Raw genomic sequence first — 56,689 nt, 5'->3', positions numbered from 1 at the left:
TATCCGGCCAGGACTTCAGCGGCGGCGGGGGGACCACCATCGGCTCCGTCGTACGCGGCGGGGGCTCCGAGCGGTCCCGGCCGGTCACCCCCCACGAGGACCCGTACCGGCAGCAGGCGCCGAGCCCCGACCGGGATCCGGGCGCGCACACGGATCCGGCACCGACTCCGCCCCCGACGCCCGACCCGGACACCACCTCGCCGACCCCGCCCCCGACCCCGACACCCTCCCCGACCCGGCCCTCGCCCCCGACGCCCACCCCCACACCGACGCATCCGACACCGAGCCCCACGCCCCCGACGCCCGACGACGACGGCGCGACGGCCGAGTGAGGCGTCAGCCGCCCAGCACCCGCCGCAGGTAGTCGTTGCCGAACAGACGGTCCGGGTCCAGCCGGTCCCGGAGCGCCGTGAACTCGCCGAACCGCGGATAGACCTCCGCCAGGTACGCCGCGTCCCGCGTGTGCACCTTGCCCCAGTGCGGCCGGCCGCCGTGCGCCGTCATGATCCGCTCCGCCGCGGTGAAGTACGCCCGGTACGGGCTGCCCTTGTACATGTGCACGGCGATGTACGCGGTCTCCCGGCCCGACGCCGTCGACAGCGCGATGTCGTCCGCCGGGGCCGTCCGCACCTCCACGGGGAAGCTGACGCGCAGGGGCGAGCGGTCCACCATCGCCTTCAGCTCGCGCAGCGCGTCGACCGCCGCCTCCCTCGGGATCGCGTACTCCATCTCCACGAACCGCACCCGGCGCGGGCTGGTGAAGACCTTGTACGGGATGTCCGTGTACGTACGCGAGGACAGCGCGCGGCTGGAGATCCTGGCGATCGCGGGGATGGTGGCCGGCACGGCGCGGCCCACCGAGTTGACCACCTGGAAGAGCCCGTTGGAGAGGAACTCGTCCTCGATCCAGGCGCTGACCCGCCCGGGCGGCGCCGCCGGGCCCGCGCTGCGGTTGTTGCGCTTGGTGGTGCAGTTCCCGGTGTGCGGGAACCAGTAGAACTCGAAGTGCTCGTTCTCCGCGTGCAGCGCGTCGAACTCCGCGGTGACCTTGTCGAAGGCCATCGGCTCCTCGCGGGCGGTGAGCAGGAAGAGCGGCTCCACGGCGAGGGTGAGGGCCGAGACCACCCCCAGGGCGCCGAGCCCGATCCGGGCGGCCGCGAAGACCTCCGGGTTCTCCTTCTCGGAACAGGTCAGCACCCGCCCGTCGGCCGTGACCAGCTCCAGCTCCCTGATCTGCGCGGCGATCGACGCCGAGTCCCGGCCCGTGCCGTGCGTCCCGGTGCTGGTCGCGCCCGCGACCGTCTGCTCCATGATGTCGCCCATGTTCGTGAGCGAGAGGCCCTCCCGGGCCAGGGCCGCGTTCAGCCGCTTCAGCGGAGTACCGGATTCCACCGTGACCGTCATCTCGCGGCGGTCGATGCGGCGGATCCCGGTCAGCAGGTCCGGCCGGATCAGCACCCCGTCGGTGGCGGCGATGGCCGTGAAGGAGTGACCCGTACCGACCGTCTTGACGCGCAGTCCGTCCTCGGCCGCCCTGCTTACCGTCGCCGCCAGCTCCGCCACCGAGGCCGGACGGGCCTCCCGTACGGGCCTCGCGGTGACGTTCCCCGCCCAGTTACGCCACGTGGTGCTGCTCCGGCTGTTCCGGGTCCTGCTCGCGCTGCTCACGCTGCCCCTGCCCCTCCCGCGTCGGCACCGGCCTGCGCAGCCGGCGGTATCCCAGGAACGCCACCGCGGCCGCGAGCACTCCGGCGATGCCGGGGACCGTGTACCCCGCGGCCGCCCCGTGCGCGTCGACCACCCAGCCGGCGGCCGAGGAGCCGAGCGCCACGCCGACCGCGAGCCCGGTACCCGTCCAGGACATGCCCTCGGTCAGCTTGCTGCGCGGTACGTGGGCCTCGACGAGGGCCATGGTCGTTACCATCGTCGGCGCGATGGCAAGGCCCGCGACAAAGAGCGCCACGGCCAGGATCGGCAGATTCCCGGCCAGTTGGAGGGGGATCATACTCACGGCCATCGCACAGACACCCAGAAGCCACCTGCGGGACGGCTCCCCCTTGAGGTGCAGCAGGCCGAAGACCGCCCCCGCCACGCACGAGCCCAGCGCGTACACCGCCAGCACCAGGCTGGCCGCGGCCTTGTGGCCCTCCTCCTCGGCGAACGCCACCGTCACCACGTCCACGGCGCCGAAGATCGTGCCGGTGGCGACGAACGCGGTCACCAGCACCTGGAGGCCGGGGGAGCGCAGCGCCGAGCCGCCGGTGTGCTGCTCGATCGGATGGGGCTTCGGCTCGGTGCCGCGCTGGGCGGTCAGCCACCACACACCGACCGCCAGGAAGACCGCCGCCAGCAGCGGGCCCGCCTCCGGGAACCAGATGGTCGACAGCCCGATCGACACGATGGGACCGAAGATGAAGCACACCTCGTCGATGATCGACTCGAAGGAGTACGCGGTGTGCAGCTCGCGCGCCGAGCCCCGGTAGATGGTCGCCCAGCGGGCCCGGGTCATCGCACCGATGCTCGGTACGCTGCCCGCGGCGGCCGAGAAGACGAACAGCGTCCACTCCGGCAGGCCCTGCTGCGCGCAGATCAGCAGCCCCGCCACGGCCGTGACCGTGATCAGGGTGGCCGGGCGCAGCACGCGGCGCTGACCGTACCGGTCGACGAGGCGGGAGACCTGGGGGCCGAGCACGGCGGCGGAGACGGCGAGCGTCGCCGAGAGCGCGCCGGCCAGGCCGTAGCGGCCGGTGAGCTGGGAGATCATCGTGACGATGCCGATGCCCATCATGGCCAGCGGCATCCGACCTATGAAGCCGGCGGCGGAGAAGCCCACGGTTCCGGGGGCGGAGAAGATCGCGCGGTAGGGACTGGGCAAGGGGTACTCCGGCCGGTAAGGCGGTCAGGCGTAGGGGCGCGGCGCGCGTGTGGCGTGAAGCGGCGTAAGGCGTCTGGGCAGCCTTGACAGGTTACGTCCGAATGGGTGAGCGCGCACGGCGGTTTTCCGGCTGTCAGACCCGGGTGGCAGGATCGACGCCATGTCCGATCAGCGCGATCCAGCTCCGTACGACGCCCTGCTGCTGCTCTCCTTCGGCGGGCCCGAGGGCCCCGACGACGTGGTGCCGTTCCTCGAGAACGTGACCCGGGGCCGGGGCATTCCCAAGGAACGGCTCAAGGAGGTGGGGCAGCACTACTTCCTCTTCGGCGGCGTCAGCCCGATCAACGACCAGAACCGCGCCCTGCTGGCCGCGCTGCGCAAGGACTTCGCGGACGCGGGCCTCGACCTGCCGGTCTACTGGGGCAACCGCAACTGGGCGCCGTACCTCACGGACACGCTGCGCGAGATGGTCGCCGACGGCCGCCGCCGCATCGCCGTCCTCGCCACCAGCGCCTACGCCTCCTACTCCGGCTGCCGCCAGTACCGGGAGAACCTCGCGGACGCGCTCGCCGCCCTGGAGGCGGAGGGCCTGCCGCTGCCCCGGATCGACAAGCTGCGGCACTACTTCAACCACCCCGGTTTCGTCCGGCCCATGGTCGACGGCGTCCTCGCGTCGCTCTCCGAGCTGGACGAGTCCGTCCGCGCGGGCGCCCACCTCGCCTTCACCACGCACTCCATCCCGGTCTCCGCAGCCGACGCCTCCGGCCCGGTGGAGGAGCACGGCGACGGCGGGGCGTACGTCAAGGAGCACCTGGACGTCGCACGCCTCGTCGTCGACGCCGTACGGGAGGAGACGGGCGTCGAGCACCCCTGGCAGCTCGTCTACCAGTCCCGCAGCGGCGCGCCGCACATCCCGTGGCTGGAGCCCGACATCTGCGACCACCTGGAGGAGCTCCACGGCGCCGGGGCCCCGGCGGTCGTGATGGTCCCCATCGGCTTCGTCTCGGACCACATGGAGGTCCTGTACGACCTCGACACCGAGGCCACCGCCAAGGCCGCCGAGCTGGGGCTCCCGGTGCGCCGGTCGGCCACCGTGGGCGCCGACCCGCGCTTCGCCGCCGCCGTCCGCGACCTCGTCCTCGAGCGCGCGGCGACCGAGCGGGGCACAGTGGTGGAGCGGTGCGCGCTCGGGGCACTGGGCCCCTCGCACGACCTGTGCCCCGTCGGCTGCTGCCCGGCCCGCGCCGAGCGGCCCGCGGCGGCGGGCGCCGACAGCCCGTACGCGTAAGGAGACGCCGTGACCGACCCGCGTGACCCGCTCCCGACCGAGCTGCTGGACCTGGCGCTGGAGGCCGGGCGCCGGGCCGGTGCGCTGCTGCGCGACGGCCGCCCGGCCGACCTCGGGGTGCAGGCCACCAAGTCGAGCCCCATCGACGTGGTGACCGAGATGGACATCGCCGCCGAGAAGCTGATCACCGGCTTCCTCGCCGAGCACCGCCCCGACGACGGCCTCCTCGGGGAGGAGGGCGCCGCCACGGAGGGCACGAGCGGCGTCCGGTGGGTCGTCGACCCCCTGGACGGCACGGTGAACTACCTGTACGGCCTGCCCACCTGGGCCGTCTCCATCGCCGCCGAGCGGGGCGGCGAGACCCTCGTCGGGGTCGTGGTGGCCCCCATGCGCGACGAGACCTTCCACGCGGTCCTGGGCGGCGGCGCGTTCCTGAACGGCCGGCCCATCCGCTGCCGCCCGGCCCCGCCGCTGGACCAGGCCCTCGTCTCGACCGGCTTCAACTACGTGGCCGCCGTCCGCGCCCACCAGGCGGACGTGGCGCAGCGCCTCATCCCGCGGCTGCGCGACATCCGCCGCGGCGGCTCGGCGGCGATCGACCTCGCGGACGTGGCGGCCGGCCGCCTGGACGGCTACTACGAGCGCGGGCTGCGGCCCTGGGACCTCGCGGCCGGCGACCTGATCGCCCGCGAGGCCGGCGCCCTCACCGGCGGCCGCCCGGGCACCCCGCCCTCCGGAGACCTGACGGTCGCGGCCTCCCCGGGCGTCTTCGAGCCCCTCCAGGCCCTCCTGGAGGAGTTCGGCGCCTGGCACGACTGAGGCGCCGGCCCAGGCGGCCGTACGCACGCGAAGGCCCCGATGCCATACCCGGGCATCGGGGCCTTCGCGTGTGTACCTCAGGCGATCTGCGGGGTGCCGATCTCCACGCCGTGTTCGGCGGCGATTCGGCGCAGGTCGTCGAGCTCCTCCTGCTCGACATCCGCCAGGAAGTCGTCGCCCGTTTCGCGCGCCTGCGTGAGGTGGGTCTCCGTGGCCCTTATGCGCTGCAGCAGTCCTGCGGTGAAAGCGTCCATCGTGCGCCCCCTCGTCATGGGTCGGTGGCACGGGGGTGTGCCGAGGGTTGGTCGATCGGGTTCTCGATCACGCACGGCACCTCTGGGGGACAGAGCGGTTCGTGGCGTGCCACAGACACGGCGTGATCTCGGGTGTGCAGTCGTCCTCCCCCAGAGCTACCTCACAGAAACCTCAAGTCATTCGTGAATCCGGTGAATTCCCGGTGCCGACTCCGTGCCGCGGCCCCCGTCCCGGGCCGCCCGCACGCCGTCTTACAGCCGGTTTACGCGCGTAAGGGGCAGGATGGATACCCACAGTCATCTGCTCATTCGCCCGGATCCGGGCTCGGAGGAAGGAACAGCGACGTGCGCGTACTCGTCGTCGAGGACGAGCAGCTGCTCGCCGATGCGGTGGCCACCGGACTGCGCCGGGAGGCCATGGCCGTCGACGTCGTGTACGACGGGGCGGCCGCCCTGGAGCGTATCGGGGTCAACGACTACGACGTGGTCGTCCTCGACCGCGACCTGCCGCTCGTCCACGGCGACGACGTCTGCCGCAAGATCGTGGACCTGGGCATGGCCACCCGTGTCCTGATGCTCACCGCCTCCGGTGACGTCAGCGACCGCGTGGAGGGCCTGGAGATCGGCGCCGACGACTACCTGCCGAAGCCCTTCGCCTTCAGTGAGCTGATCGCGCGCGTACGGGCCCTCGGGCGGCGGACGACGGTGCCGCTGCCGCCGGTCCTGGAGCGGGCCGGCATCAAGCTGGACCCGAACCGCCGCGAGGTCTTCCGCGACGGCCGGGAGGTCCAGCTGGCGCCGAAGGAGTTCGCGGTGCTGGAGGTGCTGATGCGCAGCGAGGGCGCGGTGGTGTCGGCCGAGCAGCTGCTGGAGAAGGCCTGGGACGAGAACACGGACCCGTTCACCAACGTCGTCCGCGTCACCGTCATGACCTTGCGCCGCAAGCTCGGCGAGCCGCCGGTGATCGTCACCGTGCCGGGCTCCGGTTACCGGATCTGACCCGTGGCCACGACTCCGGTGCCTCCTCAGGCGCCCCCGAAGCCGACCTGGGACCCCAGGGAACCGGTCCGCCCCTGGCTGCGGCCCACCATCCGGATACGGCTCACGCTGCTGTACGGCGGCATGTTCCTGATCGCCGGCATCCTGCTGCTGTCGATCATCTACCTGCTGGCCGCGCAGGCGCTCCACATCGGCAGCGAGCTGCCGTTCCGGATCGTCGAGGGCCGGCTGCAGAGCGAGATCTGCGAGTTCCCTTACGCGCCGACCGCCGACGAGGCCAACCGCGCGATGAACGCCTGCGTCAACGCGCAGCGCCAGCACGCCCTGGACGACCTGCTGCGCCGCTCGCTCTTCGCGCTGCTGGGCCTGAGCGTCATCGCCTTCGCGTTCGGTTACGCGATGGCGGGCCGCGTGCTGTCCCCGCTCGGCAAGATCACCCGTACCGCCCGCAACGTGGCCGGTACGGACCTGAGCCGCCGCATCGAGCTGGACGGCCCCGACGACGAGCTGAAGGAGCTCGCGGACACCTTCGACGACATGCTCGACCGGCTGGAGCGGGCCTTCACCGCGCAGCAGCGGTTCGTCGCCAACGCGTCGCACGAGCTGCGCACGCCGCTGGCGATCAACCGCACCCTGCTGGAGGTCCACCTCTCGGACCCCACGGCGCCGGTGGAGCTCCAGCAGCTGGGCAAGACGCTGCTGGCGACCAACGAGCGCAGCGAGCAGCTCGTGGAGGGCCTGCTGCTGCTCGCCCGCAGCGACAACGAGATCGTCGAGCGCAAGCCCGTGGACCTGGCGGAGGTGGCTTCGCGCGCCATCGACCAGGTGCACGGCGAGGCCGAGGCGAAGGGCGTGGAGATCCGCGGCGAGCGGGCACCGGCCGTCGTCCAGGGCAACGGCGTGCTGCTGGAGCGGATCGCGCTGAACCTGGTGCAGAACGCCGTGCGGTACAACGTGCCGGAGGAGGGCTGGGTCGAGGTCACCACCGAGACGCAGGCCGGCCAGGCCGTGCTGGTGGTGTCGAACACGGGGCCGGTGGTACCCGCGTACGAGATCGACAATCTCTTCGAGCCCTTCCGGCGGCTGCGGCAGGAGCGCACCGGCAGTGACAAGGGTGTCGGGCTCGGGCTCTCGATCGCCCGGTCCGTCGCGCGGGCCCACGGAGGCCGTATCATCGCGGAGCCCCGCGAGGGCGGCGGCCTGGTGATGCGTGTCACCCTTCCCCTCTGACCAGGGGAGGGCGGCGCGTGGCCGTGGTCGCGACTGTGTTCGCTTTGCGCGGAATTTTCGGGACCCGTTCCCGCGTTGACCGTGTGTGATCGATCACAAAGGAGTAATTCCGGCCATCTACTCTCCGTGATCAAGAATTCCCCGGAAAACCAGGAAAAGTCCGGGTTTCCAGGGCCCTGGATCACGGGAAGTACACGGGGTGGCGCCCGCAGGGCGTGACTCCGGGACCGTGTACGGTCCGCTTCGCCACCCAAACCCGATCACTCCAGAGGGGTCAGGTTGGGTGTCGATTGAGTAACAGACCTTGATGTGAGGCAAAATCTCCGCCTCAGGTCGGGCACAAGACCGGCCTCCCACGCGTTACGTGCGCTGGAGACACCGCAAACACCCAGAGGGGGAGAGCGACATGGCAACGGATTACGACACCCCACGCAAGACCGACGACGACGTCGACTCGGACAGCCTTGAAGAACTGAAGGCCCGCCGGAACGACAAGTCCACCTCGACGGTCGACGTCGACGAGTTCGAGGCCGCCGAAGGCCTGGAGCTCCCGGGCGCCGACCTCTCGAACGAGGAACTGGCCGTCAGGGTGCTGCCCAAGCAGGCTGACGAGTTCACCTGCATGAGCTGCTTCCTGGTCCATCACCGCAGCCAGCTGGCCCGAGAGAAGAACGGCCAGCCGATCTGCCGAGACTGCGACTGAGGTCCGGTCGGCCGTGGCAGGCGACACCCCGTCTCGGAAGCGACGCTTCCGGCTCCACCTCCACCGGAAGCCGGAGGCGTACCAGGGCGGCACAGGCACGGCACCAGGCGCGCAGGACGCGCCCGCCGAGCACTCCGCCCTCCTGCCCTCCCCCGGCGCGCGTGACGACGAGCGAGGCCCTTCGGCCTCGCTCGAAGCAGCCGCCGAGGCCGGACCCACGGGACGCGGCCTACCGGCACAGCAGCACCCCACCAAGGCCCGACGGCGCCTCGAAGCCGTCGCAGCCGTCCGGCGCGGCGTACGCAAGGGCCGCGACGGCGCACGCGCCGGTCTCTCGCACCTCGCCGACCGGCTCATCGAGAACGCCCCGCGCGTCCCCGTCCGCGACCTCGCCACCCTGCGCAGACAGTTCCCGGGCCTCGGCCCCGAGCAGATCGCCGACAAGCTGATCGCGGGCGCGGCCAACGCCACCTCCACGGTGGGCGCCGGCGTCGGCGCGGCCGCCATGCTCCCCGTGCCGCCCGCGATGCCGGCCGAGCTGGCCGCGGAGATCACCGGCGTCGCCGCGATCGAGCTCAAGCTCATCGCCGAGCTCCACGAGGTCTACGGCCAGCGCCCCCCGGGCAACCTCAGGGAGCGCGCCACCGCCTACCTGACCTCCTGGACGGAGGAGCGCGGCATCGACGTCACCAGGCCCACCACCATCAACGCCGCCCTCGGCGGCCGGATGAAGCGCGAGCTGCGCCAGCGGATCACCAAGCGCATGGTGCGCAACCTGCCCAACCTGATGCCGTTCATGGTCGGCGCCGCCGTCGGCGCCATGATGAACCGGCGCGACACCAAGAACCTCGCCGAGCAGATCCGCAAGGACCTGCGCACCCGACAGGTGCCCTGGGACGCCCTCCCCGAGCTCCCCCCGCTGGAGCAGCCGGAGAACCCCAAGGAGCTGGGTTTCTAGGCGGCGTACGGCGTCTAGGCCGTACGGGCCGCGGTCAGCGCCGCCGCGAGGGCCTCCGGGTCCCGGCTGGAGACGTACACGTACGGCGTCGGGTCCGCCGGATCCGTCACCTCCACCCGTACCGCCTCCGCCACGTACCCGCGCATCACCATGAACGCGCGCGGATCCGCCTTGTACGTCCGCCAGGCGCGCGCCCCCTCGGCGTCCAGCACCTCCGGCTCACCCAGCGCCGACACCGGGATCCGCGCGTCCCCCGCGACCAGCGAGCCCGCCACCACGCGGACGCGGACGGAGCCGTACGCGCTGACGCCGATCGCCGCCGCCGCACCCGCGAGGATCAGGCCGCCGAGCATCGGCAGCGTGCCCAGCGGCAGCGCGATCAGCGCGCCCGACAGCCCGATGAGGGCGGCGATCAGCCACCAGGAGCGCGGGGCGGTGAGACGTTCGTCGTACAGCGGTACGGCAGGGGCGGCAGGGGAGGCGGAAGCCGGTGCGGAAGGCTGCATACACCCAAGCTTGGCACGGTGCGCCCCCGGGGCGGCCGCGCGGGTAAGGTCTGCGGCTGTGACCACTGCACTGACGCCTCCCGCCGAGGCCATACCGCCGGTACGGCACCCCGAGGCACCCGCCCCCGGCGAGCTCCTCGGTGCCCATTACGAGCACTGCTTCGGCTGCGGCGGCGCCCAGCCGCACGGGCTGCACCTGGCCGCGCGGGCCGGCGAGGGCGTGAGCGTCACCGCCGAGTTCACGGTGACCACCGACCACCAGGGCGCACCCGGGCTGGCGCACGGCGGCGTGCTCGCCACCGCGCTCGACGAGACGCTCGGCTCGCTGAGCTGGCTGCTGCGGGTCATCGCCGTGACCGGCCGGCTGGAGACCGACTTCGTGCGCCCGGTGCCCGTCGGCACCGTGCTGCACCTGGAGGCCGAGGTCACCGCCGTCCACGGCCGCAAGATCTACTGTCGGGCGACCGGGCGGATCGGCGGGCCCGAGGGGCCCGTCGCCGTCCGCGCCGACGCCCTTTTCATCGAGGTCAAGGTCGATCACTTCATCGACAACGGCCGCCCGGAGGAGATCCGGGCCGCCATGGCCGACCCCGACCAGGTCCGGCGCGCCCGCGCCTTCGAGGTGAACCCCTGATGTCCCAGAGCCGTAACCCCGTCGACGTACTGATCCGCCGCGTGGACCCGGAGGTGCCGATTCCGTCGTACGGGCACCCGGGCGACGCGGGCGCCGATCTCGTCACCACCGAGGCCGCCGAACTGGCGCCCGGCGAGCGCGCGATTCTGCCCACGGGGGTGTCCATCGCCCTGCCCGACGGGTACGCGGCCTTCGTGCACCCCCGCTCCGGGCTCGCCGCCCGCTGCGGAGTGGCTCTCGTGAATGCCCCGGGCACGGTGGATGCCGGGTACCGTGGGGAGATCAAGGTGATCGTGGTCAACCTGGACCCGCGCGAGAGCGTGCGGTTCGAACGGTTCGACCGGATCGCCCAACTGGTCGTTCAGCAAGTCGAGAGGGTCCGCTTCCACGAGGTGGCGGAGCTTCCCGGCTCGGCGCGGGCCGAGGGGGGCTTCGGGTCCACCGGCGGTCATGCCGCCGTGGAGGGCTGGACGGGTGGGAATCGATACGCTTCGGTCGTATCCGACCGGGAAGGACAGTGACGTGTTCGGACGTCGCAAGAAGAGCAGGGCCGCTGAGGACGCAGCGGACGTGGCGCGCGAGGCCGAGCAGGTCGTCGACGAGGTCGACACCGACGACGCGGCGCAGGACGAGCCGCGCCGCGTGAACCTTCCGCCGGCGCCCCGGCCCGACGGGCCCTGGGACATCTCCGAGGTCTCCCGGCCCGACGAGGGCCGCGTGGACCTGGGCGGCATGTTCGTGCCCGGAGTCGAGGGCATGGAACTGCGCGTGGAGGTCGCGGGCGACGCGATCGTCGCCGCGACGGTGGTGCTGCGCGACAGCGCCATCCAGCTGCAGGCGTTCGCGGCGCCGAAGAAGGAAGGCATCTGGGGCGAGGTCCGCGAGGAGATCGCCTCCGGCATCACCCAGCAGGGCGGCGTCATCGACGAGGTCGAGGGCCCGCTGGGCTGGGAGCTGCGCGCCCAGGTCCCGGTGCAGCTGCCCGACGGCACCGGCGGCGTGCAGCTGGTGCGCTTCGTCGGTGTGGACGGGCCGCGCTGGTTCCTGCGCGGCGTGATCTCCGGCCAGGGCGCGGTGCAGCCGCAGACCGCCGGGCTGCTGGAGCAGATCTTCCGCGACACCGTGGTCGTCCGGGGCGAGGGCCCGATGGCGCCGCGCGACCCGATCGTCCTGAAGCTGCCGAACGACGCGCAGATGGTGCCCGAGGGCGTCCAGCAGGAGGACCAGGAGTCCTCGCGCTTCTCGGGCGGCATGGGCCAGCTCCAGCGGGGCCCGGAGATCACCGAGGTCCGCTGAGCCGACCGGGGTATCGCCCGACGGGGCGTGGGCCTGACGGGGCGCGGGGTTGGGCACGGCCGAGGCCAGTGGGGTCCCTCCCCGCGCCCCCTACACCACGAACGGGGCATGGGCTACCGCTGAGAGCCCTAGGTACGCTTTCTGTATGAGTGCTGCACCGCGTACAGACAAGCCGGCCGGCCGGTTCCGCCGCATGCTCGACCGGCTGTCCAGCTCCCAGGGCGACCTGGAATCCGAGGAGCTGCAGGAGGACGCCCAGGCGTCCGGGTGCACGCCCATTTCGGCTTGCTCCGACCGGCAGATCGTCACGGTGACTGGTACCTTGCGGACGGTCACCCTGCGCCCGCGGGCCGGCGTACCCGCGCTGGAGGCCGAGCTCTTCGACGGGACCGCCCCGCTGGACGTGGTGTGGCTGGGCCGGCGCTCCATCGTGGGCATAGAGCCCGGACGCAGGCTCATCGCCTCCGGCCGGGTCTCCATGAGCCACGGCCGCCGGGTCCTCTTCAACCCCAAATACGAGCTCCGACCGCTCGGACAGGAGTAGCCGGTGACGTCTCCCGACACGCCGACCCCCGACGACAACAAAGCCGTGACCGAAGCCGCCCTGTTCGACGCCTTCGGCGGCGTACGGGGCATGGTGGAGACCGTCCTCCCCGGCCTGCTCTTCGTCACGATCTACACCATCAACAAGGACCTCCACCTGTCCGCGCTCGCGGCGCTCGGGGTCTCCCTGCTGCTGGTGGCCGTACGGCTGGTACGCCGGGACACGGTCAAGCACGCGTTCAGCGGTGTCTTCGGCGTCGCCTTCGGCGTGATCTTCGCGATGATGACCGGCAACGCGAAGGACTTCTACCTGCCGGGCATGCTGTACACGCTGGGCCTCGGCCTCGCCTACATCATCACCACGCTGGCGGGCGTCCCGCTGATCGGCCTGGTCCTGGGCCCGGTCTTCAAGGAGAACCTCTCCTGGCGGACCCGCAACCCCGGCCGGAAGAAGGCGTACGCCAAGGCCAGCTGGGCCTGGGGCCTGATCCTCCTCGCCAAGTGCGCGATCCTCTTCCCGCTGTACTGGTGGGCCGACACCACGCAGCTCGGCTGGGTCCTCGTCGCCCTGAAGATCCCGCCGTTCCTGCTGGCGGTGTACCTGACGTGGGTCTTCCTGAAGAAGGCGCCGCCGCCGATCGACGTCTTCGCGGAGATGGAGGCGGAAGAGGCCGCGGAGAAGGCCCGCAAGGCGGCGGCCCAGCACAACGAGGTCTGACGGCGAGGTCCTCGCGACCGCGCGCGCCGAAGGGCCCCGGCGTACCGCGCGAGCGGTACGCCGGGGCCCTTCGTCTGCGCCGCGCGGCGCGGCGCCCCGGGCTCAGCCCGTCGTGTCCTGGCCCTGGCGGACCGACAGCAGGTCCTCCAGCTGCTCCTCGCGCGCCTGGGCCGCGACGAAGAGCAGTTCGTCGCCCGCCTCCAGCGTCTCCTCCGGGCTCGGCGTCAGGACGCGCGAGCCGCGGATGATCGTCACCAGCGAGGTGTCCTGCGGCCACGCCACATCGCCCACCTGCGTACCGGCGATCGCCGACTCCGGCGGCAGCGTCAGCTCGACGAGGTTCGCGTCGCCGTGGCTGAAGCGCAGCAGCCGGACGAGGTCGCCGACGCTCACCGCCTCCTCCACCAGCGCCGACATCAGGCGCGGCGTGGAGACGGCGACGTCGACGCCCCACGCCTCGTTGAAGAGCCACTCGTTCTTCGGGTTGTTGACCCGCGCGACCACGCGCGGCACCCCGTACTCGGTCTTGGCCAGCAGCGAGACGACGAGGTTCACCTTGTCGTCGCCCGTCGCCGCGATGACGACGTTGCACCGCTGCAGCGCCGCCTCGTCCAGCGAGGTGATCTCGCAGGCGTCGGCCAGCAGCCACTCCGCCTGCGGCACCCGCTCCACCGAGATCGCGGTCGGCGCCTTGTCGATGAGCAGGATCTCGTGCCCGTTCTCCAGCAGCTCGCCGGCGATGGAACGGCCCACCGCGCCGGCGCCCGCGATAGCGACGCGCATCAGTGACCGTCCTCCTCGGGGCCGGCGGCGAACGCCGCTTCGACCTTCTCGATCTCGTCCGTACGCATCATCACGTGGACGAGGTCGCCCTCCTGCAGCACCGTCTGCGACGTCGGCAGGACCGCCTCGCCGAGCCGGGTGAGGAACGCGACGCGGACGCCCGTCTCCTCCTGCAGCCTGCTGATCTTGTGCCCGATCCACGCCGCCGACGTGTGCACCTCCGCGAGCTGCACCCCGCCGCTCGGATCCCGCCACAGCGGCTCCGCGCCGGACGGCAGCAGCCGCCGCAGCATCTGGTCGGCGGTCCAGCGCACGGTGGCGACCGTCGGGATGCCGAGGCGCTGGTACACCTCGGCACGCCGCGGGTCGTAGATCCGCGCCGCGACGTTCTCGATGCCGAACATCTCGCGCGCGACCCGCGCCGCGATGATGTTGGAATTGTCACCGCTGCTCACCGCGGCGAACGCCCCGGCCTCCTCGATGCCCGCCTCACGCAGCGTGTCCTGGTCGAAGCCGACCCCCGTGACGCGCCGCCCGCCGAAGCCCGAGCCCAGGCGCCGGAACGCCGTGGGGTCCTGGTCGACGACGGCGACCGTGTGCCCCTGTTGCTCCAGGGTCTGCGCGAGTGCGGCTCCCACGCGCCCGCAGCCCATGATGACGATGTGCACGCCTGGTTACCCCGCACTCCTGGTGACTCTGCCGACGAAGCCGACCTGCGTAAACACCCTGCTCACTTCTCTCTCTCAGCCTGCGGTGCGGTGTTGCCCGATGACGAGCTTATGCCGCCACGCCGTTCGTACCCGCATCGGCGCAGGCGTACGTGCTCCGGTGGAGACGTCCGGCAGAGATTCCGTGGTGGTAAGAGGTGGCGGGTGGGCGCGTCCCTTTTCGAACGCTTACGATCCTCTGCGTGTCCAAACTGACCGACGTGCCCAAACGGATCCTGATCGGCCGGGCTCTGCGCAGCGACAGGCTGGGAGAAACCCTTCTCCCCAAGCGCATCGCGCTCCCCGTCTTCGCCTCCGACCCGCTCTCCTCGGTGGCGTACGCGCCAGGCGAGGTCCTCCTGGTCCTCTCCATCGCGGGCGTGTCGGCGTACCACTTCAGCCCGTGGATCGCCGTGGCCGTCGTGGTCCTGATGTTCACGGTCGTCGCGTCGTACCGGCAGAACGTCCACGCCTACCCGAGCGGCGGCGGCGACTACGAGGTCGCCAACACCAACCTCGGCCCCAAGGCCGGACTCACCGTCGCCAGCGCGCTCCTCGTCGACTACGTCCTGACCGTCGCCGTCTCGATCTCCTCCGGCGTGGAGAACCTCGGCTCGGCCATCCCGTTCGTCGTCGAGCACAAGGTCTTCTCGGCCATCGCGATAATCCTCCTCCTCACGATCATGAACCTGCGTGGGGTGAAGGAGTCGGGCAAGCTCTTCGCCATCCCGACGTACGTCTTCGTCGCCGGCGTCTTCATCATGATCGCGTGGGGCGCCTACAAGGGCATCGTCCTCGGCGACGAGACCATGAAGGCCCCGACCGCCGACTTCGAGATCAAGCCCGAGCACCAGGGGCTCGCCGGCTTCGCCCTCGTCTTCCTCCTGCTGCGCGCCTTCTCCTCCGGCTGTGCCGCGCTGACCGGCGTCGAGGCGATCAGCAACGGCGTGCCCGCCTTCCGCAAGCCGAAGAGCAGGAACGCCGCCACCACCCTCGCCCTCATGGGCGGCCTGGCCGTCACCATGTTCTGCGGCATCATCGGCCTCGCCATGGCCACCGACGTGAAGATGGCCGAGCAGCCCGCCCACGACCTGCTGCGCGACGGCGTGCCGGTCGGCCCCGAGTACGTACAGAACCCGGTGATCTCGCAGGTCGCGGCGGCCGTCTTCGGCGACGGCACCTTCTTCTTCGTGCTGCTCGCCGCGGCCACCGCGCTCGTGCTGTTCCTCGCCGCGAACACCGCGTACAACGGCTTCCCGCTCCTCGGCTCGATCCTCGCCCAGGACCGCTACCTGCCGCGCCAGCTGCACACGCGCGGCGACCGGCTCGCGTTCTCCAACGGCATCGTGCTCCTCGCGGGCGCCGCGATCCTCCTCGTCTGGCTGTACGGGGCGGACTCCACCAAGCTCATCCAGCTCTACATCGTCGGCGTCTTCGTCTCCTTCACCCTCAGCCAGACCGGCATGGTCCGGCACTGGAACCGCCACCTGCGGACCGAGACGGACCCCGCCGCCCGCCGCCGCATGATCCGCTCCCGCGCGATCAACACCTTCGGCGCCTTCTTCACCGGCCTGGTCCTGGTCGTCGTCCTCGCGACGAAGTTCACGCACGGCGCCTGGGTGGCCCTGCTGGGTATGGTGATCTTCTACGGGACGATGACCGCGATCCGTAAGCACTACGACCGGGTCTCGGAGGAGATCGCCGCCCCCGAGGGCCCCACGGACGACACCGTCCGCCCGTCCCGGGTCCACTCCCTGGTCCTGGTCTCCAAGGTCCACCGGCCCACGCTGCGCGCCCTCGCGTACGCGCAGCTGATGCGCTCCGACAAGCTGGAGGCGCTCAGCATCAACGTCGACCCGGCGGAGACCAAGGCGCTCAAGGCGGAGTGGGAGCGGCGCGGGATCAACGTCCCGCTGAAGATCCTCGACTCCCCCTACCGCGAGATCACCCGCCCCGTCATCGACTACGTCAAGTCGCTGCGGCGCGAGAGCCCGCGCGACGCGGTCAGCGTGATCATCCCGGAGTACGTGGTCGGCCACTGGTACGAGCACCTGCTGCACAACCAGAGCGCCCTGCGCCTCAAGGGCCGGCTGCTGTTCACCCCGGGCGTGATGGTGACCTCGGTGCCATACCAGCTGCGCTCCTCGGAGCTCGCGAAGAAGCGGGCCAAGAAGCGCCAGGAGTGGAACGCGCCGGGCTCGGTGCGCCGCGGCATGTTCGACGAGCGCCCGAAGGAACAGACGGCGAAGGAACCGACGGCGAAGGGATGAGCCCCGGCCACGTAGACTGGTGGGCTGCCGCCCCGGCAGCCCTGTCTACTTCTGGAGCCACCCCGCCATGCAGAACGCACCTGACTCGTCACTCGTCGGTGAGGAGTACGAGGTCGAGGTCGGCCCCGTGGCACACGGCGGTCACTGCGTCGCCCGCACCGACGAGGGCCGCGTGCTCTTCGTCCGGCACGCGCTGCCCGGCGAGAAGGTCGTCGCCCGCGTCACCGAGGGCGGCGCGGACTCCCGCTTCCTGCGCGCCGACGCCGTCCGCGTCCTGGAGGCGTCGAAGGACCGGGTCGAGGCACCCTGCCCGTACGCCGGGCCCGGCAAGTGCGGCGGCTGCGACTGGCAGCACGCCAAGCCCGGCGCCCAGCGCCGCCTGAAGGGCGAGGTCGTCGCCGAGCAGCTCGAGCGGCTCGCCGGCCTGACCCCCGAGGAGGCGGGCTGGGACGGCACCGTCATGCCCGCCGAGGGCGACAAGGTCCCGGCCGGCGAGGTGCCGGCGTGGCGGACGCGCGTGCAGTACGCCATCGACGCCGACGGCCACGCGGGCCTGCGCAAGCACCGCTCGCACGAGGTCCAGCCGATCGACCGCTGCCTGATCGCGGCGCCCGGCGTCAGCGAGCTCGGCATCGAGAAGCGCGACTGGTCCGGCATGGAGGCGGTCGACGCGATCGCCGCGACCGGCTCGCAGGACCGCCAGGTCGTGCTCACCCCGCGCCCCGGCGCCCGCCTCCCGCTCGTCGAGCTCGACAAGCCGGTGTCGGTGCTGCGGGTCGCCGAGGACGGGGGAGTGCACCGCGTCCACGGCCGCCCCTTCGTCCGCGAGCGCGCCGACGACCGCACGTACCGCGTCGGCAACGGCGGCTTCTGGCAGGTCCACCCGAAGGCCGCCGACACCCTGGTGCGCGCCGTGATGCAGGGCCTGCTGCCCCGCAAGGGCGACACCGCCCTGGACCTCTACTGCGGCGCGGGCCTCTTCGCGGGCGCGCTGGCCGACCGCGTCGGCGACAAGGGCGCGGTCCTCGGCATCGAGTCGGGCAAGCGCGCGGTGGAGGACGCCCGCCACAACCTCCAGCACTTCGACCGGGTGCGCATCGAGCAGGGCAAGGTCGAGCAGGCCCTGCCGCGCACGGGCATCACCCAGGTCGACCTCATCGTCCTGGACCCGCCCCGCGCGGGCGCCGGCAAGCAGACGGTCAAGCACCTGGCGGGACTTGGCGCACGGAAGATCGCCTACGTCGCCTGCGACCCGGCGGCCCTGGCCCGTGACCTCGCGTACTTCCGCGAGGCGGGGTACAAGGTGCGGACGCTGCGGGCGTTCGACCTGTTTCCGATGACGCACCACGTGGAGTGCGTGGCGATTCTGGAGCCGGTGAAGAAGGACGCCTGACCTGCGGGTCTGCCCGTGCGCATGATGTGCGGTGTGGGCGTTACGGGCGATATCTTGACGTTGAAATGACCTCGTGACGCTCATACGACGCTCGTTCTGACGGGGCGTCACTTGGCATATCGTGCAGGTCATGCCGGGTGGTCAGCGAGCGGGCGGGTCCCCGCTCCCCGATCCGTAACCGTCCGGTCATTCCACGAGGGGGCACCCGGGTGGAGTGGTGTTGCACCCGCACGCGTGTGGGCCCGAAGCGCTGTTCTGGGTGGCGGACGGTGCCCGATCCCCAGCCCTGCGGACTTCGCGCGGGGCCTGCCCCTCCCAGCGGCGCACCGCACGCCGCAATACTCGGACATCGCTGTATCCGACCCGGCCCGCGATCGACCGCAGGGGCAGGTCGGTGGTGCGTAGCAGTTCCAAGGCGTGCTCGTGCCGTACGGACTCGACTTGCGCACGCCAGGTCGTGCCGTTCTCGGCCAGCCGTCGCTGGAGCGTGCGGGGACTCATCGCCAGACGACGGGCCACGTTCTCCAGGCTTACGGTGTCCTCCTGGAAGGCCGCGGTCAGAACCGTCCGGAAACGGTCGTGCCACCGCAGTACGGGCCGGGATGCCGCCAGTACCAGTTCCGCGTGGTGCGCCAAGAGCCGGTCCATGCCCGGTTGGGCCTTGGGCAGCGGCGCGCGTACATCGTCCTCGCCGAAGGCGATCGAGTTGTACGGCGCATCGAAGTGAATCCGGTCGGTGCCGAAGAATCGGGCCAGTTGCCGGGCTCGCGGTGGTGGGCGATGGGTGATGGTGACGTGGGACGGGACGATATGGCGGCCGGTCGCGGCCCGGGCTCGGGTCAGGAAGAGCGAGAGGGCGAAGAGGTCGACCGCCTGCACCACGTCCGGCCCCCAACTGCCTGTGACATGGCGGACGGTGAAGTGACGTCCGTCCTCCTCCACGATCAGTTTCTCGGCGGCCGGATCGCCGATGGCGGCTATGAGATCCACGGCCTGCGTGAGGGACTCGCGCAGGGTGGGCCCCGTGGTGATCAGGTAGTCCCAAACGCCGAAGGTGCCGATCGGGGCGTCCTCGACGACCAGAGCACCGATGAGCGTGCGGGGTTCCATCAGAACCAGGTTCTCCCACACCGTCACGAGTGACGGGGTCGAGATTCTTGCCAGGTCGTTGCCCAGTACGTCGGCGGCGAGGTCGGGCAGGCGTGCGAGCTTGCCCGTGTTTGCACCGGTCACCGCGCCGACGAGGGAACGCGCGAGGTGGGCCGAGACCGTGCCGTCGATACCGGAAGACTGCATAGGAAGGCACAGGCTAACAGATGTTGCGAACTGGCTTTCGAAGCATCCCTGTTGGGCGGGTGGTCCTTCGTGGCGAGGCACAACGGGCGCGCTTCGACGCGGCGGGCTCCCGGGTGGCGCGTCCGGTCCTCAACGTGGCACCCAGAGGCACTTCTGCCTTCCGCGGGCAGTGCCTACGTTGATCTCAACCACGGCTTACGGACCGAGGGCCGGGCACCTTCCCGAGGCTCCCCCGGCGACCCCGCGTGCCCCAGGCACCGCCATACCTCGGTGGACCTGAGCATTCGAACGAACGGAAGCGATATGGCGCTCTCCACCGACCACTGGCAGAAGCGTCTCGACGAGCCGCCGTCCGAGCACTTGGAGGCCACTGCGACGCTCCTGGCAACGCGTACGCGTACCGATGGGCGCGGGTGCACCCACCCATCGACGCGGTCGACGTGGCCGTGCCCGGACACCGAAGTCGTCTACGAGTCCGTGTCTAGCCAGAGTTGGAATTGCTGGACGAAGCAAGGCGGTCCGGTGGCTGCGGTGGCGATCGTCCCTGTACCAGTGGCGCAACCAGGACCACAAACGCCACCCGAGTACCACCTAACGGTGGCGTTCGGCCAAACGTGAGCCTTCTGAGCAGCGTGCAGCTCGGTCAACGGCCCATTACTCATTGTCCCGACTACAGGCCCGTCGGCCTGCATTGTCGTATCCCTAGGGGGAATCACACGTGTCGTCGTCGCCGTCGTTTTGGAGCAGACGCCGGATACTCACCAGCTTGGCCGGGGCAACTGCTGTCCCCGCCCTGCCGTCCATCCTCACCCTGACCGCCAGCCCCGCCCGTGCCGCTGAGAACAGCGCCAGCGGCACCGGTAGCGGTCTGCCCGACACCGATCGAGGCAAGGCCGTGTGGGCGTACAAGACGGGCGGCCGGGCGGTCCGCGAGGCCGCTGCCGCCGCCCTCGCCGGTTCTCCTGCCGCTGTCTCCGCCTTCCTCGCGAGCGAGCTGCCCGTCGCGAAGGCGGACGACGACCGCTTCGGCATCCTGACCGTCCTCCCCTACGCGGACAAGTCGGTCCGAGATTCGGCGAACGTGGCGTTGTCCGCTGGGGATGCGGCGATCGCCTCCTATCTGCGCGACGGCTACACGCAGTCTCTCGAGACAGATCTGCGGGCAGCGGTGCTCACCGTCATGAACAACAGCGGCCCCGCTGTCAAGCGGGAGGCGACCAAGGCCCTGGAGTCGGGCACCCAGGTGGCTCTGAGGAAATTCCTGGCGGAAACACAGCACACCGCGCAGCAGGAGGACGAAAGGGCCGAGGTCTTCACGATCCTCACCACCGCCTCCCCCGAGGTCAAGAAGTACGCGGAGCGCGCCCTGAGCGACGGATCGCCCCAGGCGATCCACCAGTTCCTCATTTCCGGCCAGTACATCGCACGCGCCCGCGACGAAGAAGCTGCGACGATCGACCAGCTGGTCAAGATCGTGATCCGGGAGGGCAATCGGGCGAAGCTGCAGACGGAGCAGGCGGTTGCCGCCTCCAACCGGGCGAAGGAAGCCGCCGAGAAGGCGAAGGCCGCTGCTTTGAAGGCGGCGGATGAGGCGAGGGCCGCCCAGAACGACGTACAGAAGTCGGCCAGGGCGGCGAACGACGCCGCGAGCGCCGCACGGGGTGCCGCCAGCGCCGCCAACACCGCGATCTCGGCATCCCGTACCGCTCAAGCCGCCTCAAGCCGCGCGGCGCAGGCCGCGCAGGCCGCTGCCGGCGCCGCCGCCTCCGCGGGCAATGCCGCCTCCCGGGCTTACAACGCCGCCATCGCTGCTTCGAAGGACGCCACCAAGGCCTCGGCCGCGCGCCAGGCCGCCCAAGGTGCACGCGACGCGGCCGGTCGCGCGCGTACCGCGGCCGCAGCCGCCGACCAAGCTGCTGTTGCCTCCCAGCAGGCGTCCTCCGCCGGATCCGCTGCCGCGGGCGCGGCCCAGAACGCCGCGGCTGCTGCCAACGCCGCCGCCGACGCCGCCGCCTCCGCCGGCATCGCCCAGTCCCAGGCCGCCAAGGCGAAGGCAGCGGCGGCCGAGGCCGACGCCTCCGCCGCACGGGCCACTCGGGCCGCGAACACCGCCCGGACCTTGGCGAACAGGGCCGCCACTGCCGCCGGTGTGGCACGTGACGCCGCCAACAGCGCTGCCTCTCACGCGGAGAAGGCTGCGGTCGCGGCGGACGACGCCGCCGCGAACGCAGGCAAGGCGATCGAGTACGCCAAGCGGTCCACCGCTTATGCGGAGGCCGCGATGCAGGCGGCGAACACGGCTGCCAACGCGGTCAAGGAGGCCCAGGCCGTGGAGCAGGCGGCCCGGGCGGCGGAGACCGCCCGTATCGCCGAGGACACCGAACTGGGGATCACGGAGGCCCGCCTCAGCGCGCAGGCCGAGATCGACGAAATCAACCGGGCCACCAGGGAGCGCACGCAGGCGGACAAGACCGCCACGGACATCAAGGACCTCATCGCGGCCGCCGCGACGGCGTTGCAGGGCGGTGACATGGCCACGGCTGTCGCCACCGGCCGGAAGGCCGCTGTCAGGCTCCTCGACTCGACGGGCACGTGGACCCGGCAGGCCGCTGAGTTCGCCCTTGCCGGCTCGGACCACGACGTCGCCAACTGGATCGACGCCGACCGTCTTCTCGCTGAGCAGCAGGATGACCGGGAGACCGTTCTGACCATTGCCAGGGCGGGCTCGGCGGCCGTCGCCGAGGCTGCCCACCAGGCACTGGCGAGTGACGACCCGAACGCCGCCCGCAACTTCCTCACCCTCGGGGTCATCGAAGCCGCGGCGACGCAGAACCGCATCACAGTGTTCGAGATTCTGAACCAGAATCCGGGCAAGGCCGTCAAGGCCAAGGCCGAGTCAGCGCTGAACGATGGAAGTGCCGTCGCCCTGCACCGCTTCCTCACCGTGGAACTGGTGGAGGCAGTGAAGCAGGACGACCACGTCGAGGTGTTCAGCCTCCTCTCCTCCGGTGGCCTTTACATGAGGTCGGCCGCGCAGATCGTGTTGGAGGGCCCCGCCCGCATGCGGCGGCACTTCGTCCTCCGTGACAAGTTCAACATCGCCCGTCTGGACCAGGATCACGCCACCCACGTCGCCGCGATCCGCGCGGCCATCGCTCACGCCGCCAAGGTCGCGGCGAAGGCCCTGCAGGATGCCGCACTGGCTTCCAAGGCGGCAGCGGAGGCCCGCCAGGCGGCAACGGAGGCGTCAGCGTGGGCGGCGAAGGCACAGGGCTACGCCGAGGACGCTGCCAAGTCGGCGCAGGAGGCGAAGACGAACGCGGATGCCGCTGACGCGTCGGCAGCCGCGGCGGCCCAGTCGGCGGCAAGTGCGAAGCAAGCGGCATTCGTGGCCCAGGGCGCGGCCCGTTCCGCGAACTATTCGATGCGGCAGGCCATGTCGTCGGCGCAGCAGGCGGTTTCCTTCGCGTCGGACGCGCAGGCCTCCGCCACTTCGGCGCAGGCCTCTGCCACTCAGGCCGGTCAGGACGCGAAGGCTGCGGCTGATGCCGCCAGTGGAGCCCTCCACACCGTGACCGTCAAGCGGAAGGCCGAGGCGGCTGCAGCGGCGAAAGCGGCTGCCGAGCAGGCGAAGCAGCACGAGGAGAACGGGACCAATCCCTCCCAGAATGCCGACCAGGACAATCCCTGGTACGTGGACTGGGAACTGTGGCCTGAGGATGTCAACAGCGACAAGAACTGGGCGTCTGTCACCGGGCACTGGAGCACGCTGGTCGGCACAGCCGCGCTCGCGTGCGGGCTCGCGGCCCTGCTGCCGACACCGCTCTCACCAATGCTTGGAACGGCCGCTGTCGTGCTCGGTGGCATATCCGTGGCTCTTCAAGGTGCTAGCGCCTACTTCAACGGAGAGGCGTACGGGTGGGACAGCAGTGAATTCCACACCGCACTCGGTCTGTTTGTCCTTGGTGGCGCATTTTTCGGCAGGGGACGCATTTTCGGAAAGTTTGGCATGGAAAAGGAAATCGGCGCCAAGGTTGCAGGGACCGCTGAAGACCTGACGACCACCATCATCGGCTGGGTGACCTGGTAGAGAAAGCGGCAGCGCCGCTGTCGAGGCCACCCCGACTGACTCACGGAATAAGTGAGATACATCCAACGTCCTCTGCATTCGAAGGAGCAATGGTATGAAACTTGCCCAGCGCCTGATCGCGACCGGTACGGCGGCCATGGCGTGTGTCGCCGTCGCGGTCGGTGTCACCGTGGCACACGCGAGTGAGATCCCGGCCACTGGCGCGGCCGGGGTTGCCGGGGACCTGCCGCCCTTTGCCATCGAAGACTTCGGCTATCCGGATGCCGCCAGGATTCAGGCCGAACTCGGCCTCACCCTCAAGCGCGGTGACGGGCACATCACTCTTGCCGACTGCGCTTCCGGCACGGGTCTGATGGAGGTGTATTCGCGGACCAAGGGGAAGATCTGCTTCCGCGCCACCGGGAAGACCGGATACCTCAGCTTGGAAATACCCACGGTCTACGGGATGAGGGGCGACGCCTCTCACCAGACCGACGTGAAGCTGACTGCCGACGGCAGCGAGCAGAACATCTCCGTGGCTCCGAACGAATGGAAGGGCGTGGGAGAAGCAGCCGACCCGGAGCGGCGCGACCACGTCCTCGTCGAAATCTCCATTTCCGAGTAACCATCCTCGTCACATCTGCGCCCGTCACACACGGTCGGAGCGCCCTGACTCGTCACATCGGAGAACTTCATGTCACACACGCGTAGGCGCAGAGTCTGGATAGGCGGCGCTGCCGTCGTCGCAACGGTAGCCGGGAGTCTGGCCGCTTCACCTGTGCAGGCGCTGCAAGGAACCGCGGCTGACGCAACTGCCTACACCTACACCGCCAGGCTCGTGCTCGGGAAATCCGATCGCGCGTGCACGGGAACGCTCGTGGACCCCCGCTGGGTCCTCTCCGCGGCGAGCTGTTTCGCGGACGCGACGGGCAGCGTTCCGTCCGGCAATCCCCGGACCTCCACTACCGTCACGGTCGGCCGGTCGGACCTGACCCAGACCACGGTCGGGGCTACCCGGACCGCGGTCGAACTCGTCCCGCACCCCGACCGGGACCTGATCATGGTGAAGCTGAACCTCCGCGTGACCAACGTGAAACCGGCCGCCCTGGCCGCTGCTCCCGCGGTGGTCGGCGAGACCGTACGGGCAGCCGGATTCGGCCGCACCAAGACGACCTGGGTACCCGACAAGCTGCACACCGCGTCCTTCACCGCGGCCGGCGACGGCTCCGCGAACGTCGGTCTTACGGCATCGGGCGACGCCGTCATCTGCCAGGGAGACACCGGCGGCCCCATCCTGCGCGAGACGGGCGGCACCCAGGAACTGCTCGCCGTCACCAGCAGGTCGTGGCAAGGCGGATGCCTCGGCACGCCGCCGACCGAAACCCGCACCGGCGCCACCGCCACACGCGTGGACGACATACGCCCCTGGATCAGGAACACGGCGTTCGCCGCGCAGGGTGACCTGACCGGCGACAAGATCGCTGACCTGGCGGCCGTCTGGAACGACGGCACCCTCCACACCTACTCCGGCAAGGGCGACGGTCAGCTGAACTCCCAGGTCCCGCAGTTGGGCGGGACTACCTGGTCGACCATCAAGCACGTGGTCAAGGACGACTTCACGGGCGACGGCATCGCCGACCTCATGGCTGTGTGGAACGACGGCACCCTCCATATCTACACGGGCAAGGGCGACGGCCAGCTCAACAACGGCGTAACCGTCGCGCAAGGCGGCAACACCTGGGCCACCATCAAGCAGGCCGCCGCGGGCGATTTCACGGGCGACGGCATCGCCGACCTCATGGCCGTGTGGAACGACGGCACCCTTCACATCTACACGGGCAGGGGCGACGGCCAGCTCAACAACGGCGTAACCGTCGCGCAAGGCGGCAACACCTGGGCCACCGTCAAGCAGATGACCGCGGGCGATTTCACGGGTGACGGCATCGCCGACCTCATGGCCGTGTGGAACGACGGCAGCCTGCACTCCTACTCCGGCAAGGGCGACGGTCAGCTGAACTCCCAGGTCCCGCAGTTGGGCGGGACTACCTGGTCGACCATGAAGCACGTGACCGCGGGCGACTTCACGGGCGACGGCATCGCCGACCTCATGGCCGTGTGGAACGACGGCACCCTCCACGTCTACACGGGCAAGGGCGACGGCCAGGTCAACAACGGCGTCACCGTCGCGCAAGGCGGCAACACCTGGGGTACGACCAAGCAGATGGCGTAAGCGAGGGCCACGCAACATCTCATGGCGGGCGTGCCCGAGGCCATCTGGCCTCGGGCACGCCCGTTGCCGCGTGATCACTCGTCGCCGGCCACACACCCCGTGACGTGCTTGCGGTAGGTCGCGACGCAAGTCCACGGAGACGTGCACGACGTGCTCGTGGATCCGTGCATGCCGCGCCCGGCCCCAGGTTGCCGCTGCTTTTGGCGCAAACGCCTGGTTGCCGAAGCTCAAGCACGCCGATCTGCCCGTACACCTCGTCCCGGCGAGCATCGTCCCGTGCCGACGCCGACGTACATCGGTCGGCGGTACGGCTCGGTCGTACGGCTCAGTTGTACGTGATGTCCGATGCCGAGAAGCGGCACGTGGTGCCGTCGGGGCCGCTGCCCAGCTGGGTGGGCTCCTTGCCGGTGTTGTTGCCCTTGAAGCGCACGCAGGTCTTGATCTTCTTCTTGGCGTCGCCGTGGATCCGGATCTTCGACAGCGTCGCGGTGTCGCCGTAGTTCTGGTTGACACCGACGATCGAATTGCCCGGCGCGGTCACGTCGATGTCGCTCAGCACGATCGTGCGCTTGTACTGCGTCTTGCAGTTGCCGCACGAGCGGACCAGCTTGCCGAAGCCTTCGACCTGGAAGCCGGTCACGGTGAGCTTGCCGGCCCCGTTGAACTGGAGGACCTTGTCGTCGGCCTTCTTCGCCCCGCCGCCGATGACGTTGTACGTCGCCGAAGCCGACTTGCCCTTGAAGGTGGCGGCGTCCTCGCCGACGTCCAGCCACCACACGTTCTGAAGCGTGCAGCTGCCCTTGCAGTGGACGCCGTCGGCGGCGGGCGTGCCGATGATGACGTTCTTCAGGACGGCGCCGTCGGCCAGCTCGAAGAGGGGGGACTGACCCTCGTCCTGGCCGCTGCCGCCCAGGGCGCCGGTGCCGTAGAACTTCTTCATCCCGCCGTCGTACTCACCGGACACCGGGATGGTCTTCGGTACCGGCTTGCTGCCGGTGTCCGAGGGCCAGGCCGCGGAGGCCCCGGCGGGGGACAGCATCGTCGTGGTGACGATCGCCGCACCGGTCAGCCCGAGGGCGGCGGCTCCGCTGATCACCGCCCGGCGCGTGGTGACGCGGCGACGGTGGCGGACGCGCTGTTCAGCTCGTGCAGTCATGCCCATTCCTTGCGTGGGGGAGATCTTGCGATGTCCAGTCGCCACGGGTGGGGAAAAGGTTGCCGCGTTCCGTGATCAGTTTTCGTGCCGGGCGAAGTCGCCCGACACGGCGAGCTGTTCGCTCCGTGTCCGGGCGGTGGCCGCGTAGCGGTCGTCCCGGGCGTCCCGGCCACCGCGGGCGTGGTGGTACTGCCCGGCGAACATCCACTGGCCGGCCGGGACCGTACGCCCCTGCTTGAGCACCCAGGTGTGGACGAGGTAACCGTCCTTCTCCGCGATCGTCAGGGTGAAGTCGTCCTCGGGCAGCGACCGCCAGGCACCGGTGGAGGCGACGCCGCCGGTCTGGGCGATGCGCAACTCGACGGTCAACGCGGTCAGTTCCTCGCGCGTCTTGAGGGTGACGTTGCTCTGCGCCCAGAAGTCGTTGCTGTGCGGGTCCACGGAGCCGTCCGACCACAGCGGCCCGTCCTGCTCACCCGCGCCGGGTACGCCGGCACCGGGCCCAGGTGACGGGGAGGCGCTCGGCTCGCGGGGCTCGCGGGAGGTGCTCGGCGTGGGCTCCACGGGCGTCGGGTCCACGGGCGTCGGGGCCACCGGCGAGGGCACCGGGCGCGTCGCGTCCGCCGACGGGGCGGGCGTGGAGGTGGGGGCGGGTGTCGGCGGGACCGCGACCGTCTGCTGCGGAGGCCCGTCGTTCACCACGGAGGCCACGCCGTAGCCGCCGGCGGTGAGGATCCCCGCGACCATCGCGGTGACGCCGGCCGCCCGCACCCAGCCGAACCGGGGCGGACGGGCCGCTCGGGAGCGGGCCGGGTCCACCTGCGCCATGCCGCGTTCGAGCCGTGCCAGGATCCGCGCGCGGTCGGGCCGGTGCGCCCCGGCCGCCTCGTGCAGCCGGGCGCGCAGCTCGTCGTGCACGTCCCGCCGCATGGTCATCGGTCCCTTCCTCCGGCAGTCCCGGTACGTGCCATCGCCGTGTGCACCTTACGCGGAGCACCCTGCGCCCCGAGCAGCCGCTGCAGCTCGGCCATCCCCTTCGACGTCTGGCTCTTCACCGTACCGACCGACACGCCCAGGGCCAGCGCGGTGTCCTTCTCGGACAGGTCGAACGCATGGCGCAGTACGACACACGCCCGCTTCCGGAACGGCAGCCTGCGCAGCGCCCCTTGTACGTCGACCACCCCGGCCACGTCCGGATTCTCGGTCCTCTCCTCGCGCTGCGCCCAGAACAGCGCGACACGCCGCCGCTCGCGCACCGCTGTGCGGATCCGCGTCCGGGCCAGATTGGCGACCACGCCCCGCGCGTACGCCACCGGATGCTCGCTCGCCCGCACCCGGTCCCAGCGGTGCCACAGCGCGAGCAGCGCATCCGCCGCCAGGTCGTCGGCGGTATCCGCTTCACCGGTCAACAGGTGTGCGAGCCGGGCCAGTTCGGCGTAGTGCCGCTCGAAGAAGGCATGGAACTCCACGGAGGCGGCGTCGTCGACGACTGTGCCCACGGGTGATGTCTCCTCGCAGCGACTTCGGGGCCCCCGGGACCGGGCGCCTGCGCGTCATGTGTTCGACATGTGAATGTCCGGACGAGATCCGGAAGAGTAGCAGTGAGCAACCGCTTGGTCTGCATCGCCTGCTCCCTCACGGCACTTCCGGTCCCGGTCGGGCGCTCCAAGCCCCAGCAGATCCGGCACAGCGCCGTGGGATCAGGCGCCGGAGGGCTGCCAGTCGCCGAACCAGTCCGCCGTCTCCTGGGCGGCGGCCTGGGCGTCCGTCAGGTGCGGGCGGTCACCGTGGGCGGGGCCCGCGCCCGGGCCCTCGTTGTTGTACTCGGCGAAACGGTCGTTCTTCCAGGAGAAGCCGCCCATGTCCGTCCAGGGAGCGGCCTTGACGGCCGCGCCGAGGACGCTGTCGCGGATGGTGGTCTGCGGGTCGAGGCTCGCGTCGCCGCCGGCGTGCCAGGGGCGGCCGAGGAAGAAGCTCCGGGCGGCCACGTCGCCGTCGATGGTGGTGCGGGTGATGAGGAAGCCCTTGCGGCCGGCGGGGGTGCTGGGCGCGGTGACGTACCCGGCCGAGGTGCCGTTCCAGCGCTTCTTCAGGGTGAGGACGGACTTGTCGATGACCGCGGTGGCGCGGCCGAAGACGAAGTCGGTGTTGCCGATGACGTAGGAGTTGGTCAGGTACACCCGGCCCGTGCGGTCCTTGCCCGCAGTGTCGAGGAGCAGGGTGTCCTGGTCGCCGCTGATGATGAGGGCGTCCAGGCGGATGCGGTCGGCCGCGGTGCGCAGCGCCACCGCCTGATGGCCGTTCAGGTGCTGGTGCCTCGCCTCGTCGAAGTCGTTGGAGATGGTGAGGTTGCGGGCCTGGAAGTCGTCGGCCTCCACGGCGACGGTCGCGCTGCCGCCGGTGCCGTACGTGCCCGAGCCGTCCGGCTTGGTCATCCCCGAGGCGTGGCCTTCGACGATGACGGTGTCCTTGCGGCTGCGGCCCGTGCCCTCGAACGTGATGTGCGGCTTGTTCGCCGGGACCTTCACCGTCTCGCGGTACGTGCCGGGCGCGATCCGGATCACGACGCGCGAGGTGTTGCCCGCCGGGACGGCGTCGACGGCCTTCTGCACGCTCGTGTACCGGCCGCTGCCGTCCTTGGCCACGGTCAGGGTGCTCTGCGCGGCGGTGGCCGCCGATCCGGCGCTCACGGTCGTGCCGATCGAACTCCGCGGACCCGCGCCGGCCTTGAGGAGGGCGGGAACGTCGGACGCTTGGTCGAGGCGGTAGGTGTAGTACGCCTTCGGATCGAACGCGGCGCCGCCACTCTCGTTGCGGCCGCTGGTGCGGGCGAAGACGTTGCCGCGCTGGACCAGACCGGCCGTGCCGTCCTTGATGACGGGGTTGTTCACGCCCTGGAAGTAGCTGTTCTCCAGGACCATCCTCGTCCTGCCGCGCGCGTAGTTGCCGTAGGACGACGTGATGCCGGTACCCGGGTCGTCCTGGAGGTAGTTGTTGTAGAGGTGGGCGCGCGCGACGTTGTCGGTCGACGGGTTGCGCTGCTCGGTCTCACGGAACCAGTTGTGGTGGATCGTCAGGTTGGCGGTCGTGTTCTCCGTCCAGCCGATGCCGAACGTCTTGTTGTTGTCGCTCAGCCTGTTCCAGGACACCGTCACGTAGGTGGTGTCCTTGCGGCTGTCGATCAGACCGTCGGCCATGCGGCGCAGGTCGTTGTGGTCGATCCACACGTGGTGCGCGCCGTCCATCTGGATGGCGTCCCAGTCGTGTTCCTTGTCGTTCCAGATCCCTTGGTACGCATCCCGGATCGTGAGGTTCCTGATGATCACGTTGTGCACGCCCTGGCCGAGGAAGAAGCCACCGCCCACGATCTGCCCCGAGGCGCCCGCGCCGACGATCGTCTTGTCGGAGGCGACCTTGATCTCCTTGCCCTTGGGGTTCATCGCGATCGTGGCGGCCACCACGATGACGTACGGTTCCCGGGCGGTCGCGTACTTCTCCAGATCGGCGAGGGTGCGCACGGTGACCGTCCTGCCGCCCCTGCCGCCGTACGTTCCCTTCTGCCCGAGCGCGTGGACCGACGCGAAACCGTCAGCGGTGTCGTCGGCCCAGTCCGGCGCGGGGGCCGCCGCGGCCTTCGGCCGCGCGTCCTCTCCGAAGACCCCGAAAGCCGTGCCGTAGGCCATGGCCCCTGCGGCGGCCAGCGCCAGCGGGACCCCTGCCAGCAGGGCCGTCTTCCTTCTGCGGTGTCGCGCCTTGCCGTGGCCGCGCTGCTCAGTCATGCGTGTGTGCCCAATCTGTACGTATGTGGGGGGCGCCCGCGAGGAACGGGCCGCTCAACCAGTTGCCACAGAGCCGGGAATGGTTGCCGTCCCGTCGAAACAGGTGCGTCCAGCCGCCGCCCCCGGGCACGAACGGAAGAAATCACCGCTCCGGCACAGTGGAACCACCGCACCGCATGACGGCAGGAGCGCTTCCACCGCCGAGCATCGACGACGCCACGCAGCCCGCCCGCCTTGTCGACAATCCGTCCTCCCTGGCGCGAGGGCGTCTCGACGTGGCCGCCACCTTCCTTGCACACTGGCCGCGACGGCCGACCGGAGCGCACGGTCGGGAAACCAGTGAGGACGTCTTGGCAGACTCGCTCGTACATGAGCCGCAGCACGGCGATGAGGAGCCTTCACCGGCGGCGGACGAAGCAGGCGCCCCGACGGCCCGCCGTCGCAGGTCCGAGTCGGGCACCGGGCCTGTGCTCGGCCGCGCCCTGCAGATCCTCGGCGCGTTCAGCGCGAACTGCCCGGAGATGACGTTGAGCGAGCTGTCGCGGCGGTCCGGGCTGCCGGTGTCGACCGTGCACCGGATGCTCGGCGAGCTCATCGCCTGGGGCGCGCTGGAGCGCGGTGACAAAGGGTGCTACCGCGTCGGCCTGCGGTTGTGGGAAGTCGCCTCCCTCGCGCCGCGCGGTCACGGCCTGCGCGAGCGGGCCCTGCCGTACCTGGAGGACCTCTCCCGGATCACCCGCGAGAACGTTCAACTCGCGGTGCGCGAGGGTACGGAGGTCGTCTTCGTCGAGCGCATCGCGGGATCCGGTGCGGTGCCGGTGCTGACACGTGTGGGCGGGCGCTTCGCCCTCACGGCCACGGGCGTCGGGCTGGTACTGCTCGCGCACGCCCCCACCGAGGTGCAGGAGCAGGCGCTTGCCGGCCCTATCGAACGCTTCACGCCGGGCACGGTCACCGATCCGCGCGAGCTGCGGCGCATGCTGGCCGAGGTACGGACCCGTGGCTACGCGGTCAGCGACCGTCAGGTCACGATGGACGCCCTGTCGGTCGCCGCCCCGGTACACGGCGCCGGCGGTGCGGTGATCGCCGCGATCTCCCTGGTGGTACACCACGGCAGCACCTCCGCGCACGCGCTGGCCCGGCTCGTCTGTACCAGCGCCCGGGCGATCTCCCGCGCCATGGTCACGCCGCAGGCCTGAGCTGCGCCGTCCTGCACCCCGGGCGATGAGGTTCCCGGCATCCGGAAAGACCCCTGGTGACCCGAGGGCGACGACCGCACGATGGTCCGCACCGTTGACGCCCGGTCCCGGTCCACCGGGTCCGCACCCCGCCCGGCGGGCTGAGGGCGTCGACGGCCACCACGCAGTACACAACGGGGTGCTGCGCGGCCCTCCTCCTGCTGCGTCCCGCCGCCGCGGATCCGGCCACCGGTACCGCGCGCTGAGCACCCCATACCAAAGGAAACGATCATGACTGCTTTCGTACGCGATCAGTGGTACGTCGCCGCCTACGGGCGCGAGGTCGGGCGCGAGCTGCTCGGACGCACCGTACTGGGCGAACCGATCCTGCTGTACCGCACCGAGGACGGCCGGGCGGTGGCGATGTCCGAGCGCTGTGTGCACCGGCGCTTCCCGCTCTCACAGGCGCCCAGCCGGCTGGACGGTGACCGGGTGGTGTGCGGCTACCACGGCTTCACCTACGGCACCGACGGCGGCTGCACCTTCGTGCCCGGCCAGCAGCGCATCCCGCGCACCGCGCGCCTGAAGACGTACCCGGTGGTCGAGCAGGACTCCTTCGTGTGGGTGTGGATCGGCGACCGCGAGCCCGGGGGCACCCTGCCGCCTCGCGCTCCGTGGATGGACTCGCCCGACTACACCGTCGTCTCGGGCATGGAACCGATCGACGCCGACTACGGTCTGCTCGTCGACAACCTCATGGACCTCTCCCATGAGACGTATCTGCACGGCGGCTACATCGGCACTCCCGAGGTGGCCGAGACGCCCATCACCACCGAGGTCGACGACACAGCCGGCATCGTCCGCGTCAGCCGCCACATGGACGACGCGGAGTGCCCGCCGTTCTACGCCAAGTCGACGGGCATCGAGGGCCGGATCACCCGCTGGCAGGACATCGAGTACCACGCGCCCGGCCTCTACCTGCTCCACTCGCGCGTCGCGCCCCTCGGCGCTCCCGGGCCGCACCCGGACGGCAGCGACCCGCACGCCTTCCACGTGGAGGTCGTCTACGGCATCACCCCGTCGACGGAGAAGACGGTGTACGACTTCTGGGCGGTGGCCCGCGACTTCGCGCTCGACGACCAGGGCGTCACCGAGTTCCTGCGCGGCAGCAACCACACGGTGGTCATGCAGGACGTTGTGGCCCTCAACGTGCTGCAGAGGTCTCTGGACACGGAGAAGCCCGGTTACCAGGAGCTGAGCATCAACATCGACACCGGCGGACTCGCCGCCCGCCGCCTCCTCGCCCGCCTGGCCCAGGAGGGCGCCGCGACGCGGGCCCGGGCGGACGCGCGGTGACCCCGCTCCACCCACCCGGCCTCTCCGGCCAGAACGTCAACCGCGTCCACTGGGTCCTCGGCACCGACCTGCTGCTGGCCGTCTGCCACTGCGATGCGCAGCGGGAGTTCGAGGACCCGGTCGAGTTGTGGGACTGGCTGCTCCGCCATCCCGAGGACCACCACCCCAGCCCTGTTCCGCAGTCCGCTCCCGCCCCCAAGCCTCGGCCCGCGAACCCGGCCTGAAGCCGGTCCCGGTCCGGAAAGTGAACCACCATGACCCTCACGAGACCCCAACGCACCATCGCCGAACTCGAGCTGACCCTGCTGCGCAAGGAGCCCCTGGCCGAGGGCGTCGTCCGGCTCAGCCTGGCCCACCCCTCCGGTGAGCGGCTGCCCGCCTGGGAGCCCGGCTCCCACATCGACCTGGTGCTGGGCCCGGACCTGGTACGGCAGTACTCGCTGTGCGGCGACCCGCGGGACACCTCCCTCCTCCACGTGGCCGTGCTGCGCGAGCCGCGGAGCCGGGGCGGCTCCCTCTACGTGCACGACACGCTGGCCGAGGGCGACACGGTCCGGGTGGGCGGCCCCCGCAACCACTTCCCCCTGGTCGACTCCCCCCGCTACCTGTTCATCGCCGGCGGCATCGGCATCACCCCGTTCCTGCCGATGATCGCCACTGCCGAGCGGCGGGGGGCCGACTGGCGGCTGGTGTACGGCGGACGCAGCCTCGCCACCATGGCCTACGCCGGGCAACTCGCCAGGGACCACCCCCACCGCGTGGAACTGTGCCCCCAGGACGAGACCGGCCTTCTCGACCTGGACGGGCTGCTCGGCAGCCCCGCCCCCGGCACCCTCGTCTACTGCTGCGGTCCCGAGCCCCTGCTCGACGCGGTGGAGCGGCGATGTGCCACCTGGCCGAAGGGCGCACTGCACATCGAGCGGTTCACGCCGAAGTCGCGGGAGGACGCCGCCTCTTCGGCCTCTTTCGAGGTGGAACTCTCCAGGAGCGGCATGACGGTGACCGTCCCACCGGACAAGACCGTCCTCCAGGCGGTCGAGGAGGTCGGCGTGCAGGTTCTGTCCTCGTGCCAGGAGGGCACCTGCGGCACCTGCGAGACGACGGTCCTCGACGGGGCGGTGGACCACCGCGACTCACTGCTCACCCCTGCTGAGCAGGCACGCAACGACACGATGTTCATCTGCGTCTCGCGCGCCGCCTGCCCGCGCCTCGTCCTGGACCTGTGAGCGGTCACGGTGTCTCTCCGGGTGCTACAGCCCCTCGCCATCGGCCGAGATGTGGCGCATCAGGCGGTCCAGGTGCGAGCGCATCACGGAGATCAGGTCGAAGGAACGCCCGCTGGCCAGCCATTGGATCCGCAGCCCGGCGTCGAGCGCCGCGCACTCCCGGGCGATGCTCTCGGGATCCAGGCCCGCTTTGAGTTCACCCGACACGGTGCCGGCGTGCAGGCGGTCCGCGAGTTCCCGCACACCCTTCTCCTGCCACCGGGAGAAGAAGTCGTGCGCGGGGTGGTCGGGGGCGGTGGCCTCGGCGCCCACCACGACGGCGAGCTCGAGGATTCCCGGCATCGTGAGGATTTCGGCGGTGTCGTCCAGGTGGCAGCGAAAGGCGTCCCGTACCGAGTCGGACACGCGTACCCACTGCTCGTCGAGCCGTTCGTGCCAGTGCTGCACGACAGCCAGCAGGAGTTGCTGTTTGTCGCGGAAGTGATGCAGCAGCCCGGCGTCGGTGATCCCGGCGTCCTGGGCGATGCGGGCGAGTGAGGTCTTGCGGTAGCCGTCCTGGCCGAAGCGCAGCAGCGCGGCCTCGAGGATCTGGTGGCGTCTGGCCTGCCCTGTCGCGTAGCCGCCGCGCGGCCCCCGTGGTGTCCCCATACGGACAACCGTACCGAGTGTCGTCGCTGGTCATCACGGGAGTGCTGCCGCCGCACGGAGAGGCCGCCCCGCCGACGCGCTGCGATGTGACGTGCGCCACTCTCTCAATGCCTAGCGTGCACTAAGTATTGGCTCCATCATCATCCGGAAGCGAGGGAACGTTTCGAGCCTGTGGCCGAGAGATGAGCTCTGGTAACGGCATGCCCTTCCTCGCACGACCCCGGCCTCCCCCCTGTTCGCGAAAGGAGGCGGCTTCATGACACCCACGTCTGCAAGCCCCTCGCTCGACGCAGCACCGTCCCAAGACACCGCGAGATGGACGCCGCGACTGGTCGCCGTACTCGTTGCGCTCATCTGGCCGACCCAGCTCCTGGCCGCCGCCGGCATCCTGGGTGCCAACGCCACCGCCAGCGTGGCGCAGAGCTTCCACACCACCCACGTGGCCTGGTTCGGTCTGACCGTCGTCCTCGTCTCGACGCTGCTGACGCCGTTCGTGATGAAGCTGGGCGACCGGTACGGCAAGAAGCGGCTCATGCTCGTGATGACCGCCTTGGGGGTCGTGGGAGACGTCATCGCCGCGATGGCGGGCAGCTTCTGGCTGCTGCTGGCCGGACGGGCCATCGCCGGCTGCTACGGCCCGTTCGCCGCCCTGTCCTTCCCGGCCGTGCGGGACATCTTCCCCGCCCGGTTGGTGAAGCCGGCCAGCGCCGTCCTGGGCAGCAGCGTCGGCCTGGTGGCCCTGACCGCGCCGTTCCTGGCCGGCCGGCTGGTCGACGGCTGGGGCTACGAAGGCGTGATGTGGTTCCTCGCCGCGGCTTCCGCCGTCGGCTTCGCGCTGATCGCCTTCCTGGTGCCGCAGACCCCACCGCACGACCGCCGGCCCGGCTTCGACTGGCTCGGCGGCCTGGTCCTCGGCGGAGGTCTGACCGCGGTCGTCTACGCGGTCGGCCAGGGGCAGAGCTGGGGGTGGGCCGATGCCAAGACACTCGGCTGGCTCACCGCCGGCCTGGCCGCACTGGTCGTCTTCCTCTTCGTGGAACGCTCCAGCGCCCACCCGATCCTGGACCTGAAGGTGCTCAGGCGCCGCCCGGTCGCCCTGGTCCTCGTCACCGGAGGGCTCGCACAGTCCGTCGCCTACACCATGCCCGGCATGGCGATCCTGCTGGCCCTCTACCCGCACATACCCGGCGTCTCCGCCGGGCTCGGATGGACCGCGCAGCACAACGCCGTCGTCAGCCTGACCTGGAACGCAGTGATGTTCGGGTCCGGCCTCGTCGCCAGCCGCCTCCTGCGCAGGATCGATCCCCGCCTGCTCTGGTGGACGGGGCTGGCCCTCATGGCGGTCGGCTACGGCCTGGTGGGCTTCTTCCACGCCGACGAGACCCAGCTCATCCTCACCTCGTGCCTGGCCAACCTCGGCGCCGGTCTCGTCGTCGCGGGAGCACCGGTGCTGGTCGTCGGTGTGGTCTCCAAGGACGAGCAGGGGCTGGGCAGCGGCATGCTGAACATGCTCATCAACTTCTTCGGCGCCATCGTCACCGCCCTCTCGTTCGCCGCTCTCGCCACACACAGCACCGTCGTGGACGGCACCGCCTTCTACCAGGACGGCGGCTACGCCTGGCTCTTCTGGACCGGAGCGCTGCTCACCGTGCTGACGCTGGCGATCTCCCTGTTCATCCCGCCCCTGCGGGACCCCGCGGAGACCGACGCCGCCCCCGTCGTCTGAACGCACCCGGTACAAAGCCCACCAGGACCTCTGCGGCGTGCAGAGGTCCTGGTGGGCGCAAGCCGTGCGTGGCCTACTGGCTGTGGGCTGTCCGGAGCGGGTCAGGCCCTGCCGTCGGCGGGCGTACCCCGGTAGCTCCGCACGACGTCCGCGTACGCCTTCGCGCTCGGCTTCGGACGGCGCTGGAACGTTTCGCGGTCGACCTCGTGAAGCCCGAGCTGGGCCCCGTACCCGAAGATCCACTCGAAGTTGTCCATGAGCGTCCAGTGGCAGTAGCCGAGGACGGGCGTGCCCGCGCCGACCTCGGCCGCGAGCCCGTGGATCGCGGCGGGAACGAATGCGGCGCGCTGTGTGTCGTCCGAGGTCTGGATGCCGTGCTCGGTCACGAGGACCGGCACGCCCGCCACCTCGTGGGCGTAGCGCACGGCGCCGGCGAGGGACTCGGGCGCGATGGCCGTGCCCATGCCGTTGAGCTCGCCGTCGGCCGTCACCTCGCCGTCGGGGCCGTGCACGATGCGCTCGTAGTTCTGTACGCCGATGAAGTCGTCGTTGCGGGCCTCGTGCAGCCAGTGCTCGTAGACCGCGGCGCGCTTGGCGTCCCTGCGTTCCTCGCCACCGGGTAGCGCCACCTCGTCGGCGATGGCGATGGAGACGCCGACGGGCAGGTCGCCCCGGCGGGCCTTGATCGCGTCGCGGGCGGCGCGGTGGGCGCGGGTGAACGCGGCCTGGAACTCGTCCTGCCGGTGGGCGGGGATGACGTTCGCGCTGGCGTAGGTGTCGCTGCCGGCGGCGCGTGCGGCGGCCGCGAGCATCTGCGTCTTGAGCGTCTCCGCCTCGGCCGGGAGCTTCGCGCCCGCCTGGAGCAGCTGCTCCAGGTTGGGTTCGTTGAGGGTGACGGCGTACGCGATGCGGTCGCCGAAGCGCGCCATGACCCGGTCGCACTGCTCGGCGAACCGTACCGGGGCGTCGGCGGCGGTCCAGGAACCGGCCGCCGCGAACCAGTGCGGTGCGGTGAAGTGGCTGAACGTCACCAGGGGCGCCAGACCACGTTCGAGGCAGCCGTCGACCTTGCGCTCGTAGTGGTCGAGGGCCTCGGCGGAGACGACACCGGGCTCGGGTTCGACGCGGGCCCACTCGACGGAGAAGCGGAAGGCGTTGAGTCCGAGTCCGGCGGCCAGGTCGAGGTCCGTCTCCCACTGCTGGTAACCCCGGCACGCCGGCCCGCTCGGCTCACGGAACAGCGAGGGCGTCGTGTGCTCCAGGAACCAGGTGTCACTGGCGCTGTTGTGGCCCTCGTTCTGATGCCCCGCGGTGGCGACGCCCCACAGGAAGGTGTCGGGCAGGTTGGTGTGTGTCATGTGTGCTCCTTGCACTGAGCCGGTGGTCCGGCGAGCGGGTCGGCCTGAGCGATTCCGCGGGCGTCACCGTGCGGTTGCGGGAAACGGGGGCCGGAAGGTGTGCCGGCCGGGTCCGATCTCCATGGGCTCCGTGCCCGGCAGCTCGACCAGTGCGGTGACGTCCGGCGGTACGAGGAGGTCGACGTGGAGCGTGCCGCCCTCGCGACGCCATCCGATCTCGGCGCGGCCGTACGGCGTGTCGTGCTCGGCCCGGGCCCAGGTGAGGCCCCCTCCGGGACGGGGACGGACCAGCAGCCGCCGGTAGCCCGGCTCGGCGGGGGCCAGTCCGGCGACGGTGCGGTGGATCCAGTCGGCGACCGCGCCGAGCGCGTAGTGGTTGAAGGAGGTCATCTCGCCGGGGTTGACGCTGCCGTCGGGGAGCATGCTGTCCCAGCGTTCCCATACGGTGGTGGCGCCCATGTCGACCTGGTGGAGCCACGAGGGGGAGGCCCGTTGGGTCAGCAGCCGGTAGGCGGTGTCCACGTGCCCGGTGTCGGTCAGCGCGTCGCACACCAGGGGCGTGCCGAGGAAGCCGGTGCCGATGCGGTGCCCGCGTTCGGCCACCAGGCCGGCCAGCCGGCGTCCGGCCTCCGCGCGGTCGGCGTCGTCCTCCAGCAGCCGGAAGCACAGGGCGAGGGCGTAGGCGGTCTGAGTCTCCTCCGTCAGACGCCCACCTCCGGCGTGGAAACGGGAGTTGAAGGCGTCGCGGACCGCGTCGGCCAGGGCGTGGTAGCGCGCGGAGTCGTCCTTGTTCCCCAAGACCCCGGCGGTGCGGGCCAGGAGCCGAGCGGAGTGGGCGAAGTACGCCGTGGCGACCAGGGTGGACGCCGTCATCGCGCGGCCGGGATCGTCCGCCGGGGCGGTCGGGTCGAGCCAGTCGCCGAACTGGAACCCCTCACCCCAGATGCGGGCCGGCCCGGCGATCCGGTCGACGGCGTCGACCCAGGCACGCATCGAGGGGTACTGGGTGCGCAGCACCTCGGTGTCGCCGTAGCGCTCGTGCAGCACCCAGGGGACGATGACGGCCGCGTCACACCAGCCGGCCATCGGCGGGTTGCCGGCCGGCATGGGTACCGGCGTGATCACCGGGATGTCGGGGCTGAACACCGGGGGTACGCGGCGCTCGTCGTCGCCCTGGTCGGCGGCGAGATCGCGCAGCCAGGAGCGCAGGAAGTCACGGACGTCGTAGAGGAAGGCGGCGGTGGGAGCGAAGACCTGGACGTCGCCGGTCCAGCCGAGGCGCTCGTCGCGTTGCGGGCAGTCGGTGGGTACGTCGACGAAGTTGCCGCGCATCCCCCACACCACGTTCTCGTGCAGGCGGTTCAGGGAGTCGTCCGAGCAGGAGAACCAGCCGGTGCGGCGCAGGTCGCTGTGGAGCACGACGGCCGTGATGTCGGCGGGGTCGAGCTCGCCGGGCCAGCCATCGACCTCGGCGTAGCGGAAGCCGTGGAAGGTGAAGCGGGGTTCCCACTCCTCGCCCGCCGGGTCGCCGCGCAGGACGTAGCGGTCGGTGGCCGTGGCGTGCCGCAGCGGACGGGTGCAGAGGTCGCCGTCCTGCAGCACCTCGGCATGGCGGAGGGTGACCGTGCGGCCGGCTTCGCCGCGGACGCGGATACGCAGCCGCCCGACGAGGTTCTGACCGAAGTCGAGGATGGTCCGGCTCGTGGGTGAGGTGGTCACGGAGACGGGTGCGAGGTGCTGGATGCGCCGCACCGGGGGGCTGTCGGCCGGGAAGAGGACGGTGGTGTCGAAGTCCAGGATCTCCACCGGCTGCCACGCCGAGTCGTCGAAGCAGGGTTCGCTGAAGCCGGCTTGCTCGCGGCGGGCGTCGTACTCCTCGCCCTCGTACAGACCGGCGGTGAGTACGGGTCCGGGGCTCCAGCGCCAGCCGTCTCCGGTACCGACGGTGTCGGCGGAGCCGTCGGCGTACTCCACGCGCAGTTCGGCGAGGAGTCCGGTGTGCTCACCGTAGATGTCCCGGGTGCCGCCGTTGAATCCGAGCAGGCCCCGGTACCAGCCGTCGGCCAGGTGGGCACCCCAGGCGTTGCGGCCCTCCCGGACCAGGGCCGTGACGTCGAAGGACTGGTAGCGGTGGCGATGGCGGTAGCTCGTCCAGCCGGGGGCCAGGACGTGGTCGCCCACCACGGTTCCGTTGAGCTCCAGCTCGTAGACGCCGAGGGCGGTGACGAGGAGTCGCGCCGATCGCACCGCTGCCCGCGTGGTGAACTCGCCACGCAGCAGGGCGGCGGGGCGGGCGCCGCCCTCGGTGGGGGCGGGTCCGGAGGGGCGGGGGCTGACGACGCGTGCGGTCGGGGTCCAGTGGGGGGACATGGCGGCCATCATGCGGCTAATACCTAGTGAAAGCTAGGCATTCGGAAGTGTGGCGTGCGTCACGGAGGCAGGTGCGGCGGCGCGAGGGTGCGTTCATGACGGTGTGGAGGCCCCGCCGGGCCGCAGTCGGGCTGCTTTCCGGCGCGGTGGCGACACCGCGACGCTCGTCCGCCTCGATGCCGACCGGACGGCGGCTCGGCCCCGGCGGGGCGGGCGACGATGGTCCACACCGCCCGCGCCATCGGCGGCAGCGCCTGCGCCCTCACCGGGGGCCGTGATCAACCTGGCGGGCTCAATCCGTCTGGAATGACGACCAGTCGGTGATCGGGCGTGGTTCTTGGAGGCGTCCCCTGGCGGAGGTGCCGGCGGCGACCTCGATCAGGATGTACTGGTCGCCGGAGAACGCCCAGTAGCGGTCGTCGTGACCGGGGACCGGTAGGGCGGCGTCGATCCGCCGGGTGAAGGCGGGCAGGTCGCCGAAGGACTTCTTCCAGCTCGCCAGGGTGCCTGGTCCGCTGATCCTGCGGGCTTCGGCCGGGCTGTCGCCGGTCTCGATCAGTACGTACCGGTCGCCCGAGAACACCCAGAAGCGATTCTCGGTCCCCGGAACCGCCATCACCGCATCGATGCGGCTGCCGGAGCCGGTCAGGTCGCCGACGCTGTCGGCCCAGTCGGTGATCGGGCGTGGTTCTTGGAGGCGTCCCCTGGCGGAGGTGCCGGCGGCGACCTCGATCAGGATGTACTGGTCGCCGGAGAACGCCCAGTAGCGGTCGTCGTGACCGGGGACCGGTAGGGCGGCGTCGATCCGCCGGGTGAAGGCGGGCAGGTCGCCGAAGGACTTCTTCCAGCTCGCCAGGGTGCCTGGTCCGCTGATCCTGCGGGCTTCGGCCGGGCTGTCGCCGGTCTCGATCAGTACGTACCGGTCGCCCGAGAACACCCAGAAGCGATTCTCGGTCCCCGGAACCGCCATCACCGCATCGATCTGCCGCGCAGCGGATTTCGGCTCGGTGTGAGCTGTGGGGGTGCGCGGGTCGTCGGTGGACCAGTAGATGCCGGCTCCCACGCCGCCCAGTATGAGCACCCCGGCCAGCACGGCCGTTTTCCACGGCTTGGCGCGGCGGCGCCGGGTAGCGCCGGGAGGGAGCCTGCGGGTAGGGCTCGGCGGCCGGGTGCTTCGAGCGATGACTGATTGTAGGGAACGGGTGACCGCGGCGGCGGTCGGCCGTCGATCCGGGTCCTTGCGGAGCAGTTCCTCGATCACGTCGCGCAGTTCGCCTGCGCTCGGCGCGATCTCCGGTTCCTCGTAGACGACCGCGTGCATGACCGCGGTCGGTTCCGGGCGGGTGAAGGGAGGGGTTCCCGTGGCCAGCGCGCAGAGCGTCGCGCCCAGGGAGAACAGGTCGCTGGGAGGTCCGGCCGGGAGTCCTCGCATCCTTTCGGGTGCCATGAACTCGACGGATCCGACGACGCCACCCGTCGTGGTGTGCCCCCCTTCGGCGAGCGCGGCGATCCCGAAGTCGGTGAGCACCGCACTGCCGTCCGACCGCAGCAGCACGTTGGCCGGCTTCACGTCCCGGTGCAGCGCTCCGGTGGCGTGCACGGCTTCCAGTGCGGAAAGTATCTGAAGCCCTACGCGGGCGACATCGGCTGTCGGCGGCGGGCCCCCGGCCTTGAGGTGATCGGCCAGCGAGCCTCCTGGGACGAGTTCCATCACGATCCACAGTCGGCCCTCGAACTCGACCAGGTCGTAGATGTCGATCACGTTGGGGTGGGCGACGCGGGCGATGGCGCGAGCCTCCGTCAGCGCCCGGCGCATCCGCGCCCGGTGCTCGTCGCCGTGGGCCACGACATGCAGCTCCTTCACGGCGACGGCACGTTGCAGCAAGTGGTCCCAGGCACCCCATACCGTGCCCATCCCGCCGCTGCCCAGTCGCTCGGTCAGCACATACCGCTCGGCGACGACCTTCTGCCCGTTGCTGTTGCTCACGAGATCACAACCTACAACCCGTGTGAACACCCGTTCGCAGGTCAGGCGGTGCGGGCCACCGACGCCCGCGGCCACCTCTCCGGGGATGCGACCTGACCGAGGGCTAAGTCGAGCTCAACTCCGGTTACACCATCTGATCCGGTCATCGCGAAGGAAAAAGCAGGGCCCGTACAACCATGGTTGTACGGGCCCTACTTCGTTCCTCAACCCTTCGTTTCAATGTGTTGTGACGCCCCGATTCCGCAGGTCACCATGGTCATCGCCACAGCCCGTAACCGCAGAAACGGATGGCTAGGTGCACACGTCGCAGCAACCCACAGCAATTGTTTCCCAGGCGCAGACAAGTGAATTCGAAGACGGCTGGCAGCGCACTGCAGTCGAGGAGATTGCGGCGCGGCTCGCCGATCCGGACTTTCCTTGCGTCTTCTCGCGGAACGCCTTCCGCAAGCAGCTCCTGAGATTCGTCTTCGTGGCGGACGGCGGGAGCGACGGCATCCGGCATCTGGCGGCGGCCCTGACGGAGTACGTCGAGGAGGCGGGACGCTGGGACGGTCAACTGGACACCGCGTATCCGCTGGTCGTGGTGTTCTCGCCGGGCGCCGTGGAGGCGGACTCGGTCGAGGGCCACCACGCCTTCGGCTGGCACGTGCTGCAGGAACTGCACCGTGTCGATCCCGCGCCATGGCCCGTCGGCGTCGCACGGCATCCCGACGCCGAGACGTGGTCCATGTGCTTCAACGGAATGCCGCTGTTCTGCAATATGAGCAACCCCGCACACCGGGTTCGCCGCAGCCGGAACCTCGGCGGTTCCTTCGTGCTCGTCATCAATCCGCGCGAGCGGTTCGATGTCTTCGCCGGAGAAACTCCGAGCGGCCGGAAAGTCCGCGCCAACATCCGCAAGCGCATACACCGTTACGACGGTGTCCAGCACTCGCCGCAATTGGGTTCCTACGGCGTCGGCGCTCTCGAATGGCGCCAGTACGGCCTGATCGAGGAGAACACCGGGCGAACCGACACCTGCCCCTTCCGACCCCGTGACACCCACGACACCCACGACACCGACGACACCGACGAAACGCAGAGGAATTCCTGACTCATGATCGAGCTCATCGTCTCCCAGGGCCGGGTGGCCGACCGGAAGCCCCGCATGATCGAGGGCGCCGCCCGCCTCGCGCGCGCCGTGGAGGAGCGGTACGGACTCACCGGCCGGTGGATCGGCGAGCCCGCCCCGGCCGCGAACGACGACTGGAGCGTCAGCCTTCCGCAGGCCGAGGGGCAGTTGACCGCACTGGGCCGGGCGGTCGGCGAGAGCATCCGCGGCGGCCACCGGACGGTCCTCGTCTCCAACACCTGCCCGGCGAGCATCGGCACGCTGCCGGTCGTGGCCAGGGAGCTCCCGGACGCGGTCGTGCTCTACATCGACGGGCACGGCGACTTCAACACACCGGACACGACCGGCACCGGCTACCTGGGCGGGATGGTCCTCGCCGCCGCGTGCGGCCTGTGGGACAGCGGCCACGGCGGCGGGCTGCCCGCCTCGCAGGCGGTGCTGGTCGGCTCGCGGGACATCGACGAGGCCGAGGCGGAGCTCATCGCCCGGGCCGGGGTCCGGGTCATCCCGCCCGGGGAGACGACGGCGGAGAACATCCTGGACGCCATCGGCGACCGCCCCGTCTGGGTGCACATCGACTGGGACGTGCTCGAACCGGGCCATGTGCCGGCCGACTACACCGTCCCCGACGGCCTGCTCCCGGAGCAGATCCGGACCGTCTTCGACACGATCCCGGCGGACCGGCTGCTCGGGGTCGAACTGGCCGAGTTCGACGCCTCCTCGGACGAGGCGCAGAACGAGCGGGCCGTGGCCGTGATCCTCGACATGATCGCGCCCGTCTTCGAGAACGTCTTCGCCGGTCGGTAGGCGTCAGCCGGTAGGCCCGCTCCTCTCTCCCCACCAGCCCGTCAAGGAGATCCCCATGCCCCTCTTCGACAGCATCCTCGACACCGTCGGCCGCACCCCGATCGTCAGACTGAACCGGCTCGGCCCCGCACACACCACGGTCTACGTGAAGGTCGAGGCGTTCAACCCCGGCGGCTCGGTCAAGGACCGGCTCGCGCTCTCCGTGGTCCTCGACGCCGAGGCCAAGGGGCTGCTGAAGCCCGGCGACACGATCGTCGAGTGCACCTCCGGAAACGTCGGCATCGCCCTGGCGATGGTGGCCGCGGCGCGCGGCTACCACTTCGTCGCCGTCATGGGCGACACGTACTCGCAGGAGCGGCGCAAGCTCATCCGGGCGTACGGCGGCAAGGTGATCCTCTTCCCCGGCGAGCTGGGCAGCAGCGGCGGCAACCGCATCGCCGACGAACTGGCCGAGAAGCACGGCTGGTTCCGTGCCCACCAGTTCGACAACCCGGCCAACCCCGCCTACCACCGGGAGACCACGGCGTCGGAGATCCTCGCCGACTTCGCGGGCAAGCGGCTGGACTACTTCGTCACCGGGTTCGGCACCAGCGGCACCCTCACCGGCGTCGGGCAGATGCTGAAAACCGCCCGCCCCGGGGTCCGGATCGTCGCCGCCGAGCCGGAGAACGCGGCCATCCTGGGCAAGAAGGAGTGGAACGTCCACCGGATCCAGGGCTGGTCCCCCAACTTCGTGCCCGGCGTGCTCGACGACAGCGTCATCGACGAACTGGTCACCATCGACGAGACGGTGGGCCGTGACACCGCGCGCCGGCTCGCCGCGGAGGAGGGCATCTTCGCCGGCATCTCCGCCGGCGCCACCCTGGCGACCGCACTCCGTGTCGCGCAGACCGCGCCCGAGGGTTCGGTGCTGCTCGCCATGCTGCCGGACACCGGCGAGCGCTACCTGTCCACGTTCCTCATGGAGGGCGTCAACGAGGGCTCGGACGACGAGTGGCTCGCGTCGCTGGGCTGAAGGGAACTGACGTGAAGAGGGAATTCGTTCCCCCGGCTGCCCGATTCGCCGCTCTTCCCGACCCGTTCACCCTGCGGTGCGGCGGGACCCTCACCGGGGCGCGCGTGGCGTACGAGACCGTCGGACGGCTGAGGCCCGAACGCGACAACGCCGTCCTCGTCCTCACCGGCCTCTCGCCCGACAGCCATGTCGCCTCCCACCCGGCGGACCCCTCGCCGGGATGGTGGGAGGCCATGGTGGGGCCGGGCAAGCCGGTCGACACGGACCGCTGGTACGTGATCTGCCTGAACGCGCTCGGCAGCTGCAAGGGCTCGACCGGACCGGCCTCCACCGATCCCGCCACGGGCGAGCCGTACGGCCCCGACTTCCCGGAACTGTCGCTGGAGGACATCGCCGACGCGGCCGCCCACACCGTGCGGGCCCTGGGCATCGAGCGCCTCGCGTGCGTCATCGGCACCTCCATGGGCGGGATGACGGCGCTGTCCCTGCTGGCCCGGCACCCCGGCCTGGCCCGCACCCACCTGAACATCTGCGGGGCGGCGAACTCCCTGCCCTTCGCGACGGCGATCCGCTCCCTGCAACGCGAGGCGATCCGCTTCGACCCGCAGTGGAACGGCGGCCGCTACGACGCGCGCACCTACCCGCACCGCGGCATGCTCACGGCACGCAAGCTGGGCATGGCGACCTACCGTTCGGCCCGGGAGTGGGACAGCCGCTTCGGCCGCGCCCGCATCGCGGCGGAGCGCCGCACGGACGGCGAACGCTTCGGTCCGGAGTTCGAGGTCGAGGCCTACCTCGAATGCCACGCCCGGAAGTTCGCCGGCCGGTTCGACCCCAACAGCTATCTCCACCTCAGCCGCTGCATGGACCGTTTCGACCTCGGAGAGTCCTCCGGCTCCACGACCGCCGAGGCCCTGGCCCGGATACGGCTCGAGAAGGCGCTGGCCATCGGGGTGGAGACCGACATCCTCTTTCCGCTCCGACAGCAGCGGGAGATCGCCGACGGCCTCGGCGCCGGCGGCACGGACGCCGGGTTCCTGGCCCTGGATTCCGACGAAGGCCACGACGCCTTCCTCGTCGACATCGATCGCTTCGGCACGCCCGTCGCGAAGTTCCTCACCACGCTGTAGCACTACGGAGGTTCGTATGACCGACCCCTCGACCCGGCTGGCCCTCGTCACCGGCGCCAACCGCGGCATCGGCTTCGAGACGGCACGCCAACTCGCCGCCCGGGGCGTCCACGTGCTCCTCGCCGGGCGGGACCGCGAGGCGGTCGCCGCGGCGGCGAAGGAACTGCGCCGGACCACCGGGGCCGTGGAGCCGCTGGTCCTCGACGTGACCGACGCCGACGGCATCCGGGCCGCCGCCGCCGAGGTCGAGCGGTCGTACGGCCGGCTCGACATCCTCGTCAACAACGCCGCGATCCGTATCGAGGAGTACGGCAGGAAGCCGTCGGAGCAGCCGCTCGCGCAGTGGCGCCAGACCTTCGACACCAACCTGTTCGGCGTCGTGGAGGTGACCCGGGCGCTGCTGCCCCTCCTGCGCCGGTCACCGGCGGGACGCATCGTGAACATGTCCAGCCTGCTGGGCTCCGTCACCACGCACAGCGATCCCGACTCGTACGCCTACAGCGACATGTTCAAGTCGCTCCCCGCCTACAGCGCCTCCAAGAGCGCGGTCAACTCCTGGACCGTGCACCTCGCCTACGAGCTGCGCGACACCCCGATCAAGGTGAACGCCGTGCACCCCGGCTACACCCGGACCGGCCTGAACGACGGCGAGGGAGACCTCGACATCCCGGACGGCGCGCGGACGGGCGTGGCGATGGCCCTGCTCGGCGACGACGGCCCGACCGGCTCGTACACGCATCGCGGAGAAACCGTCCCCTGGTGATTCCGCCGACCAATGGAGTGATTTCGATGAGCAATCATGTGGCCCTGGCCACCGATTCGACCAGTCTTCCGATCGACTACGACATGCCGCTGCTGCTGGAGGCATGCCAGGCCGTCGGACTGCGGGCCGAGATATGCAGCTGGGAGGACCCGGACATCGACTGGGGGGTCTTCGACGCCGTGCTGCTGCGGTCCCCCTGGAGTTACGTCGAGCAACTCCCGCGCTTCCTGGAGTGGTGCGAGCGCGTCACCGCCGTGACGCACCTGCTCAACCCGCTACCCGTGGTGCGCTGGAACCTCGACAAGAGCTACCTGGGCGATCTGGACGCGGCCGGAGTACCGGTCGTGCCGAGCAGTTTCGTGGCACCCGAGGCCGACCCGGCCGACGCCCTGCGGGCCTTCCTCGCGCGGCACCCCGAGGCCGCCGAGTTCGTGGTGAAGCCGACCGTCGGCGCCTACTCGCGGGACGTGCAGCGGTTCTCCCGCGCGCAGGAGCCCGAGGCGGCGCGCCACATCGCCAAGCTGCTCCAGCAGGGCTGCGACGCGCTGATCCAGCCCTACCTGGACGCCGTCGACCGCGACGGCGAGACCGACCTGATCTACTTCGACGGCGCGTACAGCCACGCCATCCGCAAGCGGGCGCTGCTCCTGCCGGACGGCACCGTCGACGTCCCCACACAGGACGCCCGCACCGCGCGGGAGGCCGCCCCGGACGAGCGGGCGGTCGCCTCGGCCGCGCTGGAGGCGGTGGTGGCACGGCTCGAGCTGGGGCAGCCGCTGCTCTACGGCCGCGTCGACCTCATCCGCGACGGCGACGGCAGGCCCGTACTGCTCGAACTGGAAGTGTGCGAGCCGTCGCTGAGCATGCCCTTCGCGGAAGGCTCCGCGGCCCGGTTCGCGCAGGCCATCGCCGCCCGGCTGGACCACCTCTCCCGCGACCGGAAGAACGGATGACCATGGCAACGCAGCAGACCCCCACCATCCCCGCCCCGCCCGCGGGTTCCTCCGCCCCGGCGGCCGGAGCCGCGGCCCCGCCCCCCGCCTCGGTCGTACCGCGCGGCACCCTCTACGCCGCGCTCGGCGTGCTCAGCTTCTCCTTCAGCTTCCCCGGCACGGCGTGGGCCCTCGACGGATTCGGTCCGTGGAGCGCCATCGGCGTGCGCGGCGTACTCGCCGCCGTCATCGCGGCCGCCGCGCTGCTCGTGACGCGGGCGCCGCTGCCGACCCGTGCCGACTGGCCGGCGCTCGCCGTCGTGGCGGGCGGCTGCGCGATCGGCTTCCCGCTGCTCACCACGCTCGCCCTGCAGACCTCGTCCACGGCGAACTCGGCGATCGTCATCGGCGCGCTGCCGATGGCCACCGCGGCGTTCTCCGCGGTCCTCACCCGGCGGCGCCCCTCGAAGGTGTTCTGGGCGGCGGCCCTGACCGGCGGGGCGACCGTCATCGCCTTCACGCTCTCGCAGAGCCACGGCAAGCCGACGGTCGCCGATCTCTACCTCTTCGGCGCCCTCGTCGTGTGCGCCGCCGGGTACGCCTTCGGCGGGCGGCTCTCCGCCCACATGCCGGGATGGCGGGTCATCGCCTGGGGCGTGGTCCTCGCCGCCCCGGTGAACCTCCTCCTGTCGCTGTGGGCACTGCCGCACGAGCCGGTGCACTTCACGGCCAAGGCGCTGATCGGCATGGCGTACATCGCGGCCGTCTCCCAGTTCGGCGGATTCGTCGTCTGGTACAAGGGCATGGGGCTCATCGGGGTGGCCCGCGCGAGCCAACTCCAGCTGGCGCAGCCGCTGCTGACCCTCGTGTGGGCCGTGCTGCTGCTGGGCGAGGAGATCGGCGCGGCCGTGCCGCTGACCGCGGCCATCGTGCTCGCCTGCATCGTCGTCACCCAACGGGCCAGGACGTCCTGAGGCGACTAGTCACCGGTCCGGCAGCCCCAGCACCACGAAATCCGTGGCTCTGGGGCCGCCGGACTGCTGGTTTCTCACCCTGTGGACAGCCTTTTCCTCTGATACCGATGGTGCTACGTTTCTTCGCGATGATCATGCTGCGGGGCCAACCGGAACGGCCTGCGGCCCCGGAGAAGGGGAAGCGAGAGTTGAGTCGTCAGGCAGCCGCACAGCACCTCCGTACCGCCACAGCCGCGATCATCGAGGCGTACCGGACGGAGCTACGGCGGCTCGGCAGCCCGCTGGCGACCCGCGACGACGCCTGGCAGCAGTGCCGGTACCAGGCGCAGAACATCGTGGCCGAGTGCGCGCAGTCCCTGGAGACGGGCCGGCCGGCGGAGGCCACGGGGGTGGGGGAGTACTCCCGGCTCCTGGGGGCGCACCGCGTCACCCAGCAGATCCCGGTGTCCGAGTCGGTCCGGGCGGCCGAGGTGCTCTGGCAGGCGATGCAGGAGGCGACCACGGGGGCGGCGGCCCTCATGCCGGCCGGGGAACGGCACGCGGTCCAGCAGGAGATCAGCACCACGTTCCGCACGGTCACGGGAAGGCGCCTCTACCAGGGAATCCGCGGCTACGAGGAGGCCACCCGGCCAACCGCCCCGGTCCCGGCTGTCGCCCCCGCTCCGGTTTTTGCCGACGGTCCGCCGCGGCCGTCCGGGACGGGTCCACAGGCGGATCCGGACGCGCAGGCGCTGGAGTCGCTCACGCTGCGGGAGCGGGAGATCCTCACGGCCGTACGCGAAGGGTTGACGAACCGGCAGATCAGTCGGCGCTTCGAGATCACCGAGGCGACCGTCAAGCGCCATCTGCACAACGCGTACCGCAAGCTCGGCATCAACTCCCGGGTGCAGGCGCTGAACAAGACGTTCGGGGACAAGAGTTGACCGCGCCGCTGGAGCGGCGCGGTCGGGGTGATCAGGGTGGGCTCGCGGCGGTCGGCGTCCGGTTCACCCGAGGGGCTGCCCCAGGGCCAGGACGGCCAGCACGGCGAGGTTCGCGACGTACTGGGTGACCATGAAGGCCCGGTAGGCACCGCGCCGTTCCGCGCGGTCGGCGTGTTCACGACGGGCACCGTGCAGCATCCGGGCGACGACCCACACCGCCCCCAGCGCCACGGGCACCGCGGCCGCCAGGGCGGTCGGGGCCCACAGCAGCGCCAGTGCCGGCGCACCCGCGCCGACGGCGAGGGCGCCTGCCACCGCCAGGGCACGCGCGACCGCCGGACCGCGGACGACCGCGACGGTACGGCGGCCGCCGGCCGCGTCACCACGGACGTCGCCCAGGTCCTTGACCACGGCACCGACCAGCGCCATCCAGGCCGACATCACCCCGGCGACCAGCACGCCCGTCGCGGTCCACTCGCCGCCGGACGCCGCGACCCCCGTCCCGTACGCGGTCGCGCCCAGTCCGAAGACCACCACCGCGCACCGCCCGCTGGAGCACTTGGCCTTCACCGGTTCGGCCGAGTAGGCCCAGCTCAGCGCCAGGAAGCCGGCCGTCCAGAGCACCACCCGGGGCCCGGCCAGCCCCCCGAGGAGGAGGGCGGCGCAGGCCAGGAGCACGGTGCCGTTGGCCGCGGTCCGTGCGGGGAGGTCGCCACGGGCGATCGGGCGCCGGGAGCCGTTGGCCCGGTCCTCGCGGACGTCGGTGACACCATTGAGCAGATACGCGTAGACCACGGCACACCACAGGGACGCCATGCCGAGCGCGGGCCGCGCCAGGGCGTGCGGCAGCTGCGCCGCGGACGCCATCCCGACAGCGAACCGCAGGAGAAAGGCGACCTGGACGGTCGGACGGGCCTCCTGCACGCAGAGGCGAAGGGTTTCCACGGCTGAGTGCCAACGGAGATCCAGGACTCGAGCCGGCCTGGCGACGATCACTTGCCCACTGAGATTGATCACGGGCGCAACTCTAGGAATCGCCTCACAGGCCCGGCCATACAACCATCGGCGTACAGGGGGTGTACTCGCGGCGCGGCCAACGACCGCTCGGTCAGGGCACTTTGTGGCGGCGAGAGGGTGAAGGAGAGGGGGAGGTGGGGGGAGGGGCTCGTGCGTGTGAGGGGTGCGGGTCGTGCCCGCGTCGTAAAGGGTGGATCAGGCCTGGGTGGCGGCCAGTTCGGCCGTGATGCGCTCGGTGCGGCCGGCCGACAGGTCCAGGGCGGCGAGCACGGAGGGCACCGTCAGGCTGGGCAGGATGTGGCGCTGCATCGAGATGTAGCGCTCCTCCAGGTCCGCGTAGTCGCTGAGGGTCTGCGACACCACCTGGATGCCGGTGAAGGCGCCCATGATCAGCTCGGCCGCCTCCGCGGTGTTCACGTGCGGCAGCAGCTCGCCGTTCTCCTGGGCCTGGTTCAGCAGCCCCAGCAGCATCTCCCGCCACCGCAGGAACGGTCCTCGCCGGTCCAGGGTGTGCGCCTGCTGGTCCATGGAGAGGCGCACCCCGGCGCGGGTGAGCAGGTTGGTCCGCAGCCGGTGCGTGAACCAGAGGCCCATGTCGACCAGTTCCTGGAGCTTCAGGGGTTGCGGGGGGACCTGCTCGGGCGGCTCCTGCGCGTCGAACACGCCCAGCGCCAGCTCTTCCTTCGATTGGAAGTGGAAGTAGAGGGCGCCCTTGGTCACACCGGCCACCCTGAGAATTTCGGTGATGGTGGCCGCCTGGTAGCCCTCTCGTTCGAAGACGACCGCCGCCGCCTCCAGGATCGTCTGGCGGGTGCGGATCGCGCGATCCTGCTTGGCCACGCCTGCCTCCTCAGTCATCGATGTCGTCCGGTGGCCGCATCCGGTCGGGAACCGGTCACCCTAGAAAAAAAACCGCTCAGTCTGTATCTTATCAGTGCGCGCGCACCACAGACAGTTTGCCCGCCATGTGCCCCGGGGGGGACCCATGTACTCAGATGCCCTTTTGTCGGGTCTGGCCATAGCCACCCGTCCGCAAAGAAAAACCGGTCAACCGGTTCCCATCGAGCTCGTCCACCGGACCAGACCGGGGGACGCCTTCCCTCACCGATGGACCCGGACGGACGAGAACCGATTCTCGGTCACCGCACGACTGCCCCACGACCACCCGTTCTTCGCGCCCGTCCACGGAGACCGCCACGACCCGCTGCTCCTCATGGAGGCGATGCGGCAGGCCGCCATGCTCGTCTTCCACGCCGGGTACGGCGTCCCGGTCGGCCACCACTTCCTGATGTCCGGCCTGGACTACGCCTGCTACGCCGAGCACATGGCGGTCGGTGGGGAGCCGGCCGACGTGGAGATCGAGACCACCTGCTCCGACCTCGTGTGGCGCGGGGAGACCCTCGCCCGGGGACGGGTCGACTGGCTCGTCCGCCGCGACGGCCTCCTCATCGCCGCGGGCACCGGCCTGACCCGGTTCATCAGCCCGTCCGTCTACCAGCGGATGCGCGGCGCCCACGCCCAGCCCCGCCCCTGGCGCGCCACCACCAGGCCGCTGCCCGCCGCCCAGGCCGGCCGGACCCGCGCGGACGACGTCGTCCTGTCGCCCACGCCGCACCGCAACCTGTGGGAACTGCGCGTGGACACCGCCCACCGCACCCTCTTCCAGCGGCCCAAGGACCACGTGCCCGGCATGCTCCTGCTGGAGGCCGCCCGCCAGGCCGCCTGCGCCGCCACCACCGGCGCGCGGTTCGTCCCCACCGCCGGCGTCACCCGCTTCCACCAGTACGCCGAGTTCGACCGGCCCTGCTGGATCAGGGCCTCCGTCCTGCCGGACACCCTCCCCGGCACCCTCGCCGTCCGCGTCACCGGACAGCAGGACGCCCAGAGCGTCTTCACCGCCACCCTGTCCGGCCCCGCGCTCGCGCGCTGACCGCACCGCGGAAGGAGAGCCATGATCCTGGTGACGGGGGCGACGGGTCCGGTCGGCCGAGAGGTCGCCCGTCTCCTGTGCGGGAAACGGCCCCTGCGCCTCCTCGCGCGCGACCCGGTCCGGGTGCGCGTCACGGGGCCCGGCGTCGAGACCGTACGCGCCGACTACGCCGACCGGGCCTCCCTCGACGCAGCCCTGTGCGGCGTGGACGCCGCCCTCCTGGTGACCAACCGCGTCACCGAACCCGACGACGCCCGCTTCGTACGGGCCGCCCGCGACGCCGGCGTACGGCACGTGGTGAAACTGTCCATGCTCGCCGTCACCGAGCCCGCCGCCGACGACCTCATCACCCGCACCCAGTGCCGGAACGAGGACGTCATCCGCGAGTCCGGTATCGCCTGGACGTTCCTGCGTGCCCGTACCTTCATGTCCAACACGCTGTCCTGGGCGCCCGGCATCCGCACCGAGGGGGTCGTCCGCGCCCTGTACGGCACGTCCCGCGTGGCCTGCGTCGACCCGCGCGACATCGCGGCCGTCGCCGTCCGCGCCCTGACGGAACCGGGTCGGCACGAGGGCCGGGCGTACGGCCTGTCCGGACCCGAGGCCATCAGCGCGGCCGAGCAGACCGCCCAGCTCGCCCAGATCCTCGGACGGCCCCTGCGGTTCGAGGAGCTCACCCGGGGCGAGGCCGAGGAACAGCTGCTGCGCCGCCACCCGCGGCCCGTGGCGGAGGCGTTCCTCGCCAGCGCGGAGCGGCAGCGGGCCGGCGCCAAGGCCACCGTCCTGCCGACGGTGCGCCACCTCACCGGCCGTCCCGCCCGGACCTTCCGGGACTGGGCGGCCGACCACGCCGCCGCGTTCGCCTGACGGACCCGGCCGCGGGGTGGGCGCCCGGTCCCGGTGCCCGCCCACCCCTCCGACGACGAGGGCCCCGCCATCCCGCGCGGGGCCCTCGTCCCGTCGTACGCGCCTCGTCACGCGCGCTCGTCCCGCGGACGCAGCGGCAGGTGGACGCCGACCTGGGTGCCCTCGCCGGGCGTGCTCTCCACCGTGAGGCGGCCCCCCAGGTCCTCCACCCGGTCCGCCATCGACCGCAGGCCCGGCGCCCGGTGGCCCGCCGCCAGGACGGCCGCGGCGTCGAAGCCCGCCCCGTCGTCGACCACCCCCACGTGCGCCCAGCGCCGGGTGAAGCGGAGCGTCACCGTCACCCGCCGGGCACCGGCGTGGCGCAGCGCGTTGTACAAGGCCTCGCGGGCCGCCAGGAACAGCTCCCTGCGGCACACGTCGGCCAACAGCCGCTCGTCGCCCGTCGCCCGGAACCGCACCTCCGCGCCACCGGTCCCGACCGTGTCCGCGAACTCCTCCAGCGCCTCGACCAGCGGCGGCAGCACGGTCTGCTCGTGCAGGCTCCCGGTGAGCCGCCGGGTGATGTCGATGGCCTGCTGAAGCGCCTCGCGGGCCAGCTCCAGGTGCGAGGACGCCGCCGGCTCCGCGGCGTGCATCTCGATCCGCCGGGCGGCGGCCGACAGGGCGGTGCCCAGCTCGTCGTGGACCGTACGGGCCAGCCTCCGCCGCTCCTGCCACACCTGGTCGCCCTGGTCCCGGGCCGAAGGCATCCCTTCCGGCCAGGCCGGGTCCTCGGGGGCCCCGCCCGTCCGCCGGGCCCGGCCGTAGGCCGAGCGGTGGAGACCTTCCTGGAGCGACCGGGCGAAGCCGTCGCCCACGACGGCTTCGAGCCAGGCGAGACCGTGCTGCTGGACGAGGGCGGTAGGGGCGCTCATCGGTCCTCCTCGGGCAAGAGGTGACAGGGACGGGGGTGGATCAGGGGGAAGTCACGACTGGTTAACAAACCGGTTACGCGGTTTTCAGGCTGGGGCCACTGTCCAGGTGTCGCCGCCGGCGAGGAGTGCGGCGAGGTCGCCCTTGCCCTTGCGTTCGATGGCGGTGTCGAGTTGGTCGGCCATCTGTGTGTCGTAGACGGGGCGGTCCACGCTGCGGAAGACGCCGATGGGGGTGTGGTGCAGTGTGTCGGGGTCGGCGAGGCGGGAGAGGGCGAAGGCGGTGGTGGGGCTGGGGTTGCGGGCGTCGTGGACGAGGACTTGTGCCTCGTTTTCGGGTGTGACGGTGACGACGGTGAGGTCGCCGGTGGTGGTGTCGCGTACGACGCCTTTGGTGTTGTCGGGGCCGAAGCGGATGAGTTGTCCGTGTTCGAGGCGGATGACGGCTTCTTCGGCCTGCTGCTTGTCTTTGAGGGCGTCGAAGGCGCCGTCGTTGAAGATGTTGCAGTTCTGGTAGATCTCGACGAGTGCGGTGCCGGGGTGGTCGGCGGCGGCGCGCAGGACGTCGGTGAGGTGTTTGCGGTCGGAGTCGACGGTGCGGGCGACGAAGGTGGCTTCTGCTCCGATGGCCAGGGAGACGGGGTTGAAGGGTGCGTCGAGTGAGCCCATGGGGGTGGACTTGGTGATCTTGCCGACTTCGGAGGTGGGGGAGTACTGGCCCTTGGTCAGTCCGTAGATCCGGTTGTTGAAGAGGAGGATCTTGAGGTTGACGTTGCGGCGCAGGGCGTGGATGAGGTGGTTGCCGCCGATGGAGAGGGCGTCGCCGTCGCCGGTGACGACCCAGACGGACAGATCGGGGCGGGAGGAGGCCAGTCCGGTGGCGATGGCGGGGGCGCGGCCGTGGATGGAGTGCATCCCGTAGGTGTTCATGTAGTACGGGAAGCGGGAGGAGCAGCCGATGCCGGAGACGAAGACGATGTTCTCCTTGGCCAGGCCGAGCTCGGGCATGAAGCCCTGGACGGCGGCGAGGATCGCGTAGTCACCGCAGCCGGGGCACCAGCGCACTTCCTGATCGGACTTGAAGTCCTTCGGGCGCAGGGCGAGTTCAGTTCTCATGGAGTGCCGCCTTCAGTGCGTCGGCGAGCTGTTCGGCCTTGAACGGCATGCCGTTGATCTGGGTGTGGCTGTGGGCGTCGACCAGGTAGCGGGCGCGGATGAGGGATGCGAGCTGCCCGAGGTTCATCTCCGGGATGACCACGTGCCGATAGCGGGCGAGGACGTCGCCGAGGTTCGTGGGGAAGGGGTTGAGGTGGCGCAGATGGGCCTGCGCGATGGTCCGCCCGTCCTTGCGCAGCCTCCGTACCGCCGCGGTGATCGGCCCGTACGTCGACCCCCACCCGAGCACGAGCGTGGTGGCGTCCGCGCCCGGGTCGTCGACCTCCAGGTCCGGGACGGTGATGCCGTCGATCTTGGCCTGGCGGGTGCGGACCATGAGGTCGTGGTTGGCGGGGTCGTAGGAGATGTTGCCCGTGCCGTCCTGCTTCTCGATGCCGCCGATCCGGTGCTCCAGACCCGGCGTGCCCGGCACCGCCCAGGGGCGGGCGAGGGTGTGGGGGTCGCGTTTGTAGGGCCAGAACACCTCGGTGCCGTCGTCCAGCGTGTGGTTCGGCCCGGAGGCGAACTGCACCCGCAGGTCCGGCAGCTCGTCCACCTCGGGGATGCGCCATGGTTCGGAGCCGTTGGCGAGGTAGCCGTCGGACAGCAGGAAGACCGGTGTGCGGTAGGTGAGCGCGATCCGGGCCGCCTCCAGGGCGGCGTCGAAGCAGTCCGCAGGAGTCCTGGGCGCCACGATCGGTACCGGGGCTTCGCCGTTGCGTCCGTACATCGCCTGGAGCAGGTCGGCCTGCTCGGTCTTGGTCGGCAGGCCGGTGGAGGGGCCGCCGCGCTGGATGTC

General features: G+C 70.9%; 51 protein-coding genes and 1 pseudogene (1 of these 52 cut by a window edge). 32 read left to right on the top strand and 20 right to left on the bottom strand.

Features of this window, described 5'->3' with window-relative positions; translation table 11 throughout:
- Window positions 1–332, top strand: partial view of a hypothetical protein gene (locus ACIRNI_RS26275; RefSeq protein WP_403554913.1) — the 3' portion only. 409 nt of this gene lie to the left of the window's left edge; only the last 332 of its 741 coding nucleotides appear in the window; the start codon falls outside the window, past its left edge; the stop codon is at window positions 330–332.
- 4 nt (window positions 333–336) lie between these two features.
- On the opposite strand, the gene ACIRNI_RS26270 is transcribed toward ACIRNI_RS26275, so the two are convergent.
- Both ACIRNI_RS26270 and ACIRNI_RS26265 read right to left on the bottom strand, forming a co-directional pair.
- Window positions 337–1,668 carry a D-arabinono-1,4-lactone oxidase gene (locus ACIRNI_RS26270; protein ID WP_403554911.1) on the bottom strand — a complete coding sequence of 444 codons (1,332 nt, stop codon included), beginning with the start codon at window positions 1,666–1,668 and terminating at the stop codon, window positions 337–339.
- Window positions 1,616–2,875 (bottom strand): MFS transporter, encoded by a 1,260-nt coding sequence (locus tag ACIRNI_RS26265; protein WP_403554909.1) that lies wholly within the window; start codon window positions 2,873–2,875, stop codon window positions 1,616–1,618. Before ACIRNI_RS26265 ends, ACIRNI_RS26270 begins: the two co-directional genes overlap by 53 nt.
- A 160-nt stretch (window positions 2,876–3,035) precedes the next feature.
- On the opposite strand from ACIRNI_RS26265, the gene ACIRNI_RS26260 reads away from it, so the two are divergent.
- Together ACIRNI_RS26260 and ACIRNI_RS26255 are read left to right on the top strand one after the other, a co-directional pair.
- Window positions 3,036–4,163, top strand: coding sequence for a ferrochelatase (locus ACIRNI_RS26260; protein ID WP_403554907.1), 1,128 nt, complete (start codon window positions 3,036–3,038; stop codon window positions 4,161–4,163).
- 9 nt (window positions 4,164–4,172) lie between these two features.
- Entirely contained in the window at window positions 4,173–4,982 is an 810-nt protein-coding gene (locus ACIRNI_RS26255; RefSeq protein ID WP_355356862.1) for an inositol monophosphatase family protein, read from the top strand.
- A 77-nt stretch (window positions 4,983–5,059) separates the two neighbouring features.
- Here the strand turns inward: ACIRNI_RS26255 and ACIRNI_RS26250 are convergent, their stop codons facing one another.
- On the bottom strand, window positions 5,060–5,236 hold the full coding sequence (locus tag ACIRNI_RS26250; protein WP_355356864.1) for a hypothetical protein: 177 nt from the start codon (window positions 5,234–5,236) through the stop codon (window positions 5,060–5,062).
- Between the two features lie 345 nt (window positions 5,237–5,581).
- Here ACIRNI_RS26250 and ACIRNI_RS26245 point away from each other — a divergent pair, with 345 nt between their 5' ends.
- From ACIRNI_RS26245 to ACIRNI_RS26230, 4 genes are all read left to right on the top strand, one after another.
- Entirely contained in the window at window positions 5,582–6,235 is a 654-nt protein-coding gene (locus tag ACIRNI_RS26245) for a response regulator transcription factor (RefSeq protein WP_403554904.1), read from the top strand.
- A 3-nt stretch (window positions 6,236–6,238) separates the two neighbouring features.
- Window positions 6,239–7,465, top strand: a complete 1,227-nt coding sequence (locus tag ACIRNI_RS26240; protein ID WP_403554902.1) for a sensor histidine kinase — start codon at window positions 6,239–6,241, stop codon at window positions 7,463–7,465.
- A 406-nt stretch (window positions 7,466–7,871) separates the two neighbouring features.
- Window positions 7,872–8,168, top strand: a complete 297-nt coding sequence (locus ACIRNI_RS26235; protein WP_003955561.1) for a DUF4193 domain-containing protein — start codon at window positions 7,872–7,874, stop codon at window positions 8,166–8,168.
- A 13-nt stretch (window positions 8,169–8,181) separates the two neighbouring features.
- Window positions 8,182–9,126, top strand: a complete 945-nt coding sequence (locus ACIRNI_RS26230) for a hypothetical protein (RefSeq protein WP_403554900.1) — start codon at window positions 8,182–8,184, stop codon at window positions 9,124–9,126.
- A 14-nt stretch (window positions 9,127–9,140) separates the two neighbouring features.
- On the opposite strand, the gene ACIRNI_RS26225 is transcribed toward ACIRNI_RS26230, so the two are convergent.
- On the bottom strand, window positions 9,141–9,632 hold the full coding sequence (locus tag ACIRNI_RS26225; RefSeq protein WP_403554898.1) for a DUF3093 domain-containing protein: 492 nt from the start codon (window positions 9,630–9,632) through the stop codon (window positions 9,141–9,143).
- Window positions 9,633–9,690: 58 nt separating this feature from the next.
- Between ACIRNI_RS26225 and ACIRNI_RS26220 the strand changes: the two genes are divergently transcribed.
- The 5 genes from ACIRNI_RS26220 (at window position 9,691) to ACIRNI_RS26200 (ending at window position 12,823) form a co-directional block, all read left to right on the top strand.
- Entirely contained in the window at window positions 9,691–10,266 is a 576-nt protein-coding gene (locus ACIRNI_RS26220; RefSeq protein WP_403554896.1) for a PaaI family thioesterase, read from the top strand.
- Complete coding sequence (gene dut, locus ACIRNI_RS26215; RefSeq protein WP_361427108.1) at window positions 10,266–10,787, top strand: dUTP diphosphatase; 522 nt, start codon at window positions 10,266–10,268, stop codon at window positions 10,785–10,787. The genes ACIRNI_RS26220 and dut overlap by 1 nt, the downstream gene beginning before the upstream one ends.
- 1 nt (window position 10,788) lies before the next feature.
- Window positions 10,789–11,562 (top strand): DUF3710 domain-containing protein, encoded by a 774-nt coding sequence (locus ACIRNI_RS26210; RefSeq protein WP_403554894.1) that lies wholly within the window; start codon window positions 10,789–10,791, stop codon window positions 11,560–11,562.
- Between the two features lie 145 nt (window positions 11,563–11,707).
- Window positions 11,708–12,106 carry an OB-fold nucleic acid binding domain-containing protein gene (locus tag ACIRNI_RS26205; protein ID WP_355356880.1) on the top strand — a complete coding sequence of 133 codons (399 nt, stop codon included), beginning with the start codon at window positions 11,708–11,710 and terminating at the stop codon, window positions 12,104–12,106.
- A gap of 3 nt (window positions 12,107–12,109) precedes the next feature.
- Window positions 12,110–12,823: a DUF3159 domain-containing protein gene (locus ACIRNI_RS26200; RefSeq protein WP_403554892.1), complete on the top strand. Its 714-nt coding sequence runs from the start codon at window positions 12,110–12,112 to the stop codon at window positions 12,821–12,823.
- A gap of 102 nt (window positions 12,824–12,925) precedes the next feature.
- Here the strand turns inward: ACIRNI_RS26200 and ACIRNI_RS26195 are convergent, their stop codons facing one another.
- The gene (locus ACIRNI_RS26195) at window positions 12,926–13,606 is read right to left on the bottom strand and encodes a potassium channel family protein (protein WP_403554890.1); all 681 of its coding nucleotides are present in this window, start codon (window positions 13,604–13,606) and stop codon (window positions 12,926–12,928) included.
- Complete coding sequence (locus tag ACIRNI_RS26190; RefSeq protein ID WP_355356886.1) at window positions 13,606–14,274, bottom strand: TrkA family potassium uptake protein; 669 nt, start codon at window positions 14,272–14,274, stop codon at window positions 13,606–13,608. The genes ACIRNI_RS26195 and ACIRNI_RS26190 overlap by 1 nt, the downstream gene beginning before the upstream one ends.
- A gap of 242 nt (window positions 14,275–14,516) precedes the next feature.
- On the opposite strand from ACIRNI_RS26190, the gene ACIRNI_RS26185 reads away from it, so the two are divergent.
- Window positions 14,517–16,583 carry an APC family permease gene (locus ACIRNI_RS26185; RefSeq protein ID WP_403554887.1) on the top strand — a complete coding sequence of 689 codons (2,067 nt, stop codon included), beginning with the start codon at window positions 14,517–14,519 and terminating at the stop codon, window positions 16,581–16,583.
- A gap of 67 nt (window positions 16,584–16,650) precedes the next feature.
- Window positions 16,651–17,976, top strand: a complete 1,326-nt coding sequence (locus tag ACIRNI_RS26180) for a class I SAM-dependent RNA methyltransferase (protein WP_403554885.1) — start codon at window positions 16,651–16,653, stop codon at window positions 17,974–17,976.
- Between the two features lie 186 nt (window positions 17,977–18,162).
- Here the strand turns inward: ACIRNI_RS26180 and ACIRNI_RS26175 are convergent, their stop codons facing one another.
- Window positions 18,163–19,272, bottom strand: a complete 1,110-nt coding sequence (locus ACIRNI_RS26175; protein WP_403554883.1) for an AraC family transcriptional regulator ligand-binding domain-containing protein — start codon at window positions 19,270–19,272, stop codon at window positions 18,163–18,165.
- Between the two features lie 766 nt (window positions 19,273–20,038).
- Between ACIRNI_RS26175 and ACIRNI_RS26170 the strand changes: the two genes are divergently transcribed.
- The 3 genes from ACIRNI_RS26170 to ACIRNI_RS26160 all read left to right on the top strand — a co-directional run bounded on the left by ACIRNI_RS26170 (window position 20,039) and on the right by ACIRNI_RS26160 (window position 25,571).
- Window positions 20,039–23,362 carry an ALF repeat-containing protein gene (locus ACIRNI_RS26170; protein ID WP_403554881.1) on the top strand — a complete coding sequence of 1,108 codons (3,324 nt, stop codon included), beginning with the start codon at window positions 20,039–20,041 and terminating at the stop codon, window positions 23,360–23,362.
- 94 nt (window positions 23,363–23,456) lie between these two features.
- Window positions 23,457–23,966, top strand: a complete 510-nt coding sequence (locus ACIRNI_RS26165) for a hypothetical protein (protein WP_403554879.1) — start codon at window positions 23,457–23,459, stop codon at window positions 23,964–23,966.
- Window positions 23,967–24,035: 69 nt separating this feature from the next.
- Window positions 24,036–25,571 carry an FG-GAP-like repeat-containing protein gene (locus tag ACIRNI_RS26160; RefSeq protein WP_403554877.1) on the top strand — a complete coding sequence of 512 codons (1,536 nt, stop codon included), beginning with the start codon at window positions 24,036–24,038 and terminating at the stop codon, window positions 25,569–25,571.
- Between the two features lie 325 nt (window positions 25,572–25,896).
- Here the strand turns inward: ACIRNI_RS26160 and ACIRNI_RS26155 are convergent, their stop codons facing one another.
- From ACIRNI_RS26155 to ACIRNI_RS26140, 4 genes are all read right to left on the bottom strand, one after another.
- Window positions 25,897–26,727, bottom strand: a complete 831-nt coding sequence (locus tag ACIRNI_RS26155) for a pectate lyase (protein ID WP_403554875.1) — start codon at window positions 26,725–26,727, stop codon at window positions 25,897–25,899.
- A gap of 75 nt (window positions 26,728–26,802) precedes the next feature.
- Window positions 26,803–27,663: a hypothetical protein gene (locus ACIRNI_RS26150; protein ID WP_403554873.1), complete on the bottom strand. Its 861-nt coding sequence runs from the start codon at window positions 27,661–27,663 to the stop codon at window positions 26,803–26,805.
- A complete protein-coding gene (locus tag ACIRNI_RS26145) occupies window positions 27,660–28,226 on the bottom strand; it encodes a SigE family RNA polymerase sigma factor (RefSeq protein WP_403554871.1) in 567 nt (188 codons plus the stop codon). The genes ACIRNI_RS26150 and ACIRNI_RS26145 overlap by 4 nt, the downstream gene beginning before the upstream one ends.
- Window positions 28,227–28,427: 201 nt before the next feature.
- Entirely contained in the window at window positions 28,428–30,506 is a 2,079-nt protein-coding gene (locus ACIRNI_RS26140) for a pectinesterase family protein (protein WP_403554869.1), read from the bottom strand.
- A 350-nt stretch (window positions 30,507–30,856) separates the two neighbouring features.
- On the opposite strand from ACIRNI_RS26140, the gene ACIRNI_RS26135 reads away from it, so the two are divergent.
- From ACIRNI_RS26135 to ACIRNI_RS26120, 4 genes are all read left to right on the top strand, one after another.
- Complete coding sequence (locus ACIRNI_RS26135; RefSeq protein ID WP_403554867.1) at window positions 30,857–31,705, top strand: IclR family transcriptional regulator; 849 nt, start codon at window positions 30,857–30,859, stop codon at window positions 31,703–31,705.
- Between the two features lie 270 nt (window positions 31,706–31,975).
- Complete coding sequence (locus tag ACIRNI_RS26130; RefSeq protein ID WP_403554865.1) at window positions 31,976–33,040, top strand: Rieske 2Fe-2S domain-containing protein; 1,065 nt, start codon at window positions 31,976–31,978, stop codon at window positions 33,038–33,040.
- On the top strand, window positions 33,037–33,264 hold the full coding sequence (locus tag ACIRNI_RS26125) for a hypothetical protein (protein ID WP_403554863.1): 228 nt from the start codon (window positions 33,037–33,039) through the stop codon (window positions 33,262–33,264). Before ACIRNI_RS26130 ends, ACIRNI_RS26125 begins: the two co-directional genes overlap by 4 nt.
- A gap of 30 nt (window positions 33,265–33,294) precedes the next feature.
- Window positions 33,295–34,266, top strand: a complete 972-nt coding sequence (locus ACIRNI_RS26120; RefSeq protein ID WP_403554861.1) for a PDR/VanB family oxidoreductase — start codon at window positions 33,295–33,297, stop codon at window positions 34,264–34,266.
- Between the two features lie 24 nt (window positions 34,267–34,290).
- Here ACIRNI_RS26120 and ACIRNI_RS26115 read toward each other — a convergent pair whose 3' ends face one another.
- Window positions 34,291–34,914: a TetR/AcrR family transcriptional regulator gene (locus tag ACIRNI_RS26115; RefSeq protein ID WP_403554859.1), complete on the bottom strand. Its 624-nt coding sequence runs from the start codon at window positions 34,912–34,914 to the stop codon at window positions 34,291–34,293.
- A 256-nt stretch (window positions 34,915–35,170) separates the two neighbouring features.
- Between ACIRNI_RS26115 and ACIRNI_RS26110 the strand changes: the two genes are divergently transcribed.
- The gene (locus ACIRNI_RS26110; RefSeq protein WP_403554857.1) at window positions 35,171–36,640 is read left to right on the top strand and encodes an MFS transporter; all 1,470 of its coding nucleotides are present in this window, start codon (window positions 35,171–35,173) and stop codon (window positions 36,638–36,640) included.
- A gap of 101 nt (window positions 36,641–36,741) precedes the next feature.
- Here ACIRNI_RS26110 and ACIRNI_RS26105 read toward each other — a convergent pair whose 3' ends face one another.
- The 3 genes from ACIRNI_RS26105 to ACIRNI_RS26095 all read right to left on the bottom strand — a co-directional run bounded on the left by ACIRNI_RS26105 (window position 36,742) and on the right by ACIRNI_RS26095 (window position 42,355).
- Window positions 36,742–37,998: a family 1 glycosylhydrolase gene (locus ACIRNI_RS26105; RefSeq protein WP_403554855.1), complete on the bottom strand. Its 1,257-nt coding sequence runs from the start codon at window positions 37,996–37,998 to the stop codon at window positions 36,742–36,744.
- Window positions 37,999–38,061: 63 nt separating this feature from the next.
- Window positions 38,062–40,368, bottom strand: a complete 2,307-nt coding sequence (locus tag ACIRNI_RS26100; protein WP_403554853.1) for a family 78 glycoside hydrolase catalytic domain — start codon at window positions 40,366–40,368, stop codon at window positions 38,062–38,064.
- A gap of 292 nt (window positions 40,369–40,660) precedes the next feature.
- Window positions 40,661–42,355, bottom strand: a complete 1,695-nt coding sequence (locus ACIRNI_RS26095; protein WP_403554851.1) for a protein kinase — start codon at window positions 42,353–42,355, stop codon at window positions 40,661–40,663.
- A gap of 295 nt (window positions 42,356–42,650) precedes the next feature.
- Between ACIRNI_RS26095 and ACIRNI_RS26090 the strand changes: the two genes are divergently transcribed.
- From ACIRNI_RS26090 to ACIRNI_RS26055, 8 genes are all read left to right on the top strand, one after another.
- Entirely contained in the window at window positions 42,651–43,448 is a 798-nt protein-coding gene (locus ACIRNI_RS26090; RefSeq protein WP_403554849.1) for a YqcI/YcgG family protein, read from the top strand.
- Window positions 43,449–43,451: 3 nt separating this feature from the next.
- Window positions 43,452–44,273, top strand: coding sequence for an arginase family protein (locus ACIRNI_RS26085; protein ID WP_403554847.1), 822 nt, complete (start codon window positions 43,452–43,454; stop codon window positions 44,271–44,273).
- 55 nt (window positions 44,274–44,328) lie between these two features.
- Window positions 44,329–45,288: a cysteine synthase A gene (cysK, locus tag ACIRNI_RS26080; protein ID WP_403554846.1), complete on the top strand. Its 960-nt coding sequence runs from the start codon at window positions 44,329–44,331 to the stop codon at window positions 45,286–45,288.
- Window positions 45,289–45,299: 11 nt separating this feature from the next.
- Window positions 45,300–46,418, top strand: coding sequence for a homoserine O-acetyltransferase (locus ACIRNI_RS26075; protein ID WP_403554845.1), 1,119 nt, complete (start codon window positions 45,300–45,302; stop codon window positions 46,416–46,418).
- 16 nt (window positions 46,419–46,434) lie between these two features.
- Window positions 46,435–47,181, top strand: a complete 747-nt coding sequence (locus ACIRNI_RS26070) for an SDR family oxidoreductase (protein WP_403554844.1) — start codon at window positions 46,435–46,437, stop codon at window positions 47,179–47,181.
- A 26-nt stretch (window positions 47,182–47,207) separates the two neighbouring features.
- Entirely contained in the window at window positions 47,208–48,134 is a 927-nt protein-coding gene (locus ACIRNI_RS26065; RefSeq protein WP_403554842.1) for a RimK family alpha-L-glutamate ligase, read from the top strand.
- A 2-nt stretch (window positions 48,135–48,136) separates the two neighbouring features.
- Window positions 48,137–49,087 (top strand): DMT family transporter, encoded by a 951-nt coding sequence (locus ACIRNI_RS26060; RefSeq protein ID WP_403554840.1) that lies wholly within the window; start codon window positions 48,137–48,139, stop codon window positions 49,085–49,087.
- Between the two features lie 188 nt (window positions 49,088–49,275).
- The gene (locus ACIRNI_RS26055) at window positions 49,276–50,010 is read left to right on the top strand and encodes a LuxR C-terminal-related transcriptional regulator (RefSeq protein WP_403554838.1); all 735 of its coding nucleotides are present in this window, start codon (window positions 49,276–49,278) and stop codon (window positions 50,008–50,010) included.
- A 63-nt stretch (window positions 50,011–50,073) separates the two neighbouring features.
- Here ACIRNI_RS26055 and ACIRNI_RS26050 read toward each other — a convergent pair whose 3' ends face one another.
- Both ACIRNI_RS26050 and ACIRNI_RS26045 read right to left on the bottom strand, forming a co-directional pair.
- Window positions 50,074–50,877, bottom strand: coding sequence for a UbiA family prenyltransferase (locus tag ACIRNI_RS26050; protein ID WP_403554836.1), 804 nt, complete (start codon window positions 50,875–50,877; stop codon window positions 50,074–50,076).
- Window positions 50,878–51,222: 345 nt separating this feature from the next.
- Window positions 51,223–51,867 (bottom strand): ScbR family autoregulator-binding transcription factor, encoded by a 645-nt coding sequence (locus ACIRNI_RS26045; protein ID WP_403554834.1) that lies wholly within the window; start codon window positions 51,865–51,867, stop codon window positions 51,223–51,225.
- A 163-nt stretch (window positions 51,868–52,030) separates the two neighbouring features.
- Between ACIRNI_RS26045 and ACIRNI_RS26040 the strand changes: the two genes are divergently transcribed.
- Both ACIRNI_RS26040 and ACIRNI_RS26035 read left to right on the top strand, forming a co-directional pair.
- A complete protein-coding gene (locus ACIRNI_RS26040; RefSeq protein WP_403555126.1) occupies window positions 52,031–52,957 on the top strand; it encodes a ScbA/BarX family gamma-butyrolactone biosynthesis protein in 927 nt (308 codons plus the stop codon).
- Window positions 52,958–52,978: 21 nt separating this feature from the next.
- Window positions 52,979–53,824, top strand: a complete 846-nt coding sequence (locus ACIRNI_RS26035; RefSeq protein WP_403554832.1) for an SDR family oxidoreductase — start codon at window positions 52,979–52,981, stop codon at window positions 53,822–53,824.
- A 107-nt stretch (window positions 53,825–53,931) separates the two neighbouring features.
- Here ACIRNI_RS26035 and ACIRNI_RS26030 read toward each other — a convergent pair whose 3' ends face one another.
- From ACIRNI_RS26030 to ACIRNI_RS26020, 3 genes and pseudogenes are all read right to left on the bottom strand, one after another.
- Window positions 53,932–54,738 carry a sensor histidine kinase gene (locus ACIRNI_RS26030; RefSeq protein WP_403554830.1) on the bottom strand — a complete coding sequence of 269 codons (807 nt, stop codon included), beginning with the start codon at window positions 54,736–54,738 and terminating at the stop codon, window positions 53,932–53,934.
- 84 nt (window positions 54,739–54,822) lie between these two features.
- Window positions 54,823–55,851 (bottom strand): 2-oxoacid:ferredoxin oxidoreductase subunit beta, encoded by a 1,029-nt coding sequence (locus tag ACIRNI_RS26025; protein ID WP_403554828.1) that lies wholly within the window; start codon window positions 55,849–55,851, stop codon window positions 54,823–54,825.
- Window positions 55,841–56,689 (bottom strand): annotated as a pseudogene (locus ACIRNI_RS26020) (2-oxoglutarate ferredoxin oxidoreductase subunit alpha); the annotation flags it as partial. The pseudogene ACIRNI_RS26020 and the gene ACIRNI_RS26025, both read right to left, overlap by 11 nt.

The sequence above is a fragment of the Streptomyces sp. NPDC093546 genome, from assembly GCF_044765045.1.
In the GTDB taxonomy this organism is placed as follows: Bacteria; Actinomycetota; Actinomycetes; order Streptomycetales; family Streptomycetaceae; genus Streptomyces.
The sequence above is the reverse complement of the archived record's forward strand: the minus strand, read 5'-3'. Positions and strand labels throughout refer to the sequence as shown.

Excerpts from the sequence above, each read along its gene's own strand:
- ACIRNI_RS26260 (WP_403554907.1), top strand. The coding sequence starts at position 3,036 with ATGTCCGATCAGCGCGATCCAGCTCCGTACGACGCCCTGCTGCTGCTC.
- ACIRNI_RS26250 (WP_355356864.1), bottom strand. The coding sequence starts at position 5,236 with ATGGACGCTTTCACCGCAGGACTGCTGCAGCGCATAAGGGCCACGGAG.
- ACIRNI_RS26235 (WP_003955561.1), top strand. The coding sequence starts at position 7,872 with ATGGCAACGGATTACGACACCCCACGCAAGACCGACGACGACGTCGAC.
- ACIRNI_RS26225 (WP_403554898.1), bottom strand. The coding sequence starts at position 9,632 with ATGCAGCCTTCCGCACCGGCTTCCGCCTCCCCTGCCGCCCCTGCCGTA.
- dut (WP_361427108.1), top strand. The coding sequence starts at position 10,266 with ATGTCCCAGAGCCGTAACCCCGTCGACGTACTGATCCGCCGCGTGGAC.
- ACIRNI_RS26205 (WP_355356880.1), top strand. The coding sequence starts at position 11,708 with ATGAGTGCTGCACCGCGTACAGACAAGCCGGCCGGCCGGTTCCGCCGC.
- ACIRNI_RS26195 (WP_403554890.1), bottom strand. The coding sequence starts at position 13,606 with ATGCGCGTCGCTATCGCGGGCGCCGGCGCGGTGGGCCGTTCCATCGCC.
- ACIRNI_RS26180 (WP_403554885.1), top strand. The coding sequence starts at position 16,651 with ATGCAGAACGCACCTGACTCGTCACTCGTCGGTGAGGAGTACGAGGTC.
- ACIRNI_RS26175 (WP_403554883.1), bottom strand. The coding sequence starts at position 19,272 with ATGCAGTCTTCCGGTATCGACGGCACGGTCTCGGCCCACCTCGCGCGT.
- ACIRNI_RS26165 (WP_403554879.1), top strand. The coding sequence starts at position 23,457 with ATGAAACTTGCCCAGCGCCTGATCGCGACCGGTACGGCGGCCATGGCG.
- ACIRNI_RS26160 (WP_403554877.1), top strand. The coding sequence starts at position 24,036 with ATGTCACACACGCGTAGGCGCAGAGTCTGGATAGGCGGCGCTGCCGTC.
- ACIRNI_RS26155 (WP_403554875.1), bottom strand. The coding sequence starts at position 26,727 with ATGACTGCACGAGCTGAACAGCGCGTCCGCCACCGTCGCCGCGTCACC.
- ACIRNI_RS26150 (WP_403554873.1), bottom strand. The coding sequence starts at position 27,663 with ATGACCATGCGGCGGGACGTGCACGACGAGCTGCGCGCCCGGCTGCAC.
- ACIRNI_RS26140 (WP_403554869.1), bottom strand. The coding sequence starts at position 30,506 with ATGACTGAGCAGCGCGGCCACGGCAAGGCGCGACACCGCAGAAGGAAG.
- ACIRNI_RS26130 (WP_403554865.1), top strand. The coding sequence starts at position 31,976 with ATGACTGCTTTCGTACGCGATCAGTGGTACGTCGCCGCCTACGGGCGC.
- ACIRNI_RS26120 (WP_403554861.1), top strand. The coding sequence starts at position 33,295 with ATGACCCTCACGAGACCCCAACGCACCATCGCCGAACTCGAGCTGACC.
- ACIRNI_RS26115 (WP_403554859.1), bottom strand. The coding sequence starts at position 34,914 with ATGGGGACACCACGGGGGCCGCGCGGCGGCTACGCGACAGGGCAGGCC.
- ACIRNI_RS26110 (WP_403554857.1), top strand. The coding sequence starts at position 35,171 with ATGACACCCACGTCTGCAAGCCCCTCGCTCGACGCAGCACCGTCCCAA.
- ACIRNI_RS26105 (WP_403554855.1), bottom strand. The coding sequence starts at position 37,998 with ATGACACACACCAACCTGCCCGACACCTTCCTGTGGGGCGTCGCCACC.
- ACIRNI_RS26100 (WP_403554853.1), bottom strand. The coding sequence starts at position 40,368 with ATGTCCCCCCACTGGACCCCGACCGCACGCGTCGTCAGCCCCCGCCCC.
- ACIRNI_RS26085 (WP_403554847.1), top strand. The coding sequence starts at position 43,452 with ATGATCGAGCTCATCGTCTCCCAGGGCCGGGTGGCCGACCGGAAGCCC.
- cysK (WP_403554846.1), top strand. The coding sequence starts at position 44,329 with ATGCCCCTCTTCGACAGCATCCTCGACACCGTCGGCCGCACCCCGATC.
- ACIRNI_RS26070 (WP_403554844.1), top strand. The coding sequence starts at position 46,435 with ATGACCGACCCCTCGACCCGGCTGGCCCTCGTCACCGGCGCCAACCGC.
- ACIRNI_RS26065 (WP_403554842.1), top strand. The coding sequence starts at position 47,208 with ATGAGCAATCATGTGGCCCTGGCCACCGATTCGACCAGTCTTCCGATC.
- ACIRNI_RS26060 (WP_403554840.1), top strand. The coding sequence starts at position 48,137 with ATGGCAACGCAGCAGACCCCCACCATCCCCGCCCCGCCCGCGGGTTCC.
- ACIRNI_RS26050 (WP_403554836.1), bottom strand. The coding sequence starts at position 50,877 with ATGGCGTCCGCGGCGCAGCTGCCGCACGCCCTGGCGCGGCCCGCGCTC.
- ACIRNI_RS26035 (WP_403554832.1), top strand. The coding sequence starts at position 52,979 with ATGATCCTGGTGACGGGGGCGACGGGTCCGGTCGGCCGAGAGGTCGCC.
- ACIRNI_RS26030 (WP_403554830.1), bottom strand. The coding sequence starts at position 54,738 with ATGAGCGCCCCTACCGCCCTCGTCCAGCAGCACGGTCTCGCCTGGCTC.
- ACIRNI_RS26025 (WP_403554828.1), bottom strand. The coding sequence starts at position 55,851 with ATGAGAACTGAACTCGCCCTGCGCCCGAAGGACTTCAAGTCCGATCAG.